Annotated in this window: 61 protein-coding genes, 2 tRNA genes and 1 pseudogene (1 of these 64 only partly in view); 31 read left to right on the plus strand and 33 right to left on the minus strand. The window is 67.0% G+C overall.

The features are described 5' to 3' along the window. Positions 1–511, plus strand: partial view of a response regulator transcription factor gene (locus LVJ59_RS16220; RefSeq protein WP_232763786.1) — the 3' portion only. It extends 167 nt beyond the left edge of the window; only the last 511 of its 678 coding nucleotides appear in the window; its start codon lies off the left edge, out of view; it ends in the stop codon at positions 509–511. A gap of 10 nt (positions 512–521) precedes the next feature. Here LVJ59_RS16220 and LVJ59_RS16225 read toward each other — a convergent pair whose 3' ends face one another. Then, a complete protein-coding gene (locus tag LVJ59_RS16225) occupies positions 522–1475 on the minus strand; it encodes an aldo/keto reductase (protein ID WP_232763839.1) in 954 nt (317 codons plus the stop codon). 25 nt (positions 1476–1500) lie between these two features. Next, complete coding sequence (gene ppk2 / locus LVJ59_RS16230) at positions 1501–2334, minus strand: polyphosphate kinase 2 (RefSeq protein WP_232763787.1); 834 nt, start codon at positions 2332–2334, stop codon at positions 1501–1503. 224 nt (positions 2335–2558) lie between these two features. On the opposite strand from ppk2, the gene LVJ59_RS16235 reads away from it, so the two are divergent. The 3 genes from LVJ59_RS16235 to LVJ59_RS16245 all read left to right on the plus strand — a co-directional run bounded on the left by LVJ59_RS16235 (position 2559) and on the right by LVJ59_RS16245 (position 4219). Then, positions 2559–2873, plus strand: a complete 315-nt coding sequence (locus LVJ59_RS16235) for a hypothetical protein (RefSeq protein WP_232763788.1) — start codon at positions 2559–2561, stop codon at positions 2871–2873. Positions 2874–2877: 4 nt separating this feature from the next. Beyond that, positions 2878–3504, plus strand: coding sequence for a hypothetical protein (locus LVJ59_RS16240; RefSeq protein WP_232763789.1), 627 nt, complete (start codon positions 2878–2880; stop codon positions 3502–3504). Positions 3505–3589: 85 nt separating this feature from the next. Further along, positions 3590–4219, plus strand: coding sequence for a hypothetical protein (locus LVJ59_RS16245; protein ID WP_134351933.1), 630 nt, complete (start codon positions 3590–3592; stop codon positions 4217–4219). 45 nt (positions 4220–4264) lie between these two features. Here the strand turns inward: LVJ59_RS16245 and LVJ59_RS16250 are convergent, their stop codons facing one another. Further along, complete coding sequence (locus LVJ59_RS16250) at positions 4265–6502, minus strand: arylsulfatase (protein ID WP_232763790.1); 2238 nt, start codon at positions 6500–6502, stop codon at positions 4265–4267. A gap of 375 nt (positions 6503–6877) precedes the next feature. Next, positions 6878–7081, minus strand: a complete 204-nt coding sequence (locus LVJ59_RS16255) for a hypothetical protein (RefSeq protein ID WP_232763791.1) — start codon at positions 7079–7081, stop codon at positions 6878–6880. A 58-nt stretch (positions 7082–7139) separates the two neighbouring features. On the opposite strand from LVJ59_RS16255, the pseudogene LVJ59_RS16260 reads away from it, so the two are divergent. Further along, positions 7140–7599 (plus strand): annotated as a pseudogene (locus tag LVJ59_RS16260) (single-stranded DNA-binding protein). 21 nt (positions 7600–7620) lie between these two features. Here LVJ59_RS16260 and LVJ59_RS16265 read toward each other — a convergent pair. Beyond that, complete coding sequence (locus LVJ59_RS16265; protein ID WP_232763793.1) at positions 7621–8178, minus strand: hypothetical protein; 558 nt, start codon at positions 8176–8178, stop codon at positions 7621–7623. Positions 8179–8205: 27 nt separating this feature from the next. Here LVJ59_RS16265 and LVJ59_RS16270 point away from each other — a divergent pair, with 27 nt between their 5' ends. The 4 genes from LVJ59_RS16270 to LVJ59_RS16285 are packed head-to-tail and all read left to right on the plus strand — an operon-like array spanning position 8206 to position 9375. Further along, a complete protein-coding gene (locus tag LVJ59_RS16270) occupies positions 8206–8406 on the plus strand; it encodes a hypothetical protein (protein WP_232763794.1) in 201 nt (66 codons plus the stop codon). Then, positions 8394–8681, plus strand: a complete 288-nt coding sequence (locus LVJ59_RS16275; RefSeq protein ID WP_232763795.1) for a hypothetical protein — start codon at positions 8394–8396, stop codon at positions 8679–8681. Before LVJ59_RS16270 ends, LVJ59_RS16275 begins: the two co-directional genes overlap by 13 nt. Then, positions 8678–9025, plus strand: coding sequence for a hypothetical protein (locus LVJ59_RS16280; protein ID WP_232763796.1), 348 nt, complete (start codon positions 8678–8680; stop codon positions 9023–9025). Before LVJ59_RS16275 ends, LVJ59_RS16280 begins: the two co-directional genes overlap by 4 nt. Next, the gene (locus tag LVJ59_RS16285) at positions 9022–9375 is read left to right on the plus strand and encodes a hypothetical protein (protein ID WP_232763797.1); all 354 of its coding nucleotides are present in this window, start codon (positions 9022–9024) and stop codon (positions 9373–9375) included. The genes LVJ59_RS16280 and LVJ59_RS16285 overlap by 4 nt, the downstream gene beginning before the upstream one ends. 5 nt (positions 9376–9380) lie before the next feature. Here LVJ59_RS16285 and LVJ59_RS16290 read toward each other — a convergent pair whose 3' ends face one another. Next, positions 9381–9839, minus strand: coding sequence for a hypothetical protein (locus LVJ59_RS16290; protein WP_232763798.1), 459 nt, complete (start codon positions 9837–9839; stop codon positions 9381–9383). 31 nt (positions 9840–9870) lie between these two features. Between LVJ59_RS16290 and LVJ59_RS16295 the strand changes: the two genes are divergently transcribed. Next, positions 9871–10080, plus strand: coding sequence for a helix-turn-helix domain-containing protein (locus LVJ59_RS16295; RefSeq protein ID WP_232763799.1), 210 nt, complete (start codon positions 9871–9873; stop codon positions 10078–10080). Between the two features lie 19 nt (positions 10081–10099). Further along, positions 10100–10504 carry a hypothetical protein gene (locus tag LVJ59_RS16300; RefSeq protein ID WP_232763800.1) on the plus strand — a complete coding sequence of 135 codons (405 nt, stop codon included), beginning with the start codon at positions 10100–10102 and terminating at the stop codon, positions 10502–10504. A gap of 120 nt (positions 10505–10624) precedes the next feature. Here LVJ59_RS16300 and LVJ59_RS16305 read toward each other — a convergent pair whose 3' ends face one another. The 4 genes from LVJ59_RS16305 to LVJ59_RS16320 form a co-directional block, all read right to left on the minus strand. Next, entirely contained in the window at positions 10625–11020 is a 396-nt protein-coding gene (locus LVJ59_RS16305; protein WP_232763801.1) for a hypothetical protein, read from the minus strand. Then, a complete protein-coding gene (locus LVJ59_RS16310) occupies positions 11008–11490 on the minus strand; it encodes a hypothetical protein (RefSeq protein ID WP_232763802.1) in 483 nt (160 codons plus the stop codon). Before LVJ59_RS16310 ends, LVJ59_RS16305 begins: the two co-directional genes overlap by 13 nt. A 141-nt stretch (positions 11491–11631) precedes the next feature. Continuing rightward, on the minus strand, positions 11632–11796 hold the full coding sequence (locus LVJ59_RS16315; RefSeq protein WP_232763803.1) for a hypothetical protein: 165 nt from the start codon (positions 11794–11796) through the stop codon (positions 11632–11634). Further along, complete coding sequence (locus LVJ59_RS16320) at positions 11793–12029, minus strand: hypothetical protein (protein ID WP_232763804.1); 237 nt, start codon at positions 12027–12029, stop codon at positions 11793–11795. Before LVJ59_RS16320 ends, LVJ59_RS16315 begins: the two co-directional genes overlap by 4 nt. Before the next feature lie 190 nt (positions 12030–12219). Between LVJ59_RS16320 and LVJ59_RS16325 the strand changes: the two genes are divergently transcribed. Next, complete coding sequence (locus LVJ59_RS16325; protein ID WP_232763805.1) at positions 12220–12891, plus strand: DUF4145 domain-containing protein; 672 nt, start codon at positions 12220–12222, stop codon at positions 12889–12891. A gap of 44 nt (positions 12892–12935) precedes the next feature. On the opposite strand, the gene LVJ59_RS16330 is transcribed toward LVJ59_RS16325, so the two are convergent. Then, positions 12936–13166: a hypothetical protein gene (locus tag LVJ59_RS16330; protein ID WP_232763806.1), complete on the minus strand. Its 231-nt coding sequence runs from the start codon at positions 13164–13166 to the stop codon at positions 12936–12938. A gap of 103 nt (positions 13167–13269) precedes the next feature. On the opposite strand from LVJ59_RS16330, the gene LVJ59_RS16335 reads away from it, so the two are divergent. The 3 genes from LVJ59_RS16335 (at position 13270) to LVJ59_RS16345 (ending at position 14929) form a co-directional block, all read left to right on the plus strand. Continuing rightward, the gene (locus LVJ59_RS16335; protein ID WP_232763807.1) at positions 13270–13764 is read left to right on the plus strand and encodes a hypothetical protein; all 495 of its coding nucleotides are present in this window, start codon (positions 13270–13272) and stop codon (positions 13762–13764) included. Continuing rightward, on the plus strand, positions 13757–14224 hold the full coding sequence (locus tag LVJ59_RS16340; RefSeq protein ID WP_232763808.1) for a terminase large subunit domain-containing protein: 468 nt from the start codon (positions 13757–13759) through the stop codon (positions 14222–14224). Before LVJ59_RS16335 ends, LVJ59_RS16340 begins: the two co-directional genes overlap by 8 nt. 102 nt (positions 14225–14326) lie before the next feature. Then, on the plus strand, positions 14327–14929 hold the full coding sequence (locus LVJ59_RS16345) for a hypothetical protein (RefSeq protein WP_232763809.1): 603 nt from the start codon (positions 14327–14329) through the stop codon (positions 14927–14929). Positions 14930–15386: 457 nt separating this feature from the next. Here LVJ59_RS16345 and LVJ59_RS16350 read toward each other — a convergent pair. After that, positions 15387–15459, minus strand: a tRNA-Thr gene (locus LVJ59_RS16350). Between the two features lie 40 nt (positions 15460–15499). Continuing rightward, positions 15500–16438 (minus strand): thioredoxin domain-containing protein, encoded by a 939-nt coding sequence (locus LVJ59_RS16355; RefSeq protein ID WP_232763810.1) that lies wholly within the window; start codon positions 16436–16438, stop codon positions 15500–15502. A gap of 233 nt (positions 16439–16671) precedes the next feature. Between LVJ59_RS16355 and LVJ59_RS16360 the strand changes: the two genes are divergently transcribed. Together LVJ59_RS16360 and LVJ59_RS16365 are read left to right on the plus strand one after the other, a co-directional pair. After that, positions 16672–17775, plus strand: coding sequence for an ABC transporter ATP-binding protein (locus LVJ59_RS16360; protein WP_047521512.1), 1104 nt, complete (start codon positions 16672–16674; stop codon positions 17773–17775). A gap of 90 nt (positions 17776–17865) precedes the next feature. Then, positions 17866–19170: a DUF4032 domain-containing protein gene (locus LVJ59_RS16365; protein WP_232763811.1), complete on the plus strand. Its 1305-nt coding sequence runs from the start codon at positions 17866–17868 to the stop codon at positions 19168–19170. Between the two features lie 135 nt (positions 19171–19305). Here LVJ59_RS16365 and LVJ59_RS16370 read toward each other — a convergent pair whose 3' ends face one another. The 5 genes from LVJ59_RS16370 to LVJ59_RS16390 form a co-directional block, all read right to left on the minus strand. Beyond that, a complete protein-coding gene (locus LVJ59_RS16370) occupies positions 19306–19947 on the minus strand; it encodes an NAD(P)-dependent oxidoreductase (protein ID WP_131491428.1) in 642 nt (213 codons plus the stop codon). Positions 19948–19971: 24 nt separating this feature from the next. Further along, positions 19972–20985, minus strand: a complete 1014-nt coding sequence (gene rlmB / locus LVJ59_RS16375; RefSeq protein WP_047521519.1) for a 23S rRNA (guanosine(2251)-2'-O)-methyltransferase RlmB — start codon at positions 20983–20985, stop codon at positions 19972–19974. Continuing rightward, entirely contained in the window at positions 20978–22378 is a 1401-nt protein-coding gene (cysS, locus tag LVJ59_RS16380) for a cysteine--tRNA ligase (RefSeq protein WP_232763812.1), read from the minus strand. Before cysS ends, rlmB begins: the two co-directional genes overlap by 8 nt. Before the next feature lie 85 nt (positions 22379–22463). Further along, positions 22464–23693, minus strand: coding sequence for a 2-C-methyl-D-erythritol 4-phosphate cytidylyltransferase (ispD, locus tag LVJ59_RS16385; protein ID WP_232763813.1), 1230 nt, complete (start codon positions 23691–23693; stop codon positions 22464–22466). 71 nt (positions 23694–23764) lie between these two features. Further along, on the minus strand, positions 23765–24247 hold the full coding sequence (locus LVJ59_RS16390) for a CarD family transcriptional regulator (protein ID WP_017201416.1): 483 nt from the start codon (positions 24245–24247) through the stop codon (positions 23765–23767). A 135-nt stretch (positions 24248–24382) separates the two neighbouring features. Here LVJ59_RS16390 and LVJ59_RS16395 point away from each other — a divergent pair, with 135 nt between their 5' ends. Then, positions 24383–24916, plus strand: coding sequence for a DNA modification methylase (locus LVJ59_RS16395; protein ID WP_047521526.1), 534 nt, complete (start codon positions 24383–24385; stop codon positions 24914–24916). A gap of 58 nt (positions 24917–24974) precedes the next feature. Here LVJ59_RS16395 and LVJ59_RS16400 read toward each other — a convergent pair whose 3' ends face one another. Together LVJ59_RS16400 and LVJ59_RS16405 are read right to left on the minus strand one after the other, a co-directional pair. After that, on the minus strand, positions 24975–25658 hold the full coding sequence (locus tag LVJ59_RS16400) for a response regulator transcription factor (protein WP_047521528.1): 684 nt from the start codon (positions 25656–25658) through the stop codon (positions 24975–24977). Continuing rightward, entirely contained in the window at positions 25655–26878 is a 1224-nt protein-coding gene (locus LVJ59_RS16405) for a cell wall metabolism sensor histidine kinase WalK (RefSeq protein ID WP_232763814.1), read from the minus strand. Before LVJ59_RS16405 ends, LVJ59_RS16400 begins: the two co-directional genes overlap by 4 nt. A gap of 216 nt (positions 26879–27094) precedes the next feature. Between LVJ59_RS16405 and phoU the strand changes: the two genes are divergently transcribed. Continuing rightward, positions 27095–27805 (plus strand): phosphate signaling complex protein PhoU, encoded by a 711-nt coding sequence (gene phoU, locus LVJ59_RS16410; RefSeq protein WP_047521531.1) that lies wholly within the window; start codon positions 27095–27097, stop codon positions 27803–27805. A gap of 122 nt (positions 27806–27927) precedes the next feature. On the opposite strand, the gene LVJ59_RS16415 is transcribed toward phoU, so the two are convergent. Then, positions 27928–28677, minus strand: a complete 750-nt coding sequence (locus tag LVJ59_RS16415; protein WP_047521533.1) for a phosphoglyceromutase — start codon at positions 28675–28677, stop codon at positions 27928–27930. Between the two features lie 58 nt (positions 28678–28735). On the opposite strand from LVJ59_RS16415, the gene LVJ59_RS16420 reads away from it, so the two are divergent. After that, positions 28736–29563 (plus strand): class I SAM-dependent methyltransferase, encoded by an 828-nt coding sequence (locus tag LVJ59_RS16420; protein ID WP_047521535.1) that lies wholly within the window; start codon positions 28736–28738, stop codon positions 29561–29563. A 2-nt stretch (positions 29564–29565) separates the two neighbouring features. Here the strand turns inward: LVJ59_RS16420 and LVJ59_RS16425 are convergent, their stop codons facing one another. The 3 genes from LVJ59_RS16425 to LVJ59_RS16435 all read right to left on the minus strand — a co-directional run bounded on the left by LVJ59_RS16425 (position 29566) and on the right by LVJ59_RS16435 (position 31741). Further along, entirely contained in the window at positions 29566–30696 is a 1131-nt protein-coding gene (locus tag LVJ59_RS16425; protein ID WP_232763815.1) for a folate-binding protein, read from the minus strand. A 1-nt stretch (position 30697) separates the two neighbouring features. Beyond that, positions 30698–31300: an FABP family protein gene (locus tag LVJ59_RS16430; protein ID WP_047521538.1), complete on the minus strand. Its 603-nt coding sequence runs from the start codon at positions 31298–31300 to the stop codon at positions 30698–30700. A gap of 150 nt (positions 31301–31450) precedes the next feature. Continuing rightward, positions 31451–31741, minus strand: coding sequence for a hypothetical protein (locus tag LVJ59_RS16435; RefSeq protein ID WP_047521540.1), 291 nt, complete (start codon positions 31739–31741; stop codon positions 31451–31453). A gap of 73 nt (positions 31742–31814) precedes the next feature. On the opposite strand from LVJ59_RS16435, the gene LVJ59_RS16440 reads away from it, so the two are divergent. The 7 genes from LVJ59_RS16440 (at position 31815) to pstB (ending at position 39950) form a co-directional block, all read left to right on the plus strand. After that, positions 31815–32498 (plus strand): response regulator transcription factor, encoded by a 684-nt coding sequence (locus tag LVJ59_RS16440; RefSeq protein WP_232763816.1) that lies wholly within the window; start codon positions 31815–31817, stop codon positions 32496–32498. A 51-nt stretch (positions 32499–32549) separates the two neighbouring features. Beyond that, positions 32550–34715 (plus strand): RNA degradosome polyphosphate kinase, encoded by a 2166-nt coding sequence (locus LVJ59_RS16445; RefSeq protein WP_047521544.1) that lies wholly within the window; start codon positions 32550–32552, stop codon positions 34713–34715. Beyond that, positions 34712–35701: an NUDIX domain-containing protein gene (locus LVJ59_RS16450; protein WP_232763817.1), complete on the plus strand. Its 990-nt coding sequence runs from the start codon at positions 34712–34714 to the stop codon at positions 35699–35701. The genes LVJ59_RS16445 and LVJ59_RS16450 overlap by 4 nt, the downstream gene beginning before the upstream one ends. Before the next feature lie 171 nt (positions 35702–35872). Then, a complete protein-coding gene (locus tag LVJ59_RS16455) occupies positions 35873–36973 on the plus strand; it encodes a phosphate ABC transporter substrate-binding protein PstS (RefSeq protein ID WP_047521546.1) in 1101 nt (366 codons plus the stop codon). 104 nt (positions 36974–37077) lie between these two features. Further along, positions 37078–38055: a phosphate ABC transporter permease subunit PstC gene (pstC, locus tag LVJ59_RS16460; RefSeq protein ID WP_134351957.1), complete on the plus strand. Its 978-nt coding sequence runs from the start codon at positions 37078–37080 to the stop codon at positions 38053–38055. A 1-nt stretch (position 38056) separates the two neighbouring features. Next, positions 38057–39142, plus strand: coding sequence for a phosphate ABC transporter permease PstA (gene pstA / locus LVJ59_RS16465; RefSeq protein WP_232763818.1), 1086 nt, complete (start codon positions 38057–38059; stop codon positions 39140–39142). A 28-nt stretch (positions 39143–39170) separates the two neighbouring features. Continuing rightward, positions 39171–39950: a phosphate ABC transporter ATP-binding protein PstB gene (gene pstB / locus LVJ59_RS16470; protein ID WP_047521552.1), complete on the plus strand. Its 780-nt coding sequence runs from the start codon at positions 39171–39173 to the stop codon at positions 39948–39950. 525 nt (positions 39951–40475) lie between these two features. Here pstB and LVJ59_RS16475 read toward each other — a convergent pair. The 4 genes from LVJ59_RS16475 to sigK form a co-directional block, all read right to left on the minus strand. Continuing rightward, on the minus strand, positions 40476–41360 hold the full coding sequence (locus tag LVJ59_RS16475; RefSeq protein ID WP_232763819.1) for an aminodeoxychorismate lyase: 885 nt from the start codon (positions 41358–41360) through the stop codon (positions 40476–40478). Between the two features lie 196 nt (positions 41361–41556). After that, positions 41557–42186 (minus strand): DNA-directed RNA polymerase subunit beta, encoded by a 630-nt coding sequence (locus LVJ59_RS16480; protein ID WP_232763820.1) that lies wholly within the window; start codon positions 42184–42186, stop codon positions 41557–41559. A 29-nt stretch (positions 42187–42215) separates the two neighbouring features. Then, positions 42216–43010, minus strand: a complete 795-nt coding sequence (locus tag LVJ59_RS16485) for an anti-sigma factor (RefSeq protein ID WP_232763821.1) — start codon at positions 43008–43010, stop codon at positions 42216–42218. Next, positions 43007–43606 (minus strand): ECF RNA polymerase sigma factor SigK, encoded by a 600-nt coding sequence (gene sigK / locus LVJ59_RS16490; protein ID WP_208526474.1) that lies wholly within the window; start codon positions 43604–43606, stop codon positions 43007–43009. Before sigK ends, LVJ59_RS16485 begins: the two co-directional genes overlap by 4 nt. A gap of 150 nt (positions 43607–43756) precedes the next feature. Between sigK and LVJ59_RS16495 the strand changes: the two genes are divergently transcribed. Together LVJ59_RS16495 and LVJ59_RS16500 are read left to right on the plus strand one after the other, a co-directional pair. Beyond that, entirely contained in the window at positions 43757–44416 is a 660-nt protein-coding gene (locus tag LVJ59_RS16495) for a fasciclin domain-containing protein (protein WP_232763822.1), read from the plus strand. A 139-nt stretch (positions 44417–44555) separates the two neighbouring features. Further along, positions 44556–44628 (plus strand) — tRNA-Lys (locus LVJ59_RS16500). 26 nt (positions 44629–44654) lie between these two features. Here LVJ59_RS16500 and LVJ59_RS16505 read toward each other — a convergent pair. Continuing rightward, a complete protein-coding gene (locus tag LVJ59_RS16505) occupies positions 44655–45107 on the minus strand; it encodes a hypothetical protein (RefSeq protein WP_232763823.1) in 453 nt (150 codons plus the stop codon). Positions 45108–45279: 172 nt separating this feature from the next. On the opposite strand from LVJ59_RS16505, the gene LVJ59_RS16510 reads away from it, so the two are divergent. Next, entirely contained in the window at positions 45280–45825 is a 546-nt protein-coding gene (locus LVJ59_RS16510) for a type 1 glutamine amidotransferase domain-containing protein (protein WP_047521566.1), read from the plus strand. Between the two features lie 30 nt (positions 45826–45855). Here the strand turns inward: LVJ59_RS16510 and LVJ59_RS16515 are convergent, their stop codons facing one another. Continuing rightward, entirely contained in the window at positions 45856–46371 is a 516-nt protein-coding gene (locus LVJ59_RS16515; protein WP_232763824.1) for a CGNR zinc finger domain-containing protein, read from the minus strand. Between the two features lie 25 nt (positions 46372–46396). Between LVJ59_RS16515 and LVJ59_RS16520 the strand changes: the two genes are divergently transcribed. Then, positions 46397–46612 (plus strand): hypothetical protein, encoded by a 216-nt coding sequence (locus LVJ59_RS16520; protein ID WP_232763825.1) that lies wholly within the window; start codon positions 46397–46399, stop codon positions 46610–46612. A gap of 3 nt (positions 46613–46615) precedes the next feature. Here the strand turns inward: LVJ59_RS16520 and LVJ59_RS16525 are convergent, their stop codons facing one another. From LVJ59_RS16525 to LVJ59_RS16535, 3 genes are read right to left on the minus strand one after another with little or no spacing between them, the layout of a single operon-like run. Continuing rightward, positions 46616–47248, minus strand: coding sequence for a M23 family metallopeptidase (locus tag LVJ59_RS16525; protein ID WP_232763826.1), 633 nt, complete (start codon positions 47246–47248; stop codon positions 46616–46618). Next, on the minus strand, positions 47245–47778 hold the full coding sequence (locus LVJ59_RS16530; RefSeq protein WP_232763827.1) for a DUF1697 domain-containing protein: 534 nt from the start codon (positions 47776–47778) through the stop codon (positions 47245–47247). The genes LVJ59_RS16525 and LVJ59_RS16530 overlap by 4 nt, the downstream gene beginning before the upstream one ends. Next, positions 47775–48356, minus strand: coding sequence for an isochorismatase family protein (locus LVJ59_RS16535; protein WP_232763828.1), 582 nt, complete (start codon positions 48354–48356; stop codon positions 47775–47777). The genes LVJ59_RS16530 and LVJ59_RS16535 overlap by 4 nt, the downstream gene beginning before the upstream one ends. Positions 48357–48515: the final 159 nt, after the last annotated feature.

Genomic DNA, 48515 nt, shown 5'->3' on the forward strand with positions numbered 1-48515 from the left:
GGACATCCGCATGCCGGAACTGGATGGCATCGCGGCCACCGAGACGATCGTGCGCGAACATCCGCAGACGAAAGTGCTCGTGCTGACCACCTTCGACCTCGACGAATACGCCTTCGGCGCCATCCGCGCGGGCGCGAGCGGTTTCCTGTTGAAGGACGCGCAGCGACAGGAGATGATCTCCGCCGTGCGCGCCGTGCACCGCGGAGATGCCGCCCTCTCACCGCGCGTCACACGGATGCTGCTCGAGCACGTGACGCCGCACCTGGGACCCTCCGCGGCCCCGGCGCCCGACGCGGCGGAGAGCGCAGCGCTCGCCTCCTTGACCGAACGAGAGCGCGATGTGTTCCTGGCGATCGGACGAGGCCTCACCAATGCCGAGATCGCCCAGACGCTCTACGTGGGCGAGTCCACCGTGAAGACGCATGTCGGCCGGGTGCTGACCAAGCTCGCCGCCCGCGACCGCATCCACGCGGTGATCCTGGCCCACAAGCTCGGTCTCGTCGGCGACTAGCGGCGTCGCGTCAGGCCTGGGCGGGACTCCACTCCGAGACCTGATCGAGCACGGCCACCTCTTCCGGGGAGAGTTCGAGGCGTGCTCCCGCGAGCAGGTCGGGCACCTGCTCGACCGAGCGGGCGCTGGCGATCGGTGCGACGACGGTGGGCTGCGCACGCAACCAGGCGAGCGAGGTCGCCGCGATCGACTCACCGTGGGCGTCGCCGATCTCCTCCAGCGCGTCGATGATCCGCAGGCCGGCCTCGGTGGCGTACTTCGCGGCACCCTGTGCGCGCGGAGAGGCCTGGCCCGCGGCATCCGTCGAACGGTATTTGCCGGTGAGGAACCCGCTCGCGAGAGAGTAGTACGGGACGAGCCCGAGCCCGAACTCCTCGGCGACCGGGATGATCGTCTCCTCAACCTCGTTGCGGTGCACGAGGTTGTAGTGCGGCTGCACGGCGACCGGCACGGCCGCTCCGGTGCGCCGGGCGATCTCGATCCACTCCCGGATCCGATCGGCCGAGTAGTTCGAGACGGCGACATGCCGCACCAGGCCATCCGCGACGAGCTGGCCGAACGCGGTGACGGTCTCCTCCAGCGGGACGGTCTCGTCATCGAAGTGCGCGTAATACAGATCGAGCTCGTCGACGCCCAGGCGCATCAGCGATGCCTCGGCCGCCTTGCGGATGTTGCCCGCGGACAGCCCTCGGAACTGCGGGTGCTGGCTGACCTTGGTCGCGACGACGATGCCGGCGGGCTTGCGGGAGGCCAACCATTCGCCGACGATGGTCTCGCTCTCCCCGCCCTCGTTGCCCGCCACCCAGGAGCTGTAGGAGTCGGCGGTGTCGATGAAGTCGCCGCCCCCGTCCACGAAGGCGTCGAGCACCGCGAAGGAGGTGTCGCGGTCGGCCGTCCAGCCGAACACATTGCCGCCGAGCGAGAGCGGGAGCACGTCAAGATCACTACTGCCGATACGAGTCATGTCGGTCACAACCGCCGACGGTGCCTCACGCATTCCCGCTCAGTGTCTCGTCTTCGTCCTGGACTTCCGAAGGACGCCCGACGAGACGCGGATCGGGAGCATGAGCGATCAGGGGGTCCTTGCCGGGGTAGTCGAATCGGGCGAGAACGCATCTCATGGCTTCGAGCCGCGCTCGCTTCTTGTCGTCCGAGGCGATGACGATCCACGGCGCGGCCGATGTGTCGGTGTGGAAGAACATCGCCTCCTCTGCCGCCGTGTAGTCCGCCCACCGATCGACGCCGGCGAGATCCGTCGGACTCAGCTTCCATTGCGTGAGCGGATCCGCGCTGCGTCGCCGGAACCGCCGCCTCTGCTCCGCCTCGCCGACGGAGAACCAGAGCTTGACGAGACGGATGCCCGATCCCACGAGCATCCGCTCGAACGAGGGAGCCGTCTGCAGGAACTCCTCGTAGTCGGCGGACGAGCAGTAGCCCATCACCCGCTCGACCCCGGCACGGTTGTACCAGGAGCGGTCCATCAGCACGATCTCCCCACCGGAGGGCAGGTGTGCGACATAGCGCTGGAAGTACCACTGGGTACGCTCGGCATCCGTGGGCTTGTCGAGAGCGACGACCCGCGCCCCGCGCGGATTGAGGTGTTCCATGAAGCGCGTGATCGCCCCTCCCTTGCCTGCCGCATCCCGCCCTTCGAAAAGGACGAGCACACGTTCGGAAGCGCTCTTGACATGGGATTGGAGCTTGAGGAGTTCGATCTGCAGCAGTCGCTTCTCGTATTCGTATGCCGCCGCGGAGAGCTTCTCGGTGGGCGGATAGCCGTGCTGCCCCTCCGTCGGGAACGCGGCCACGTCTGATGCTCTCATGAGGTACGTCCCTTCCGACCGGGCGATCCGAGCGCACCGCGCCTCACCGCGGCGCAGGTGGCCGGACCGGGGAGGCGGCCACCTGCGCCGTCTCCCCCGGTACGACTCCATCGGGCACCGGAGGATCGGCGTGGGTAACATATCACCCACTAAGGTGATATGTCAGGATACGAGATCACGCCGCAAAATCGGCGAACGGCGCGAATCGCGACTATCGTGCGGGGATGGGAACGATCCAGTACGGCAACGGCGAAGAGATCCACATCGAAGATCGCGCGCTCGCCCATCTGAAGGTGGTCATCGCGACCAAGCTCCGCCGCAACGAGAGCTTCACCCTGTCCTGGCGTCATCCCGATGGCGAACCCGCCGGACGCTCGACGATCTGGCTGCACCCGTCCATTCCGCTGCGTTTCACCTTCGAGGCACCCGAGGCACCGCAGCTGAATCCGACCTGGATCCAGAACCTGATGCACTCCGCGAGCTCGACGGGCGGGATCAGCCTCGTCGACGAGGTGCTCGACGTGCCGCAGGGGGTGTGACGCCATGGAATCTCGCGAAGAGCACTTCAACAACGGCCACCCCACGGGGAATCCCGCGAAGCAGGAGCGACACGTTGAGGTGAGACGACGAGCATTCCTGGCGGGTGCGGCCTGGTCGCTTCCTGTGATCGCCACGGCCGTCGCGACACCGCTCACCGCCGCATCGGTGGATGCCCGTGGGCGATTCGTGATCGAGTCGATGCAGGGCGGCACGTGGATCGACCCCCAGTACTACGGAGCCTCGATCCAGCTTCGCAACGACGATACGCGCGCGACCACGTTGCCGGTCGAGCCCATCACCAGCGGTGTCGTCGTGGTGACGTTCGCCTCGGTCGATGTCGGTGCGCTTCAGCCCGCCGTCATCGCGAACGCCGGAGGTAGCAGTCCTGTCGTCGCAGCACTGCCGGCGACCGACCCGACGTGGACGGCCGGAGGCGCTGTCGACAACGGCGACGGCACAACCTCCTACACACTGGTCTTCGCGGGGTCGGTGGCCGGGCAGGGCGTGACCCACGTCAGCTTCGGCATCCTCGGCTCGAGCCCGCTGCATTCTGGCATCACCGTGGAGGTCCGAGCCACGGGCGACCCGACGGACGGGACGACGAGCTCTCGCACGGTGACCCTGTTCTGAGCGCCATCGGGTGAGTGTGCCGCCGGTCACCCCGTCCGGGTGAGAAGAACGGCAGCGCCCGCGTCGAGGGCCGCAGAATCGGCTCATGCACAGAGGCGCCTCGGATGAGCCCACCCCCACGACACGTGTTCTGGACATCATCACGGTCGTCCTGCTCTCGGTGACCGCGGTCGTGACGGCGTGGTGTGGCTTCGAGGCCTCGAAGTGGGGCGGCGAGATGTCCATCGCGTTCAGCCAGGCCTCCAGCGCTCGCGTTCAAGCGGCTTCCGCCCAGTCCACCGCCCAAGCTGCGCGACAGTACGACCTCACGCTGTACACGGAATGGGTTCTCGCGGAAGCCGACGGGCGGGACGATCTGGTGAGCTTCGTCGAGGAACGCTTCACCGAGGAGTTCGCGGTGGCTTTCGACGCGTGGACCGCAGAGGGACGCACCGCGCGCGGGCCGTTCGTGATGGAGGAATACGTGCCGCCGGGCACACGGGAAGCCGAGCAGTTGAGCGCGCGAGCGGATGCGAAGTTCGACGAAGCTCTCACAAACAATCAGCGCGGCGACAACTACTCCCTGCTCACCGTGCTGTTCGCACTCGTCCTGTTCTTCGCCGCGATCTCTCAGCACCAGGCGGTCCCCTGGCGACGCCGGGTGTTCCTCGGCCTGAGCGGCGTCATCGTGCTGTGCGGACTTGCTCTGTTGATCACGTTCCCGATCAAGATCTGACCCGGGTGGGCGCCGCCCCGACAAGAACCCCCGCCACCGCCGCCATCAAAGATAGGCGATGTGCACGTCGTCGATGAGGCCGTCGAAAGGAAACGGCATTCGATCCGCATACCGACGTGAGACGGGGCCGCCGTATGCACGCCCGATATCGAGGCAGTCGTTCGCACTGAACAGCAATGGCGCGCTGACCGGCACCACCCCGGACGCCACCTCGACGCCGTCGGCCCGGAGCACGACCTTCAGCGGACCGCCTGGTCGACGTTCCACGTAGTCCGTCACCACTTCGATCACCGACTCCCCTGGGGCGAGAGGCGACTCTGTCGCGATGGTGGTCCGTTGGATGAGGAAGAGGTTGTACTCATAGGTGAGGACACCGTCATCGAGGAAGCACGTCAGCCCGCCTCCCGAGCCCCCGAGCTTGTACAGAACCCCGTTCGCCCGCTCCGGAAGGGTGACGCCCAACCGGACCACGTTCGGCTTGTTGCCGAGAGCGGGAGCGCAGAACTCCGGAATGCGGAACGTGTCGCCGGTGAAACTCCACTCCGTATACGGCGGCGCGATGCGCTGTTCCGGATGGAGGGCGACGACCCACAGTCCGCCCCCGACGGGCAGCACCTTGTTCTTGGCCGCTTCCATGGCGAAGAGCTCTTTGAGCTGCGCGAGCTTCTCCGGGTACTCCGACGCCACGTCGTGGGCCTGGCTCCAGTCGTGCTCGAGATCGTAGAGCTCCCACTGGTCCTCATCCGGGGTCCAGGTCCGGATACCCGCAGGCAGACCTTGCACCCAGGGCAGACGCGGCCCGATCGCGGAGGCCATCCACCCGTCCGAGTAGATGGATCTGCTCCCCATGATCTCGAAGTACTGCGTGTGCCGGCGTCCTTCCGCCTCCGCATCGGCGAGCGAGTACGCGAAGCTGACGCCGTCGAGGGGCTCCTGGGGGATCCCGTTCACCACGTCGGGTTCGCTGATTCCCAGGATGTCGTAGATCGTCGGCACGACGTCGATGACGTGGTGGAACTGAGTACGCGGAGTCGCATCGGGCTGGAGCCGCGCGGGCCACTTCACGATGAGCGGGTTCCGAGTGCCTCCGAGGTGCGATGCCAGAAGCTTCATCCCTTGGTAGGGAGTGGAACCCGCCCAGGCCCAGCCTGCGTGATACTGGTTGTCGGTCGCGGGCGTGCCGATCGCGTCCAGTCCTCCGAGCTCTTCGAGTGCGGCGATGTGATCGGAGACGTTGCTCGGGATGCCGTTCTGCGCGAGCAGCTCACTGATGGTGCCGTTCTGCCCCTCGCCGGACGAGCCGTTGTCGCCCCACAGGTAGAGGACGATGGTGTTCTCTCCGTAGCCGAGTCGTTCCACCTCGTCGATGACCCTGCCCGCCTGCACGTCGACGTGCTCGGCGAAACCGGCCGCGACCTCCATCAGACGACGTTGGAATGGCTTCTCGTCATCGGGAATGTCATCCCATGCGGCCATTTCGGGATGGCGGGGAGTGAGCTCGGCATCGGCGGGGATCCACCCTGCACTCTTGGCCCGTTCATGGACGCGCTCACGGTACGCATCCCACCCGTCGTCGAACTTGCCCTTGTACTTGTCGGCCCAGTCTTTGGTGACGTGATGGGGACCGTGGATCGCTCCGCTCGCCCAATACATCAGGAACGGCTTCTCGGGCGCGAGCGCCTTGTGCGCGCGGAGCCAGCCGATGGCATCATCGGCGATGTCCTCGCTCAGGTGATAGCCCTCCTCCGGCGTCTTCGGCGGCAGCACGACCGTCGTGTTGCGCACCAAGTTCGGTTCATACTGCGACGCCTCCCCCGCGAGGAAGCCATAGAAGTACTCGAACCCGTATCCGGTGGGCCACCTGTCGAAAGGACCGGCGGCGGTGGTCTCCTCCGCGGGAGTGTTGTGCCATTTCCCCCACGCCGCGGTGGAGTAGCCGTAGTTGCGAAGCACCTCCGCGACGGTCGCCGTGCTCTTCGGAATGTGGCCGGAGTAGCCGTCCCAGTCGTTCGCCAGTTCGGCGATCTGTCCGTTCCCGACCCGATGGTGGTTTCGCCCTGTCAACAACGCCGCTCTCGTGGGCGAGCACATCGCCGTCGTGTGGAACCTGTTGTAGCCGACGCCCTCGTCACGCAGCCGGTCGAAAGTCGGCGTGCTCACCTCGCCGCCGAGCGACGTCGGCAATGCGGGGCCTGCATCATCGATCAGAACGATCAGGATGTTCGGCGCATCCGAGGGAAGATGCGACTCGACAGGCTTCGGGGAATACGTCGATTCCTGCATGATGCGCCCCGCGACGCTTCCCGATGGCGGCGGCGGAAAGGGCAGCACCCTCGCGGGCGGCAACGGTGCCGAACGAATCGGCCGAACTCCTTCGGATCCAGCAACCATCGACTTCTCCGAACTCCCGCCAGAGACGAAGGTCGGATCGATCCGAGCACCGCGCACTGGATGGCGCTCAAAATAGCGCATCGACAGGTCGTCGACAAGACTTCGTCGCGTCGACGAGGGGCCCCATCAGGGCTTTTCACCGCTCGGGATCTCGGACTTCACGGCCCGGGCATGAGCCGAGAAGTACCTCAACGAGGTCAGAGAGCAGAACATGCGCGACCGCGCAAAAGGGCGAGCATCATGAGCCGCGCCAGGTCTGGTAAGAAGTCAGCTTCCCGCCGTCGCGTCCTGGTCGGTGAGTGCCTGTCTCATCGCTTCAGTCCTCAGCGAGTACCGATCGAGAACCGCGTCGTAGGTCTCCTTCGCTATCGCCAGTTCTTCAGGGCTCGCGCCCTTCATCGCGGCGATGAGCTCAGTCGCAGCCGTCACCAGCTCCGAAGTCTCGGACTTCGGCTTGCCCTTCTTCCCCATGCGCACATCGTACGACGCACCACCTGTCTCGAAAGGCCCTCCTCATGACTGAACCGTCATCACCGTGGTGGGAAACCTCACGGCCGACCCCGAGCTGCGCTACACGCAGAACGGGCTGCCGGTGGCGAACTTCACCATCGCTTCGACGCCTCGGAACTTCGACCGCGCTGCGAATGAGTGGAAGGACGGCGATGCGCTGTTCCTCCGTGCATCCGTGTGGCGCGAGTTCGCCGAGCACGTGGCGGGCTCGCTGACGAAGGGCATGCGCGTCATCGCGCAGGGCCGTCTGCGTCAGCGCTCCTACCAGGACCGCGAGGGCAACCAGCGCACCGCGATCGAGCTGGAGGTCGACGAGATCGGCCCCTCGCTCCGGTACGCGACCGCGCAGGTCACCCGTGCAGCATTCAGAGGCGGCCAGAGCGCGCCGGACACGGGCGGTCAGGTATCCGAGGAGCCGTGGTAGACGCCAGGCTGACGGATGGGGAGGTGGGAGCTTTGAAGATGACACTCCATTCTGACCAAGTGCCTGCGGCGCTCAGCTACCCCGCCACACCACTGTTGTTCGAATCCAGATCCGCGATACCGATGGCCGGGAGCCCCCGCAGCACGGCCCCACGGTCACCCAGGTTGATCTTCTCAACCCACGAGGTCGTATCTGCAGGCATGTGCGCAGCAAAGTCCCGGGACTTCAGCTGCCCTCGTAGCCACAGTTCGATTGCCGTGGCGAGCCAAAGCATCGTCCTCCACATGTGCTCCAGAGGTTCGCTGTCTGATTGGTTGACGACGATGCAGATATACTTCGCAACGGCGACATCGCGGCCATCCAGATGACCAGCGAACGCATTCAACTCCTGCTCGTACCTGAGGTTCGCCTCGTCCAGCGCCTCCATGTCCAGAGCTGCGGCAGCGCGACCAATTCCGTTGAGCGATCGGATGAGCTCAATCGCCTGTGCACGGACACGATCCTTCTCCGCGCGGACGCGCTCGCGACTCGTGATCCACAACGCGATCGCGGCGCTCACGAGGATGGCGGCCACGGGGACCACCACGGCACCCAACAAATCGAACGGTATCTCGACGATGACAGAGTTCGGCATGCGTCGAACTCTACTGGCGGGTGCGCGGTGAGTTTCCGGGTGAAGTACAACGGCGTCCGCGGGAACGACTGCGGCGACCGGATCCACGAGGACGACGAGGTCGAGTACGTCGACGGCGTGCTCGTCCACGTCCACTGCCAACCGTCCAACGAGGGCGACCCCGAACCCCGGCCCGTCTGCACGACATGCTGGACCACCATCGCACTGAACGGAGCATGCCTGTGCTAAACCAGATCCTCTGCGTCGCCGCCTGGCCCGGCGTCCCCTCGGTCGCCCCGTGTAAGGCCCCCGACGTGCACCTCGAGACGTGCACGAACGACGACTGCCACGGATGCTTCCCGAGGGCAGCGGAGCGCGGGTTCCTGTGCGCCGCGCACTACGACCGCGTCGAGCACGCATTGGCCCGGTGGGACGGCTTCTCCCGCCGGGCCCGGCAGCTCGGCCTGTCGAAGGCCGTCCAGCGCGACAACGCGGCGTCCGCACGACCGCCGAGGGGCACGTGAACCTCACGGGCGTGTACCTCGCGCTCGACGAGTGCCGCCGGCACCTCCGCTCGAACCCGGGCACCGCCGACCAGTGGGTGCACGCCGAGGCGGGCGCCGCCGACGCAGTCCACTTCGCGGCCGCCGCCGACCGCGCCTACCGCTCCTACCGCTCCTACCGCTCCCACGAAGTCGAAGAACGCCCCCACCGCATCCGCCGGGTCCGCTGCCCCGAATGCCAGCAGCAGATGATCTGGCACCCGCCCGCCTGGTACGAGGGCCACGTGGCCGTGAAGTGCTCCAACGACGAGTGCCGGCACGTCCTCAACCAGGACGAATACGAAGAACTGGAGCAAGCATCATGACCGAGTCCACACCGACCGCCGAGGAGGTCCGCGACTACATCCGCGCGGTGGATCACGTGACAGCGCACATGTTCTTAGCGGCGGCCGACTCCGTCGAAGCCTTCGATCGTTGGCTGGTTGCTCATGATGCCGAGGTGCAGGCGGAGCGGGATGCCGAGGAACCGAGCGACCAGATTATGACACTGATCCTTGACCTCACCGACCCGGACGATTGCTCATTCGATCACCATGGCGGATGCCAGGCGCACGGCTACCTGTCGTTGAAGCCTGGCGAACTCTGCCCTCAAGCCGAGGCGAAAGAACGTCTCGCTGGGTGGGTACCGGCAGGGCAGGAAGGAGCCGAGACGTGAATCGATCAGACCTCCGAGTACGTCACTCGCTCGACACCCGCGAAGAGCGGGTTCGAGGGCTGGTGCCGAACCCAACCGATGCCGTCCCAGAAGTGGCGCGACGTCGCGTTGTCATTCAGCGCAGTCAGGCGCGGCGTCGGGTACATCTCGCGGATCGCAAGCGTCGTCGCGCGCCCTACCCCCTGCCTACGAGCGGAAAGCGCGACTTCGAACGCAAGAATGTCCAACTGCCCGTCCGGCATCGAACCCAGCAGTGGATGGGAGAGCGGCCCCTCGTCGAGGATGAACTTGCAGCGCACGACCTCGACACCGGCACGCCGGCCGGACAGCCAACGGCCGTCGTCGACACGGTGCTCTTCTTCCCACCACGGGGCAGGGAACTCCGCCGAGGGAGCGAACACCTGCCAGTAGACACCCACCTCGCGCGGGGACACCTCCACAAGCTCCACGGATCCTACGACCATACGCCGACAGTACTCGAGAGAGGAAACAGCAATGCCTGAGCCGAAGGAGTGGGTGACCGCGAAGGAAGCCGCCGCGCTGATCGGGCGTCACGTGTCACAGGTGTACCGGTGGATCGACGCCGGCCGTCTCGCCACGCGCGCCCGCCCCGACGGTGTTACCGTCGTCCTGTCAAAGGCTGTCCTCCGCATAGAGCCCAGCGTTCGCCGTGGCAGGCCCCGTGGCGCAGTCGGGCGTCGGTGACGCTCGCTACGATCAAGACATGAGCGAGGGCGAAAAACCAGACGACATCTTGGGCCAGATCAACCAGATCTTCACGGGACCAGCGTTTCAGGCAAAGCCCATCTTCCCTCCCGGATTGATGGACAGCATCGCGAACCTCCAGCCGAGCCCGCTTGAGTATGAGATGCCCAAAATCGACCTGAGCAACTCGCCTCACTGGCGAGCGGCGGACGCAGCGGAAGAGACTGCAGAGGCTACCGCTGAAATGCGTACCCAGATAGAAGCAATGGTTCACCTGACCGCTCGCAACGTGCAGATGGCCGAGGCCGCCCGCGAGGACGCTGCTCGAACGGAACGGTTCTCCCGAGGGATGGCATGGACATCCACGGTCATCGCTGTTGCGTCGCTTGTCGTCGCCGCCGTCGCACTCTTTGCATCTCTGTAAGAAACGCGGAGCGAGGCGTGCATTAATTCGCGAAACCCGCAACGATAGAACGTAGATGGTGGAGCACTCCGCCCAGAGCGAAGCCCGGCCCTCATACAGAGGACACCGGGGCTTCGGCGTTCAGCTCTTGGTGAGGTCTGATACGAAGAGCGTTGCCAGAGCGACCCATGATTCCTCGTCGGGCGCGTCACGTTCGCTCAGCAGGTCCAACACTTTTGTCGGTTCCCAACCCGCGCATCCCCCGGCGAGGTACGGCTCAAGTTCGCTGCCCCAACCGAATGCTGCCGACGCGCCGTTTCGACGTTCGCTCTTGCGGGCGTAGATGAAGAAGTCGTTCGGATCCACACTGGGAAAGCGGTACGTATCTTCCCACCGGCGCCATGCATGCGAGAAAGCGAACTCCACGCGCATCTTCGCGCCCGGCAGGCGATCGTAGCCCTCAGCAAGGCATCCCGCAGCAAGCCCTTGGACAACCAGCTTCCATTGCTGGTCTTTGGTTCGCCTCAGGCCGGCCATTTGTAGATCCCGCTGCGCTTGAAGTACTCCTCGAAGTCCCGTCCGCCGGAGATGTCACTGATCAGACGCACGAGCTGGTAGGGCCTGTCCATGGCAACCCATCGGTCACCCTCCCGCTTCGGGACCGGCAGGTACGCGCGCCCACCGTCGACGCTCGCCATGAGCACACGATCGACGAGCGCCCCGGCGTAGAAGATGTCCGCGTAGACCAACTGCGCCGTCGGATCGGGGAATTTCGCCCACTCCGGCTTGTAGTCCCGACGGTTCTCGAACGGGTCTCCCGTCATGCCCCACTCGATGGCGATGTTCACGTCCTCGTTCAGCACCGCCCTGGCGTCATGCCAGCCGAACACCATCGCGTCACCATTGGAAGTCCCCAGGTTGTAGTTGAACAGCGGCCCTTCCGGCATGTAGTTCCACCACTCGTCCCAAGACTCGCTGATTATGTTCCAGATTTCATGCAGCTGCATCGCAGCGCCCCCTTTCGGCAATGCCTGCGCCGAACGCGCAGAACACCGACAGCATCCCAGATCGCGCCGACATCACAGCGCATCCCGCGCAGAACGACGCCCCGGCCCTCACGCAGAGGACACCGGGGCTTCGGTCGTCAGCTACAGACCAGCGTCACGGAAGAACTTCTCCTCCAGATCGTCGAGCAGCTTCTCTTCCTCGAGGTCGGTCGCCTCATCGATGAGACGTTCCTCCTCGGCCGGCGTCGCATCCTCAGGGATCGGGACCTCGGACTCGCGTCGGATCCGTCCCTCGCCGTCGCTCACTGGATCACCCACTTGAACGGCTCCCGCGCCGATACCGCCTTCGCGTAGTCGGCGATCTGCTGCTCCGGCAGGTTCACCCCAATGGCAGTGAACGCCGACTTCACGCGAGGTTTCACCTCTGCGACCGGATACCCCTCGTGCTGGCGGCGAAACCGCCTGTCGGCGTCCTCGATCTTCTTGGCGATGCCCGCATACAGTTCACGCATCCCCGCCTCATTGATCTTGATCTTCATGGTTCCCACAACCTTTCAATCTCAGCGGCCCCGACGACCCCACGTCGTCGATATAGGGCCGACCATCCCTACCTCTCCACAGTCCCAGCGCCCTCGGGAATCCCGGAATTCGACACGCCCACCAATTGACCGCGTCCACTGGACGCGCATCCGACACAGCGCAAGAGGCTGAGTCGCTAACATAAGCGACATGCTCTCCGGACTCTGCGCGTTCTGCGGCAACCAGACCCACTTCACGTCGCGGGTTGGACGCGCACTTTCGGCTGGCGACTTCGGGAACGGCAAGCCACTGCGCGTAGAGATTGCAGCGACATGCGACGCTTGCCACCGATTCAATGTTGCGACCGGCGAGAGCCGAGCGTATCGCCCCAACGGTGTGACCGATGGGGCGATACTCGATGCTCCAACCGCCGTCCGAGAAGGGGAAGCGATGAGCGTCGAGTCCTGGTCTCCTCCGCCTATGCGGTCGGTCGACACCGCCTTCATCCCCGACGGCGTCGCGGGATTCTTCAAGGAGGCGAACGATGCTCTGAGCATCAGTGCACATCGCGCTGTACTCCTCCTCGTCCGCAGCGTTGTCGAAGCCACAGCGAAAGACCGAGGCATAGATGATGGCTCACTCGTCACCAAGATCAACACACTCAGCGAACAAGGTCATATCCGCAGCGGCACGAAGGACATGGCACACGCCCTCCGCATCCTCGGGAACGACATGGCGCATGGCGACATCGAGGAAGTTCCGACTCGGGAGGACGCGGAAGACGCGCTCGTCATCGCGCGTTTCGTTCTCGATGATGTCTATGTCGCCGATGCGCGTCGCGCGGACATGATGGCTCGCCGGAAACCGCTCGGCGAGGGCTAGACCGCTGCCCCTGCCCTCAGCCTAGGACGCCCGGGCGTCACTCATCACATCGCGCCGAGATGCCTCGCCACGAACGCGTACCTCGGGTCCTCACTGCCGATCATCTTGCCGCCCTCATCGAGCAGGCGCACCTCCTGCAACACTCGCAGCATGACGTCGCCGTTCGCGTTCTTCGTCACCTGCAGCTTCCAGCTCACGTTCCCCGCACCCGGAACGTTGCCCGACCCGATCTTGATCTCGACACCCACTGCATCCTCGCTTCCATCAGCCGACACTGGCTGACTGCTTTCAACGCTCTGAACCCCTCCGGCATTCCCGCAACACCGTCCCAGTAGCCGTCCGTGACCGCGTCCAGGTGACGCACGATCAAGGTGAACCATGGCCCAAGGTCGCCCGGTCGAAGCAGATGTACGCGCACGCGCCATTGAGCTCATCGGCGCCGGCGTCCCGAGGAATGCGATTGCACGCGAGTTGCAGATCGCTCCGTCGTCGGTGTCGAAGATCGCGTCCGACGAGGGCCTGTCGTTCGACGGTGCGAATCAGACCGCGTCAGCGACGGATGCCCGACAGCACGACCTCAAAGTACGTCGCCTGGAGCTGATCGATGAGCTGATGGCGAAGGCCGCTGACCATCTGGTGGCGATCGATCAGCCGTTCCTCGCGTTCAACTTCGGCGGCAAGGAGAATGACTACAACGAGCACGAGCTGGAGCGGGCGCCGACGGGCGACATCCTGAACCTGCACCGTGCCGCGTCTCTCGCCATGAAGGACGCCCACGAGCTCATCCGTGACGATGACGATCAGGGTGTGGCTGAGGCCGAGTCGATGCTCATGAACCTGATCCTCGAGTTGGGGCTGCACGAAGATGAGTGACATCGACGAGCAGGAGTCCTCCGGGGTTCTGGGTCCGCAGCAGATGCGATCGCTGCGCGAGTCGAAGGTCCGCGTCAACAACTTCGAGGGCGCGATCCGTTCGGGGAAGACGATCGTCTCCCTGCTGCGGTTCCTCATGGCGGTGCTGTTCGCGACCGGCGGTGTGATCGTCGTGATCGCCCGCACCCGCGACAGTGCGTACAGGAACGTCTTCGAGCCCCTCATGAACCCGGCGCTCGTCGGCCCGCTCGCGAGGCTGGTGCACTACACGGCCGGCGCACCGACAGCCCGCATCATGGGCCGCACCGTGCACGTCCTCGGCGCCTCGGATGCGAAGGCTGAGAAGGTCCTGCGCGGTCTGACCGTCGCTCTCGCCTATGTCGAGGAAGTCACTGTCATCCCGGAGGAGTTCTTCACCCAGCTCCTGGGACGCATGTCTCCGCCCAACGCGAAGCTGTGATGATAACCCGGCGCTGTCCGAGGAGCACAAGCATCAAATCAAGACCGAGTTCAGCGGTCTCTGGTATCGACGCACACGATCTCGTGGGACGACCTTTCCGAGATGCGTAACTCATCGGCGTCGCTCTCGACTGAGGGACGACGAACGCGACCCGCTGCTCTCATCCTCGGTGTCTCCGCGGAGATCGACAGCCTCGGCCGTCCAGCGCCGCGTCTGTTCCTTGTCGACGAGTTCCGCCACGACTCAAGGCTCGCGCAGCCGAAGCTCACCGACAGTGAGCTCGCCCGCGATTTCGTCCGCTGGCTGGACGACCGACACCTGCCCGCATCCACCTCGGCGAGGCTGCTCCTCCGTTTCACGATCGCAGACCCGTCCGCGGCGTCATTCAACGTCGAGCTGCGAAAGAACCACGGCATCACCGCGACGGACGCCGACAACGATGTCCTCTGCGGGATCCGCTTGCTCGCGTCGCTCCTCGCATCCGGGTCACTGCTCGTCGCACGCCCCAACGACGCCAACCCGACGCACGGGTGCGCCGGCTTCATCTCCGAAACGCCGGGATACTCCTGGGATCCGAAGGCCACGCTCATCGGCGAAGACAAGCCGATCAAGATCGCGGACCACTCCCTCGATGGCGGCCACTACGTCATCACCACGACCGAGAACATCTTAATTGCCTCCCCGCACCGGGCGATGGCCTCGTAGGAGGTGTTCGAGTTGTAGTCGTCGTCTTTACCGTCGCCCGCAGAGAGAGCGATCCCCACAATCACGACCAGGGCGAAGAGCGCCACCGCCATCACCACCCTGGGCAAGTGGCTCCGCTTCTTTCCGCCAACTGGCTGAATCCCCGGAAGACTGCGGTCGCTCACGAAGACACCTTCTTGAGCAGCACGCAGATAGACAGGGTCGGCGCTGTGGACTCGATGGCCACCGGCTCCCAGCCGCGCTCGACGAGTTCGGTGAGCTCGCGGTTGATGGTCACCATCGGCTCTTCGCCACGCATCGTCGCGCCGCAGGCAGCCTTACGGGCTAGTACTCGGTTCCCAAGCCCGTGAGCATAGCGTCAGTGGAATGCCTCGTCTTCGCTGGGCTTCCGCTGGAATCTCAGAGTGAGGTCCGCACGTCGTTCCGCGGCATTCATACTCCCGCGAGAGAAGAACAGAGCCGACTACGGGACTCGAACCCGTAACCCCCGTATTACAAGTACGGTGCGCTACCAATTGCGCCAAGTCGGCGGATGCCATCAGCTTAGCGATGGCATCGACCCCCTCCGAATCAGGGGGCGGGTGTGGAGGTCGGCGTCGGGGTCGGCGTTTCGCGCGACGCGTCGCTGGCGACGCTGAGGACGAACTGCGAGAACTCGGCAGGATCGTCCATGGCGCCGACGTAGGCCTCGCCGTTCGCCACGATCATCGGGGTCGCGGTCAGCACCAGGTCATCGGAACCGGCGAGCGGGCCGTCCAGTGCCCGGGTCGTGGCTTCCTTGGCCCAGCTGACGAAGTCGCCGTCCTCGATACACGAGCGGACAGCCTTGCCGTTGTCGACGCCGACCGCGAGAGCGAGATTCGCGAGGTCTTCGTCGGAGAGGCCGTCGCTGCCGACCTCGGGCTGATCGTCGAGCAGCTCGTGGTTGAACGCGTAGAACTGCTCGGGCGAATGCGTGGCGACGCACGCCGCAGCCGCAGCCGAACGCAGCGAGAACTTGGTGCCGTTCGAGCTCGCGGTGAGCAGGGCCACCGGGTGGTAGCTGACGGTGACCGCGCCTTCCTTGATCCATCCGGCGAGCTGGCGGGCGTTGGCACGCTCGAACATTCCGGCGTCGGGCGAGAGGTAGTCGACGTAGACGTGGATGTCGACCTTCTCGGACGCCGTCGGCTCCGGCGTCGGAGATTCGGAAGCGCCCGCGTCGGTCGACTCGGGCGTGGGGGTCGTGGGTACCGCAGCGGATCCGGCGAAGGCCTCGACGTCGGTGACGACGACGCCGTCCGATTCCATGCCGGTCGGCGTGAGCCGCGGCTTGGACACCTGCGATGACACCGCCAGCGTCACCGCCGTGCCGATCGCGCCCACCGCGACCAGCGCCACGGCGCCGATGATGATCCGTCGCATGAGGCGCGCCCGCGACTGCTGGGCGTGCACTCTCTGAGCCTTCTCCCGCACGACCTCGCGGGAATTGCGTGGCGTGGGGACGTTCGGCGTTTCGTCGCTCGACATCGTTCCTCTTGTAAGTCTCCAGGGGGGTCCGGGTTGGCCCCGACCGCCGCTCGGCGACGATCGCCGCAGCGCGCGGCCGAGTTCGATGCTAGCGATTCAGGCTGAGAAATACCCAGGTACCCCGGTTCATGCCATACTGATTCCGACCCAGAGTCGGGTCACGGCGGGTTCACTCCGCCGCTTCATCACTACGGATCGTCCGGCACGTACCTGCCGGTGAAGGAGAAACCACGATGGCATCTGTGACTTTCGACGAGGCCACCCGCCTGTACCCCGGCGGAACCCGTCCCGCTGTCGACAAGCTGAACCTCGAGGTCGGTGACGGCGAATTCCTCGTCCTCGTCGGTCCTTCTGGGTGTGGTAAGTCGACCTCCCTCCGCATGCTAGCCGGCCTCGAAGAGGTCAACGCCGGCCGCATCCTCATCGGCGACCGCGACGTGACCGACGTCCCGCCGAAGGACCGCGACATTGCGATGGTCTTCCAGAACTACGCGCTGTACCCGCACATGACGGTCGCCGAGAACATGGGCTTCGCCCTGAAGATCGCGGGCGTCGGCAAGGAAGAGCGTGCAGCCCGCGTGCTCGAAGCCGCCAAGCTGCTCGACCTCGAGCCCTACCTGACCCGCAAGCCGAAGGCCCTCTCGGGTGGTCAGCGTCAGCGTGTCGCCATGGGACGCGCCATCGTGCGTCAGCCGCAGGTGTTCCTCATGGACGAGCCGCTGTCGAACCTCGACGCCAAGCTCCGCGTGCAGACGCGTACGCAGATCGCCTCGCTGCAGCGCCGTCTCGGTGTCACCACGGTCTACGTCACCCACGACCAGACCGAGGCTCTGACCATGGGCGACCGCATCGCGGTCCTCAAGGATGGCCTCCTCCAGCAGGTGGGCTCCCCGCGCGACCTGTACGAGAAGCCGAACAACGTCTTCGTGGCCGGCTTCATCGGTTCGCCCGCGATGAACCTGTTCGCTGCCGACCTCGCCGACGGCGGCATCCGCTTCGGGTCGGAGATCGTCCCGCTCGACCGCGACACGGTCGGCCGCGCCAACGGCAGCCAGGTCACGGTCGGTGTGCGTCCCGAGGACATCACGGTCGGACCGGCCGACGGCAAGGGTCTTCCCGTCGTCGTCGACCTGGTCGAAGAGCTCGGCGCCGACGGCTACCTCTACGGCCACACCGAGATCAACGGCAAGCGCAGCGACATCGTCGCCCGTGTCGACGGCCGCAACCACCCGAACGCCGGCGAGACGGTCACGCTCGCGGCGAACCCGGGCCACGTGCACGCGTTCGACATCGAGTCTGGCGACCGCCTGAACGACAAGCCGGTCGTCTCCGTCTGATCGGATCCACAGACGCGGCGCAGGCTGACTTCGGTCGCCTGCGCCGCGTCTCTTTCTGTCTCCGTCGTCACCCCGCGTTCAGGGAGCACCATGCACGATTCACTGCGGATCACCGCGAGCAAGATCGATCCGGGTCTCCTGGCCCTCCCCTGGTCCACGACGCTCGCGAAGTGGCCCTCGGAGTACATCGTGTCGCTCCCGAAGGGTCTTTCCCGCCATCTCGTGCGCTTCGCCGACCTCTCCGGCCGCGTGATCGCGGTGAAGGAGACCACGGCCGAGATGGCCCAACGCGAATACGAGATGCTGGGCAACCTCGCTCGGCTCGATGTCCCCTGCGTCGACCGCGTCGCCGTGATCGCCGGACGTACGGATGCCGACGGGGAGCCGCTGCCGGCAGCCCTCGTGACAGCGCATCTGCGTTTCTCCATGCCCTATCGCGCGCTGTTCACCCGCGTCCTCCGTCCGGATACGGCCACCCGGCTCGTGGACGCCTTAGCGCTCCTCCTGGTGCGCCTGCACAACGTCGGCTTCTACTGGGGCGATGTCTCCCTGTCGAACACGCTGTTCCGTCGCGACGCCGGAGCCTTCGCGGCGTATCTGGTCGACGCCGAGACCGGGGAACTGCACGAGGAGGGGCTGACCGACGGCCAACGTGCCTACGACCTCGACCTCGCCCGCACGAACATCGCCGGGGAGATCATGGACCTCGCCGCCGGGGGCCGCCTGGAGCACGGTGTGGACGCCATCGCGATCGCCGACGGCATCGTGTCCTCGTATCGGTCCCTGTGGGCGGAACTGACCGCCCAGGAGTCGTTCTCGGCCGCAGAGACGTGGCGCATCACGGAACGCGTCGAGCGGCTCAACGCTCTGGGCTTCGACATCGACGAGATGTCCATGTCGACGACGGCTGATGGCACGGTCGTCGAGATCCAACCGAAGGTGGTGGACGCCGGTCACCATCAGCGACGCCTGATCCGCCTGACGGGGCTCGACGTCGAAGAGAACCAGGCCCGGCGCCTGCTCAACGACCTCGACGAGTTCCGCGCCCGTTCGACGAAGCAGTGGTCCGACGAGGAGATGTACGCGCACGAGTGGCTCACGCGGGTCTTCGAGCCCGTCGTCCGCGCGATCCCGTACGAATTGCGCTCCAAGCTCGAGCCCGCGGAGGTGTTCCACCAGGTACTGGAGCACCGGTGGTACCTGTCACAGGCGCAGGGGCGTTCCGTGCCGCTCGCGGAGGTCCTGACGAGCTACATCAACGAGGTACTGCGCCACCGCCGTGACGAGGCCACCATCATGGGTCCGCCCACCGAGACGATGAGCCTGCCCGTCATCACCGGGGTGACTCCCGTCACCGACGACGACGAGGACATCGACTGGCGGGACCTGGTCTGAGCGCCGAAACCCCTCTTCATCGTCGATACCCCCGGTGGTCGGCGCCGGAGCCCGGGAGTTTCGACACGGCAGGGGGGTTTCGACCGCCCGAGACGGGGTCGCGCCCGGTAGGCGCGGTTGCGCCGGTACGCGCGGTCAGTAGCCGACCGTGAAGCGCTCGCGGTGGTGATTCCCCTGCTCGATCTCGTCGACCACGGCCATCGCGAAGTCCGCACCGGAGATGAACGACTTCCCCTCGGCATCGCGGACGATCACGTCACCGCCGTCGCGGTAGTGTCCGGTGCGCTCACCCTCGGCCCAGGGACCGAAGACCTCTGCGGGGTGGATGAAGAACCAGTCGAGATCCTCATCCGTGCTCTCCAGGAGCGCGAGGGAATCGATGCCGACCTGCGCTTCGTGCTTGTACTCCTCGGGGAAGTCCTGATCGAACAGACGCGGTCCGCCCGGAGCGACGAGGCTGCCACCTGCTCCTCCGACCACACCGAGACGCGTCGGCGTACCGGCGAGCTGAGAGACGACATTGGTCAACGCCTCCAACGCCCGATCGGCCATGTCCCCGCGCGGTGAGAGCGCCGAGACGACGGCGTCCGCACCGACGAAGGCGTCCGCGAGCGACGCCGGCTCCAACGCCGAGCCCTGCACGTAGGCTGCGCCCGCTACCGGATCAGTCGCCTCCGAGCGCGAGATCGCGATCACGGCATGTCCTCGACTCACCGCCTCCGCGACGATATGACGACCGGCGTACCCGGTTCCTCCGAGGACGATGATGCGAGCCATGGTGAACCTCTCTCTGGACGTGCGCTAGGACTGCTTCGCGGCGCGGACCGTCGCCACCTGATACAGCGCGACCGACGTCGCGATACCGGCGTTCAGCGACTCTGTCGCGGCGGAGATCGGGATCGAGACGATCTGGTCGCACGTCTCGGTGACGAGCCGCGACAGCCCCTTGCCCTCCGAACCCACGACGATCACCACGGGACGATCGGCGAGCTGCAGGTCGGGAAGCGACACATCGCCGCCGCCGTCGAGTCCGAGCACGAACACGCCCTGCTTCTTGAACTCCTTGAGCTGCGTCGTGAGGTTCGTCGCGAGTGCCACCGGGATCCTCGCAGCGGCGCCCGCACTGGTCTTCCAGGCCGCGGAGTTCACCCCGGCGGAACGGCGCTGCGGCAGGATGATGCCGTGACCGCCGAACGCGGCAGCGGATCGGATGATCGCTCCGAGGTTGCGGGGATCGGTGACACCGTCCAGCGCCACGAACAGCGGCACCTCGCCCTGGTCGATGACCTTCTCGAGGAGGTCCTGCGGGTGAGCGTACTCGTACGGGGGCACCTTGACCGCGACGCCCTGGTGCACGCCGTCGAAGCCGGCCATGCGGTCGAGCTCCTGCCGGGTGACCTCCATCACGGGGATTCCGCGATGGGTCGCGATCGACAGCATCTCCTTGACGCGGTCATCCATCTCCACGCGCTGCGCGATGTAGAAGGCCGTCGCGGGGATCTTCGCCCGCAGCGCCTCGAGCACCGAGTTGCGCCCGGTGACCGTCTCGGTGTCGGTGGTGTTGTCCTTCGCCCTGGCGGAGCGGTTGGGATTGCCGCCCGAGGTCTGGCGCTGTCCACCGGGCTTTCCCTTGCCCCCGGAGGCGGCATAGCGCTCAGCCGCTGCCTTGCGCTTGCCCGCGGGGTGCCAGGCGCGGTCCTCCGCCTTCGGGGTCGGACCGCGGCCCTCGAGTGCCTTGCGCCCGAGTCCGCCCGTGCCCTTGGTCGGGCCCTTCTTCTTACCGTTGCTCGCGCCGGGGCGCTGTGGCTTAGCCATCGATACTCCAATGAGTTCCGGCCGGAGTGTCCTCCAGCGTGATTCCTGCGGCGGCGATCGCGTCTCGGATGCGATCCGCCGCCGCCCAGTCCTTGTCAGCGCGAGCCTGCGCGCGCTGGGTGATCATCGTCTGGACGAGGGCGTCCAGAGTGCGGTGCTCGGCGAGGTCTGCCCCACCGGACGGGAGTTCGTCGAATCCGAGGAGGCGGACCATCGCGTCCACCTGAACGAAAGCGGTCCAGGCCTCCTCCTTGGACCCGGCGTCGAGTGCCGAGTTGCCGCGGCGCACGGTGTCGTGCAGCACGGCCAGCGCCTGGGGGACCCCCAGGTCGTCGTCCATCGCGTCGGCGAACGCATCCGGAACAGCATCACCCGCGTCATCCGTCATGCCGGGAACGGCGCGGCGGACGCGAGCGGCGAAGGTGTCGATGCGCGCCAACGCGGCCTCGGCCTCCGCCCAGGACGATTCGCTGAGATCGAGGCTCGATCGGTAGTGCGCGGCGGCAAGCGCATAGCGCACCACCCGAGGGTCATGGGCCGACAGCACGTCCGCCGCCAAGGTGAAGTTGCCCAGCGACTTGGACATCTTCTGCCCGGCCACGGTCACGAGACCGTTGTGCACCCAGTAGCGGGCGAAACCGTCGCCCGCCGCCGTCGACTGCGCGAGCTCGTTCTCGTGATGAGGGAATCGCAGGTCGAGCCCGCCGCCGTGGATATCGAACTCCGCGCCGAGGTAGCGCTTCGCCATGGCGGAGCACTCGATGTGCCACCCTGGACGACCGGCGCCCCACGGGGAGGCCCACGTCGCGTCCGCCGGTTCCTCCGGCTTGCTGCCTTTCCAGAGCGCGAAGTCCTGCGGGTTCCGCTTGCCTCGGGGGTCGGCGTCCTCCGCGGGCTCCATGGCGTCGATCGACTGATGCGTGAGGGAGCCGTACTCCGACCAGGAGCGCACGTCGAAGTACACGTCTCCCGAGTCGTCGGGGGCGGGGTAGGCGTGTCCGCGGGTGATCAGACCAGCGATCAGTTCCTGCATCTGAGGAACGGATGCCGTGGCGCGAGGCTCGTAGGTCGGAGGAAGGATGCCGACACCGGCATACGCGGCCGTGAACTCCTGCTCCATGCGGTAGGCCAGTGCCCACCAGGGCTCCGCATCCGTCGCATTGGCGAGCACCTTGTCGTCGATGTCGGTGACGTTGCGCACGAAGGTGACCCGACCATAGCGGTGGGCCAACCAGCGACGCAGCAGATCGAAGCTCAGGGCCGCTCGGACGTGCCCGATGTGGGGTCCGGATTGCACCGTGGGTCCGCACACGTACATCGTGATGTTCTCGGGATCGAGAGGCACGAAGTCGCGCAACACCGCAGCGCGGGTGTCGTAGAGGCGGAGAGTCACCGCTCAAGCCTACTCGGCGACTGCTGAGCGACCGCCCCGCGATGACGATTCATGCGGCGTGTGACGTCCTGAGCGTGGTGGACCGTCACCCGTCGCGCGGATCGACGGCCACCACGACCGCGACCGCCGTCACCGCGATGCCCTCGCCCCGCCCGGGAAAGCCCAGCCGGTCGGTCGTGGTCGCTGTGACGGACACGGGAGCGCCCAGCACGGAGGACAAGACGCCTTCCGCCTCGCGGCGACGCACGCTGAAGCGCGGCTGGTTCCCCTGCAGCTGCACGGAGACGTTGCCGATCTCGAAGCCCGCGTCTGCCAGCAGCTCACGGGTGCGCGCGAGGAAGACGTCCGCATGTGCTCCCGCGTACTCCGGGTGCGAGGTGCCGAAGTGCTCGCCGATGTCCCCGAGGCCGGCGGCGCCGAGGAGAGCATCGACGATCGCGTGTGCGACCGCATCCCCGTCGGAGTGTCCGGAGAGGGGCTGCTCCCCCGGCCATTCCACGCCGGCGAGCCAGAGGCTCCCCTCGCCGCCGAACGCATGCACATCGGTGCCGATGCCGATTCGAGGGATGACGGGACGAGTGATCGGCGCCTCCTGCGGTGCGTGCGCCGGCGTTGCGAACGCACCGAGCAGGTGCCGGGCGCGCTCGAGGTCATCGGGTGTGGTGATCTTGAACGCTCGAGCGGAACCGTCGATGTGCCGCACCGTGTTCCCGGCCGCGGCGAACAACGCCGCGTCGTCGGTGTACTCGACCCCCGCGGAGACGGCTGCCGCGTAGGCCGCTTCGAGCGCAGCGCGGGGAAAGCCCTGCGGCGTCTGCGCCGCGGCGAGCTCGGAACGGTCGACCGCGGCCACCACGGCACCTTCCGCCACCTTCTTGAGCGTGTCGACCACGGGGAGCGCGGGCACGACTCCTTCCTGCGCGGTGACGGCACGCGCGACCGCATCGATCTGAGAGGGTGGCGTGAGGGCGCGCGCCGCGTCGTGCACGAGCACGGTCTTCACGTCGCCCCAGAGCGCGTCGAGCCCCGCGGCGACGGACTGCTGCCGCGTCGCGCCGCCCGTCACGACGCGACCGAGGTCTCGCCGGTCTCCTGCGGCGGCTTCGAGTTCCGCCAACGCGTCACCCTCGTGGCCGGCAGGTGCGACGACGATCACCTGCGCAGGCAGGGCTGCGAACACGCCGTCCAGGGCATGCCGGAGGATCGAATGCGCGTCGATCCCCACGAGAGCCTTCGGCGCCCCCGCCTCCAGCCGAGTGCCGGAGCCGGCGGCGACGACGATGATCGCGATGTCGGGGACAGGAAGCAGGGTCACCCTCTCACGCTACCGCGTGGCAGGGACGACGAAGGGGCGGATGCCGCAGCATCCGCCCCTTCGTCGAGAATTCAGGAAGCGAGGACCTCGTCGAGCAGTGCGCCCGCCTTGTCCTCATCGGTCTTCTCCGCGAGCGCGAGCTCGGAGATGAGGATCTGACGAGCCTTCGCCAGCATCCGCTTCTCGCCCGCCGACAACCCGCGGTCCTGATCGCGACGCCACAGGTCGCGGACGACCTCGCTCACCTTGATGACATCGCCGGAGGCGAGCTTCTCGAGGTTCGCCTTGTACCGGCGGGACCAGTTCGTGGGCTCCTCCGTGAAGGGTGCACGCAGCACCTCGAACACGTGGTCGAGGCCCTCTTTCCCGATCACATCGCGAACGCCGACCAGGTCGACGTTCTCAGCAGGAACCTCGATGATGAGATCGCCCTGGGTGACGTTGAGCTTCAGATATTTCTTCGCCTCACCCTTGATGATGCGCTCCTTGACCTCGATGATGGTCGCAGCGCCATGGTGGGGATAGACGACGGTTTCGCCAACCTCAAAAAGCATAAAAACGTGTCCTTTCGGCAACCTCAAGGATACCACAGGGCAGATGCGCTAAGGTTCGCGCCCCAGGGCCGCAGAGTCGCTCACGACTTACCCATAGAATGGATGCGGATATCCCGCCGGACCTCAGGAGGACCCGTGAAATCGCGCCTTGTTGCGTCTGCAGCCCTCAGCGCCCTCGTTCTGCTCGGCGCGACCGGGTGCACGTTCATCACCCCGCAGTCGACCAAGATCGAGTATCCGGCGTCCGACGGTGTGAACATCTCCGACGCCGACGGCCCGATCGACGTGCGCAACGCCCTCGTGATCGCGACGGAGGACGGATCGATCGGCAACTTCATCGCCGCTGTCGTGAACCCCACCGAAGAGAGCGCCACACTCACGATCTCCCTCGGAGACGGCAACGATTTCAAGGTCACGGTCCCCGCGGGCGAGACGAAGAGCCTGGGCGCCGACGAGGAGCCGCTGCGCATCGTCGGACTCGACACCAAGCCGGGCGCGACCGTCGAGATGCATTTCCAGTCCGGAGACTCCACCGGCGTCAAGGCCGACGTTCCCGTGCTCGACGGCTCTCTCCCCTACTACTCGGACCTCGTCCCCTCGGAGTCGGTGCGCACATCGGCACCGACGCCGATGCCGACCGACACGGCGGCGCCTGCTCCCTCGGAGTGACCCCCGCGTCGAACACACAGGAGGCCGGCACCTTACGGGGTGCCGGCCTCCTCTGTGTTCAGCCCTCGAAGCGGTAGCCCAGGCCGCGCACCGTGACGAGCATCACCGGTTCGCTCGGGTTCTCCTCGATGCGCGAACGGATGCGCTTGATGTGCACGTCGAGCGTCTTGGTGTCGCCGAAGTAGTCGCTCCCCCAGACCCGGTCGATGAGCTGACCGCGGGTGAGCACGCGCCCGGAGTTGCGCATCAGGACCTCGAGGAGCTCGAACTCCTTCAGCGGCATGTTGATCTGCTCACCCGCGACGGACACGGTGTGCCGGTCGATGTCGAGTGAGACCCTGCCGCCGTCGAGCACGCGTTCGTCGAGCTCGCCGTCGGCCTGCACGACCCGGCGCAGCACGGCGCGCATCCGCGCGAGCAGTTCACGCGACGAGTACGGCTTGGTGATGTAGTCGTCGGCGCCCAGCTCGAGCCCGACCACGATGTCGACCTCGGAGTCCTTCGCCGTGAGCATGATGATCGGCACGGCCGACGTCGAGCGGATCTGACGGCACACCTCGGTACCCGGCATCCCGGGCAGCATCAGGTCGAGCAGCACGATGTCCGCGCCCCGCTCCCGGAACGCGGAAAGCGCGCCGGGGCCATCCTCCGCGATCTCCACCTCGTAGCCTTCACGGCGGAGCAGATACGCGAGCGGGTCGGCGAGGTCGGGCTCGTCCTCGACGAGAAGGATTCGGGTCATGTTCTCTCTCCGTTTCGAGCGCGCGCGGATGCCGCAGCCTTGGCGGCCTTGCGCGCACGCTTCTTCTTGCTCTTCTTGCCCGAGTCGCCGTGCTCCGGGGCGTCGATCCGAGGAAGCCGGATCGTGAAGGTGGAGCCGCGTCCGGGGCGGGACCACAGCCGCACCTCCCCACCGTGGCGCTGCGTGGCGTGCTTGACGATCGACAGCCCGAGTCCGGTGCCGCCCGTGCGCCGGGAACGGGCCTCATCCGCTCGGTAGAACCGCTCGAAGATGCGCTCACGGTCCGCTTCCGCGATACCGATGCCCTGGTCGGACACCGCGATCTCGACCACACCGTCCTCGGCGCGCACGCCGACGCCCACCCGGGATCCACGGGGCGAGTAGACGATGGCGTTGGCGATCAGGTTGCCGACCGCCTCGATGAGGATCTGCGCGTCGCCGCGCACCCAGACGCCGCGGTCTCCGCCTCTGGCGAGCTCGACGCCGGCGGAATCCGCCTGTACGACATGGGCCTCGATCGAGGAGGCGATCACCTCGTCGATCGCGACGGGACCGACCTTCGTCAGGCCGTCCTCCGCCTGCAGCCGGGACAGGCTCATGATGCGCCCGGTGAGCTGCCCGAGTCTTCCGGCCTCGGCGGAGATGCGTGCGGCGAAGATGCGCACCTGCGCGGGATCGTCGGCCGCCGACTCGATGGCCTCGGCGAGAAGGCTCACCGCGCCCACGGGGGTCTTCAGCTCGTGACTCGTGTTGGCGACGAAATCCCGGCGCATCTGATCGAGGCGTTCCTGCTCGGTGACGTCGCGGATGATCAGCAGCACCAGGCGCGTGCCTATCACGCTCGCGCGCGCCGACACGAGTCGCGGATCGAGGCTCAATCCTCCCCGCGTGATGCGCATCGACTCGGTGACGGAGCCTCCGGTGTCCCGCACGCCACGCACGAGCTGACGGAGCTCCGGGTTGTCGAGCGTCGCGCCGACCTCGATACCGAAGCGGGTCGCGGCCTGCGAGGAGGCGAGAACCATGCCGGAGCTGTCCACGATCGCCGCTGCATCGTCCATGCTGCGCAGAACGTCGGTGATACCGGCCGGGACGGCCAGCGACGTCTCCTCCTGCACACGTGCGCGTGCCCGGTATGCCCAGGCCACGAGCAGGGAGAGGCCGACACCGATCACCAGCCCGATGGCGAGCGAGGACAGCGCGAGCTGCGGCAAGGTCATGTCACAAGCGTAGAGTGCGTTCACCGTCCGTCCGGCGGGTTTCCGCGCCCTGGCGGGAACAGGGGAAGTACTATTCACGTGCTGGGCACCGTTCGTTAACCTTCGAAGCGGACAATCGCTTCGGGCTTGTGCGGGAGCACAGACCTGCTCTCGTGCGGACGACCCGCCGTCTCGCGCTGACACAGCCGAGATCCGAATGAAAGGTTGCGCCCCAACATGCGCGAAGTGTTCCACCAGTCCCTCGAGGATCTTCAGAACCGCCTGGTCGAGATCGCCGACCTCGTCACGGTCTCCATCGACAAGGCCACCCGGGCATTCGCCACGAGCGACGTGGCACTGGCCGAGGAGGTCATCGCCGACGACGCGAAGATCGACGAACTGGCCGTCGCCCTCGACGAGCAGGCGATCGAGATCCTCGCCCGCCAGCAGCCGGTCGCACGCGACCTGCGCATCGTCGTGACGGCTCTGCGCGTGAGCGCCTCGCTCGAGCGCATGGGCGACATGTCGGAGCACATCGCCCAGCTCGCCCGCCTCCGTTTCCCCGAGCGCGCCATCCCGAAGGGCCTCAAGGGCACGTTCGTGAAGATGGGCGAGCTCGACGTCGAGGTCGCGCGCACGCTCTCGGAGCTGCTGCGCACACAGGACCTGCGTTTCGCCGACGCCATCCGCAACGCGGACGACGATGTCGACGAACTGCACGCCACCGTCTTCGAGAAGGTACTCAGCGACAACTGGAAGGGCGAAGCCACGGCGACCGTCGATGCCACACTCGCCAGCCGCTACCACGAGCGTTTCGCCGACCACGCGGTGGCCGTCGCGAAGAAGGTCGTCTACCTCTCGACCGGCGACTGGGCGGTCGAGGAGGAGGACATCCCCCTCGCCGTCGAACAGCAGGAGCTGGAGCAGCAGGAACACGGCCACGCCTGACGCGTCGTCCCGCTTCCCTCCGGTTCCTCCGGACATTTCGGTCGAGACCCCCTCTGCACGTCGGCGCCCCTCCTGATTCGCGTGAATCAGGAGGGGCGCCGACGGTGTGTGGGGGTCTCGACCTACTTCTTGCCCTGCGCGGCGACGGCGGCCGCGCCGGCAGCCGCAGCCTCGGGGTCGAGGTAGCGGCCGGGACCGGTCGGAACGTTGTTCTCATCGAGCTCGTACACCAGCGGGATGCCGGTCGGGATGTTCAGCTCGGCGATGTCTTCGTCGCTGATGCCCTCGAGGTGCTTCACCAGGCCGCGCAGCGAGTTGCCGTGCGCGGTGACGAGGACGGTCTTGCCGGCTTCGAGGTCGGGGACGATCGCGCTCTCCCAGTACGGCAGCAGGCGGTCGATGACGAGCTTGAGCGACTCCGTGCGGGGCACCTCGCCGTCGATGCCCTGGTAACGGACATCGTGCACCTGGCTGAACTCGCTCTCGTCGTCGAGCACGGGCGGAGGCACGTCGAACGACCGGCGCCACAGCTGGAACTGCTCGGGACCGAACTCCTCGAGCGTCTGCGCCTTGTCCTTGCCCTGGAGCGCACCGTAGTGACGTTCGTTCAGACGCCAGGAGCGCGTCACGGGGATCCACAGACGGTCGGCGGCGTCCAGAGCGATGTTCGCCGTCTGGATCGCCCGGCTCAGCAGCGAGGTGTGCAGCACGTCCGGCAGGATGCCGGACTCGGCGAGCAGCTCGCCGCCGCGACGCGCCTCCTTCTCGCCCTGAGCGTTGAGGCGGACGTCCACCCAACCGGTGAAGAGGTTCAGTTCGTTCCACTCGCTTCGGCCATGGCGGAGCAGGATGAGGGTACGCGTCGCAGTCATGCCGCCAGTTTATCCACCTGGGACGTCCCGCCGAGTCGGATCCTGGGAGGATGGTGACATGGCGTCATCTCCCCTCGGCCGGCCGACCCGCGGCACGACGGGGACGAACCGACTCCGGCGCAACGACCGTTGGATCGCGCAGAGCGACGCGCTGCGCCGCGCGCACGATCCCTTGGTCGTCGACCTCGGCTACGGTGCCAGCGGAGTCACCGCGTTCGAACTCGCCACACGTCTCGTGCGCGTCCGCGACGATGTCGAGGTGCTCGGGCTCGAGATCGACCCCGCCCGCGTCGCCACGGCCGAGGCTCAGCTCGCGGAGGTGCGGGCCGGACGGACTCCTTTCGCCGCCGATCTCCCCGTGTCGTTCGCGCGGGGTGGCTTCGAGGTCCCCCTCCCCCGAGGACGCAGCGCTGCGGCGATCCGGGCCATGAACGTCTTGCGCCAGTACGACGAGGAAGACGTGCCGGATGCCTGGGCACGCATGACCGCACGCCTGTCCCCCGGTGGCCTGCTCTTCGAAGGGACCTGCGACGAGATCGGGCGCGTGTCGAGTTGGATCGACGTCGATTCGCAGGCCACACCGCTGCGCTTCACGATCTCGCTCCGTCTCGCCGATCTCGAACGTCCGAGCGTCGTCGCCGAGCGTTTGCCGAAGGCCCTGATCCACCGCAACGTCGCCGGGGAGCGCGTGCACGATCTGCTCATCGACCTCGACCGGGAGTGGGACCGCGCGGCTCCCCTGTCGACGTTCGGTGCCACGCAGCGTTTCCTCGCCGCGGTGACCGGACTACGGGATCAGGGCTGGCCGGTGCTCGGCGGGCGCACCCGCTGGCGTCTCGGCGAGCTCACACTGCCGTGGGCCGCGGTCGCGCCGCTGCCCGGCTGAGCTCAGCTTCCGGGGACGGCGTCACGCGGGTCCGGCGCCGTAGGTCTCCGAGACAGCCGGGTCAGGCGCGGGACGTCTGCCGTGGCCCCCGCGTCGGCCGGGACGATGACCTGCTGCGATGCGGCGATGTCGATGCCGTCGGCGCGAACCACCAGGTCGCCGACGGGCGCGCGCCGGGAGAGGATCGCGAGGGCGATCGGACCGTCTTCATGATGACGCGCCACCGAGGTCAGATGCCCGACCTCGTCGTCACCGGCGAAGACCGCGGTACCGGGCTCAGGCAGGACCGCATCGCTGCCGTCCAGGTGGAGCGCGGCGAGACGACGTGGCGGGTGCCCGAGGTTGTGGACCTTGGCGACGGTCTCCTGTCCGCGGTAGCAGCCCTTGCTCAGGTGCACCGCGCTGCGAATCCAGTCGGACTCATGAGGAAGCGAGCGCTCGTCGACCTCGGTCGTCCAGCGCGGGCGCCACGCCGCGACCCGCAGAGCCTCTGCGGCGAGAACGCCGGCGAACGCCTCCCGGTCGAGAGAAGCGGCGAGAGCGTCGGCCTGCTCCGCGGCGAGGATCGCCACCCGCCAGGCGTAGTCGGCTGCCGGATGCTCGATGACCTCGGAATACTGGTGTCCGCCGACGCTGATCCGCTGCCACGGGTCGGACCACACGAGTGCGGTGCCGTTCGGGGCGAACGCCGCTGCGGTCGCCGTCGCGGAGATGACGCCGCCGTCGATGTAACCGACCAGCACGAGGTCGGAGCGGAGGTCGACGGTCGCCTGCGTGCGGAACTTCATCCGCGTCAACCAGCCGGCAAGCGCCTCGGCGTCTCCGTCGTCGGCGATGAGCCACGTGGATGCACCGTCGTCGACGACACCGGCCGCGTGCTCCACCCGGCCCTGCGGGTCGAGCACCAGAAGCTCGGTGCTGTCACCGGGGGCGAGGCGTCCGACGGCCTGCGACGTGATCGAATCGAGCCAGCTCAACCGCTCCGGACCCGCGACCTCGATCACGGCGCGATCGCCGAGCGGGGCGAGAGCCGCGCCCTCGGCGAGACGCCGCTGCTCTCGGAACACATCGCCGAAGTGGGCGATCAGATCACCCTCGGCGACGGCACCGTCGACCTGGTCGAAAGCGGACATCTCAGACCTTGGCCAGCCGGGCGGATGCATGGGAGCGCAGCGGGGTGCCGAGCGCGGCGATGTCCCACGCCCACAGCAGGTGTCCGTCGACGAGGCCGTACATGCGCGATGACGCGGTGTGCACCTTGGCACCGGCGCTGCGCACGACGGCGTCGGAGCCGATGTCGATGCGCGGACCGTTGATCTCGCCGATGTACAGCTCGAGAGCACCGTCTGCGTGCGCGAGCGACACCTCGATGGGGAATCCGCCGCTCGGCGCGCGCAGTTCCTCCACGTCGTCGACCGTGCGTGCGACGGCGGGCGCGGTGGGCGGGAGCAGCGCGGGACCGGGATCCGAGTCCGTCGCCGGTCGCGCGAGTCGCCAGAATCCCGTCTCGGCGAGCAGTGCCGCCGCCGGCGCCCCCTCGTCGGTGAGGAAGGTGGCTGAGCCGGAGTAGTTCAGGAACGGGCCGCCGTCATGGCTGAAACTGACCCGATGGGTGAACTCACCCTGCAGGCGTTCATCGCCGACCGGGTAGTCGATGACACCGGTACCCTCCCAGACGCCGATCAGCCACGCGAAGGGGACGAGATCGGCCGGAAGGTCGACGGGCAGCTCGATCACGATCGCGTCAGCGCTGGCCGCGGAAGAGGTTGCGCAGCACCACTGCCGAGACGAAGACGATAGCGAGGCTCGCGAGGCCCAGCAGGCCGATGAAGAAGATTTCGAGCGCCATGAGGTCCATGTCCCCCACCTTACCGCGCCCCGCCGTCGTCAGGACGGGATCAGCGCCGCGAGACCGAAACCGACCGAGATGAGCCCCATCAGCATCAGGGCGCCGATCACGCTGCTCGCCACCCGGAAGATGAATCCCTGGGTGCGGCCGTACCAGAGCTGCACGGCGAAGGAGAGCAGGACAACGCCTCCGAAGCCCACCAGCATCCAGGGGACACGCCACTCCTCCGGCACGAAGATCCCGATCGCGACGGTCGCGACGAATGCCGCCGCCCACACGACGATCACACCGACGAACGCGTTGCGTGGTGCGAGTGCTGGTTCCGTCATGACAACCATTGTTGCGCATCCGCCCCGGTATCATGGCGGCACGACGTCGATCCCCCGTCGGTGAGGAGTGCGCGTGGCCCTGGTCCTGGTTCTGACCAATGCTCCGCTCTCGGAGCAGGTCCTGCCCGCCCTTGAGCTGCTGAGCCATAGAGCGCGCCACATCCCTGCGGAACCCGCACAGCTGGTCAACGCTCCGGAGTACGACGTCGTGATCGTCGACGGACGTCATGATCTGGTCGCCGCGAAGTCGCTGTGCCGGTTGCTGCGCGCCACAGGTCAGGACGCTCCCCTCCTCCTCGTCGTCACGGAGGGCGGCATGAGCGCTCTCTCGGGCGACTGGGGAATCGACGACGTACTGCTCGCGACCGCGGGCCCGGCGGAGATCGACGCGCGCCTCCGCCTCGCACTGGCCCGACGCGATGAGGTCGCCGAGCCCGCGAGCGTGCAGGCTTCCGGAGTCACGATCGACGAGCAGTCGTACTCGGCGAAGCTGCGCGGCAGGCCGTTGGACCTCACCTACAAGGAGTTCCAGCTGCTGCACTTCCTGGCCACCCATCCTTCGCGCGTCTTCACGCGGGAGCAGCTGCTCAGCGAGGTGTGGGGCTACGACTATTTCGGCGGAACCCGCACGGTCGACGTGCACGTGCGGCGCCTCCGGGCGAAGCTCGGCGACCAGGAACAGATCATCGGCACGGTGCGCAACGTCGGCTATCGCTTCAACGTCAACGAAGAAGAGAGCGTCGCCGCGGGCCACTGAGGATCGACACCGTTCACACGAGCGTCACCTGGCGGTGCTTAGATGTACCCCATGATCGATCCCGCACTCGCCGACGCCGGTCTCGGTGACGCCGAAGACGACGACTTCGACGCCATCGAGTCCCCGGACTCGTTGCTGCCCGACCACCGCTACCTGGATCGCGAGCTGAGCTGGCTCGCGTTCAATCAGCGCGTGTTGGAGCTCGCGGAAGACCCGTCGCTCCCCGAACTCGAGCGGGCGAACTTCCTGGCCATCTTCGCCAGCAACCTCGACGAGTTCTTCATGGTGCGCGTCGCAGGCCTCAAGCGGCGCATCATGACCGGTCTCGCGGTGCCGACGAACATCGGCCGCTCCCCCGTCGACGCGCTGGCCGACATCTCCCGTGAGGCGCACGCACTGCAGCTGCGCCACGCGGACGCGTGGAACTCGCTCGTGCGCCCCGCCCTCGCCGAATCCGGTATCGAGATCACGGACTGGTCCGAGCTCACGGACGGCGAGCGCTCCGCGCTGTCCGACTACTTCCAGGCGCAGGTGTTCCCGGTGCTGATGCCCCTCGCGGTCGACCCGGCGCACCCGTTCCCCTACATCTCCGGACTCTCGCTGAACCTCGCGATCCGCATCCGCAACGCCCGCACCGGGCGCCAGGAGTTCGCGCGCATCAAGGTCCCGCCGATGCTCCCCCGCTTCGTGGAGGTTCCCGGCGCCGGCGAGATCAAGCGCTTCCTGCGCCTGGAGGAACTCATCGCCAACCACCTGGGCGACCTGTTCCCGGGCATGGAGGTGCTCGACCACCATGCGTTCCGCCTCACCCGCAACGAAGATGTGGAGATCGAGGAGGACGAGAGCGAGAACCTCATCCAGGCGCTGGAGGCCGAGCTCCTGCGCCGCCGGTTCGGTCCGCCGATCCGGCTCGAGATCACCGATGACATGGATGACGTCACGATGGATCTGCTGGTCCGCGAGCTCGACATCACGGACCTCGAGGTCTACCGCCTCCCCGGGCCTCTCGACCTCCGCGGACTCTTCGACCTCTCGCGCATCGACCGGCCCGATCTGCGCTACCCGCCGCACCTGCCCACCACGGCGGTGGCCTTCCAGCCCGCGGGATCGAGCGCACGGGCCGACATCTTCAAGGCGATCCGCAAATCGGACGTGCTCGTCCACCACCCGTACGAGTCGTTCACCACGAGCGTGCAGGCCTTCCTCGAGCAGGCCGCCCGTGACCCGCATGTGCTCGCCATCAAGCAGACCCTGTACCGCACCTCCGGAGACAGCCCCGTCGTGCAGGCCCTGATCGACGCCGCTGAGGCCGGCAAGCAGGTCCTCGCGCTGGTCGAGGTGAAGGCCCGGTTCGACGAGGCCAACAACATCGTCTGGGCGCGCAAGCTCGAGAAGGCCGGCGTGCACGTCGTGTACGGCCTCGTGGGACTCAAGACACACTGCAAACTCGCCCTGGTCATCCGCGAGGAAGAAGGGATGCTGCGGCACTACTCCCACGTCGGGACCGGCAACTACAACCCCAAGACCAGCCGCATCTACGAGGACTTCGGGCTCTTCACCGCCGACGCACAGGTCGGCAAGGACCTGACGCGCCTGTTCAACGAGTTGAGCGGGTACGCCATCGAGAAGAAGTTCAAACGACTCCTCGTCGCCCCGCTCCACCTCCGCAAGGGACTGATCCGCCAGATCGATGCCGAGCGCAAGAACGCGGAAGCCGGGATCCCCGCCCACATCCGCATCAAGGTGAACTCGATGGTGGACGAGGAGATCATCGACGCGCTGTACCGTGCGAGCGCCGCGGGCGTGAAGGTCGACGTCTGGGTGCGTGGCATCTGCAGCCTGCGCACCGACCTGGACGGCATCAGCGACAACATCACGGTGCGCAGCATCCTCGGCCGCTATCTCGAGCACTCGCGGATCTTCGCGTTCGAGAACGCCGGCGACCCGCAGGTGTACATCGGCAGCGCGGACATGATGCACCGCAACCTCGACCGTCGCGTCGAGGCACTGGTGCGCGTGACCGACCCCGCACATCTCAAGGAGCTCCGGACCTTCTTCGACCTGGCGATGAACGACGGCACCTCGTCGTGGCACCTCGGCGCCGACGGCGTCTGGGAGCGCCACGCCGTGGATGCCGACGGAAAGCCCCTGATCGACCTGCAGGATAAGACCATGGGGTTGATCCAGCGGCGCCGCCGCGCACGGGCGGTTCGATGATCCGGCGGCAGCTGCAGCTCCCGCCCGACTCCGAGACGGGGTCGAAGTGGGCCGACAAGGCGGTGTACGCCGCAGGCGCCGTGGTCTGGCGGATCATCGACGGCAAGTTGCGGATCCTCCTGATCCATCGCACCAAGTACCGGGACGTCACGCTGCCCAAGGGGAAGGTGGATCCGGGAGAGATGCTCGCCGAGACCGCCGTGCGCGAGGTGCACGAGGAGACCGGCATCCGCGTCTCCCTCGGTGTTCCCATCGGAGTGAGCCGCTACCACCTCGCCTCCCGCAAGCAGAAGGTCGTGCACTACTGGGCGGCCGAGGCGACGGAGGACGCGATCCGCGAGTCCACGTTCGTGCCCAATCGGGAGATCGCGGCGCTCGAATGGGTCAGCGTGAAGAAGGCACGCAACCGACTGAGCTACCCGGTCGACCTGGAGATCCTCGACTTCTTCTCCAACCTGGTCGATGACGGCGTGCTGCGCACCTTCCCCGTGATCGTGCTGCGCCACGCGAAGGCGCTCTCGCGCTCGGACTGGGACCGCTCGGACGCTGCGCGCCCGCTCACCGAACGTGGCCGCACCCAGGCGAAGTCCATCGTCGGGCCGCTCCGCGCCTTCGGTGTGCGCAAGATCGTCACGAGTGACGCGGTGCGTTGCGTCGCGACCGTCACCCCGCTCGCGAAGGCCCTCGGTCGGAAGCCGGTGCAGACGGAGAAGATCAGCCAGGACACCTGGGAAGACGGCGCGGCCGATCTTCGATCCGTGGTCGGCCGACGAGTGCGGTCCGGAAAGCCGGCCGTGCTGTGCAGTCACGGTCCCGTGCTCCCCGGGCTGCTGTCGGAGATCGCCCTCGCGACCGGCACCGTCACCGGGTCGTATCTCGGCAGCGCCGCCGACCTCGAGCCTGCCGCGTTCTCGGTCGTGCACCTGTCGTCCACCAACCCCGGCTCCGGCATCATCGCGATCGAGACGCACATCCCGAAGGTCTGACGAGTCGACGGATTCCGGACACCACCGCCGGAATCACGCGGAAGCACCCCAGAGAGTCGCCCGTCGTTCACCTGCCGTTCACCTGCTCGGGAGAGTCTCGTTAACCGTCGCCCATAGCGTCACTGTGTGCCCTGCACCGGGCCCCACCCATCCAAGATCGAAGGATCCACAGTGAAGATCTCCCGAATCGCACGAATCGGCGCCATCGGCGCCGTCGCCGCTCTCGCTCTCGCCGGTTGCGCCGCGAACGAAGGCGGCTCCGGTTCCACCGAAGCTCCCACCGATTCCACACTCTCCGGAACGATCGACGCCACCGGTGCGTCCTCGCAGGCGGCCGCTCAGGAAGCCTGGGTCGCCGCGTTCCAGACCGCGAACCCCGACGTGACCGTCAACTACGAGCCCACCGGATCCGGTACGGGTCGCGAGAACTTCCTCGAAGGCGGCAGCAACTTCATCGGCTCCGACCGCGCGTTCAACGACGAAGAGGTGGCCGCCGGGGGCTTCGGCGCCTGCACGACCGACGACATCGTCGAGGTCCCGCTCTACATCTCGCCGGTTGCCGTCGCGTTCAACCTCGAGGGCGTCGACTCCCTCAACCTGGACGCCGCGACCATCGCGGGCATCTTCGCCGGCACCATCTCCAACTGGAACGCCCCGGAGATCGCCGCCCTGAACGACGGCGTCGAGCTGCCTGACCTGGCCATCTCGCCCGTGCACCGCTCCGACCCCTCGGGGACGCAGGAGACGTTCACCAAGTACCTCAACGCCACGGCAGGTGACGTCTGGACCTACGAGCCGGCCGACGTGTGGCCGATCCAGGGTGGCGAGGCAGCGCAGGGCACCTCCGGCGTGAAGCAGGCCATCACGGCGGGCAACGGCGCCATCGGCTTCCTCGACGCTTCGCAGGCCGAGGGCCTCGGACAGGTCGCTGTCGGCGTGGGTGGGGACTTCGTCGCCTACTCGGCCGAGGCTGCCGCCAAGCTCGTCGAGAACTCGCCGCTGGTCGAAGGCCGCGGCGCAGGGGACCTCGTCTTCGACGTCGACCCCGCCACCGCTTCGGACGGCGCCTACCCGATCGCCCTGGTCAGCTACCTCATCGGCTGCGAGCAGTACGAGGACAGCAACGTCGCGGAGCTCGTGAAGGAGTACTTCACCTACATCGCGAGCGCTGAGGGCCAGGACGCTGCGGCCGAGAACGCCGGCAGCGCACCGATCTCGGACGGCCTGCGCGATCAGGTCCTCGCCGCGATCGACCTGATCCAGGTCGGCTGATCACGCCGACACGCTGACACGGTGCCCCCGCGTCCCGACGGGGCGCGGGGGCACCTCCCGGTCAGTATCCGATCCATATCGACCCGGCCCGAAACAGGGAGATCATGAGCACGACAGCCCAGGCGCCGACACCGACGCCGACCAAGGCGCCACCTGCGCCTATCAAGGCGAAGCAGCGACTTGGCGACCGGGTCTTCTCCGGCACCGCGCTCGGGGCGGGGATCGTCATCCTCATCGTCCTCGCGCTCGTCGCCGCCTTCCTCTTCATTCAGAGCCTCCCCGCCTTCGAGCTCGACACCAGCGACAACCACATCCTCAAGGGTGAGTCCTTCTGGTCGTACGTGTGGCCGCTCATCTTCGGAACGCTCTGGGCCTCATTCATCGCGCTCCTCATCGCCGCTCCCATCGCGATCGGCATCGCGCTGTTCATCTCCCACTACGCCCACCGGCGTCTCGCCGCGGTCCTCGGCTACATCATCGATCTGCTCGCCGCCGTTCCCTCCGTCGTCTTCGGACTCTGGGGCGGCCTCGTGCTCGCCCCACTCCTGCAGCCGATCTACGCCTGGCTGAACGAGAACGCCTCCTGGGTCCCCTTCTTCGGGGGCCAGGTGTCGTCGACCGGGAAGACGATCCTCACCGCGGCTCTCGTGCTGGCAGTGATGTGCATCCCGATCATGACCGCCATCTGCCGCGAGGTCTTCCTGCAGACCCCGAAGCTCCACGAGGAGGCAGCCCTCGCCCTCGGTTCCACCCGATGGGAGATGGTGCGTATGGCCGTCCTGCCCTTCGCTCGCGGCGGCATGGTCTCGGCGGCGATGCTCGCCCTCGGCCGGGCACTCGGCGAGACCATGGCTGTGACCATGGTGCTCTCCCCTTCCGCGGTGGTCACCTTCCTGGTACTCACCGCGACGAACCCCACGCCGATCCCGGCCAATATCGCCCTGGCCTTCCCCGAGGCACACGACACCGGAGTGAACACGCTGATCGCCACCGGCCTCATCCTCTTCGTCGTGACCTTCGCCGTCAATGCGCTGGCGCGATGGATCGTCGCTCGCCGCGCCGAGTTCTCGGGAGCCAACTGACATGACCGTCCTGACCGCCGCTCCCGCGAGCACCGCGCCGCTCACCTCGGGCAAGCTCCCCAAGTGGGCTCCGTGGGCGCTGCTCGCGGCATCTTTCGCCATCTCGGCCGCGATCTTCGCCGTGGCCGCTGCCGGTTCCAGCCTCGCCGACTTCAACATCGTCGGTACCGTGATCTGCGGGATCCTGATCTACATGGTGATCATCACCGTGATCTCCTCCATCGCGGAGAGTCGCCGCAAGGCGATCGACAGGCTCATGACCGCACTGGTCGCGACAGCCTTCCTCATCGCGCTCCTGCCACTCATCTCGTTGCTCTGGACGGTCGTCGCCAACGGCATCGAGCGCTTCGACCTGGAGTTCTTCTCCTACTCGATGCGCAACGTCGTCGGCGAAGGCGGTGGAATCGTCCACGCCATCTGGGGCACTGTGCTCATCACGCTGACAGCCACCGTCATCTCCGTACCCATCGGCCTGATGACCTCGATCTACCTCGTCGAGTACGGCCGCGGGAAGATCGCGAAGGCGATCACCTTCTTCGTCGACGTGATGACCGGCATCCCCTCGATCGTGGCGGGTCTGTTCATCTACGCAGTGTTCTCGCTGCTGGTGCGCCCGGGCATCTCGATGGGATTCATGGGAGCTCTCGCGCTTGCCGTGTTGATGACCCCCGTGGTCGTGCGAGGCAGCGAAGAGTTGCTGCGCATCGTCCCCAACGAACTGCGAGAGGCGTCCTACGCCCTCGGAGTGCCGAAGTGGCTCACCATCCTGAAGGTCGTGCTGCCGACGTCGATCGCGGGCATCATGACGTCGATCATGCTGGCCATCTCGCGGGTGATCGGAGAGACGGCGCCGCTTCTGCTCACTGCCGGCTTCACCCAGAGCCTGAACACGAACATCTTCAACGGGCAGATGATGACGCTGCCGGTGTTCGCCTACAACCAGTACATGAACCAGGGCACGAACCCGGACGCGGCAATCGCCCGCGCCTGGGCCGCCGCCCTCACCCTCATCCTCATCGTCATGCTGCTGAATCTGCTCGCCCGACTCATCGCGAAGCTGTTCGCACCCAAGCTCGCCGGCCGCTGAGCGGCGGCCCACCCGGAATAGGAAACACGTGTCCAAGAGCATCGAAGTCAACGACCTCAACGTCTACTACGGCGACTTCCTCGCCGTCGAAGGCGTCTCCCTCGACATCCAACCGCGCAGCGTCACAGCCTTCATCGGCCCCTCGGGCTGTGGCAAGTCGACGTTCCTTCGCACCCTCAACCGCATGCATGAGGTCATCCCCCGCGCACGCGTCGAGGGCGAGGTCCTGCTCGACGGCAAGGACCTCTACGGGCCCGGAGTCGACCCGGTGCTCGTGCGCCGCCAGGTGGGCATGGTGTTCCAGCGGCCGAACCCGTTCCCCACCATGTCGATCAAGGAGAACGTACTCGCCGGGGTCAAGCTCAACAACAGCCGCATGTCGAAGAGCGACCAGGATGCCCTCGTCGAGAAGTCCCTCACGGGTGCGAACCTGTGGAACGAGGTCAAGGACCGGCTCGACAAGCCGGGTTCCGGGCTCTCCGGCGGCCAGCAACAGCGACTGTGCATCGCCCGCGCGATCGCCGTGTCGCCGCAGGTCCTGCTGATGGACGAGCCGTGTTCGGCCCTGGACCCCATCTCGACCTACGCGATCGAAGAGCTCATCAGCGAACTCAAGAACGAGTTCACGATCGTCATCGTCACGCACAACATGCAGCAGGCCTCGCGCGTGTCGGACAAGACGGCGTTCTTCAACATCGCCGGCACCGGCAAGCCCGGCAAGCTCATCGAGTACGACGACACCATGTCGATCTTCACCACACCCTCTGTGCAGGCCACAGAGGACTACGTCTCCGGCCGCTTCGGCTGACCCCTCGCCGCTGGGACTTCGAAAACCCAGACCATTCGCGCTCGTGACGGCGTGTCCCCCAGCGACACGCCGCTCTGAGTCCCGATGGTCTGGGTTTTCGCACATCCGAGGGTCGTGTGCGACGACTGCACCGGAGGGAACACAGCGACTTCGTTCACTTCCGTTCACCACGTCTGGATGGGGAACGCGGGAACCCCCCGGTCGGCGTGCGAGGACTGCGTGATGCACTGGGATGAGGGCCGGGTCCGTGTCGGCGAAGCCGCGCCGGGTACACGACACTCCGGTTCACCTACGAGCTCATCATCGACGACTGGCCGCTCGTGGAGGCCGCGATCCGGGGTGCTCTCGCACGCGGAGCACACCTCGCCCCGGCTCTCCTCTGACGACTGCGTGGCACGCCGACACGGGGTGTGGCGTGCCAAAACAGAGACGTCTCGCGCACGTCACGGCGTGTCTGGTGGGGCACACCGCAGTGCGGACGGATGCTCTCCGTTTCGGCCCAGCGAACCGGACCGAGGAGAGGCTTCAGTCGCGGGGAGAGAGCAGGTAGCGGTTCAGGTCGGCTGTCAGGCTGGGGTCCACCGGGAGAGAGGCACCGTCGATCGCGGTGATGGCTGCGGCGAGGCGGACGCTCGACACCAGCCAGGCCGCATCCGCTCGCGGGAGATCCGCTGCCGGGATACGGTCGTAGGCGGTCTCGAAGCCCTGCGCCGCGAGGTGCTCGTACACGCTGAGCTGGGTCGTCCCGTGCAGGATGCCCCCGTTCGGCGCCGGGGTCACGAAGCGGTCCCCGAACCGCAGGATCAGCGAAGCCGTGGGTGCCTCGAGCACGAAGCCGTCGCTCGAAAGGAAGATCGCATCGTCCGCGCCGCGGCGGTGAGCCTCACGCAGGGCCGCCATGTTCACGGCATACGACAGGGTCTTGGCGCCCAGCAGCAACCACGGTGCCCGCTCGGCCGCGCCGAGGTCGTAACCACGGTCCAGAGTGACGACGCGCACCCCGTTCTCCCGCACGGCGGAGAAGTCGGGCGCCGGTGCAGCCGTGACCCAGGCCGTGGGAGTGGGCCCGTGCTCGACGCCACGACTGAGGATGAGCTTGATGACGGACTCACCGGATCCGAGCTGTGCCGCCGCCTCGTCGATGGCCTGATGCCACTGCGCGAGGTTCGGTGCGGGGAGATCGCACAGGCGCGCGGAGTGCGCGAGCCTCTCCAGATGCGGGACCACTTCCTGCGCGTGCCCGTCGACGACGCCGATGGACTCGAACACGCCGTCACCCCGCTGGGTACTGAGTTCACCGACGCTGAGCGCCGGCGCCGCCGCATCCACCTGGGTGAACGTGTCGGCATAGTCGGAGCGCTGCTCCTCGATGTCCACGGGATCGATCATGAATGCGAAGCGCCCGGTCATGATCCGAGCCTAGAGGGCGGGAATACCCACGGCTGCATCGCGTTACAATTGAATGGCCGGGCCGCATAACCCCGGGCTCCATTTTTTGCCGCTACGAGCGGCCTTCCGCCGAGAGGCGTTCTTGCGGCCCGGTCTTTTCTTGTCCAGGCGCGCCGAACGCTGCGGAAGCACCAGCGCTCCCCCGGTGAGGATCCGCTCAGCTGAGGGCTCCTGTGCGCCACAGCACGGCCGAAGCTGCCAGATCCTGCGCATAGCTGCTCAAGCGGAGTGCCCGCGTCGTGAGCTCGCTGGCGCGCGCAGGCTCCGTCGGCTCGTAGTCGTCGGCGGTATGGGTCGCACCGGACGCCTGCACACGACAGAAAGCTGCGGCGCGATCGAGTGCCACGGCGAAGTCGCCGCGGAAGGCCCCGCGCAGGATGGTGTCGATGAGGGCGACGAGTTCCTCCGGCCCCGCCGGCACCGGAGCACCCGCGATCACGGTGTCCGCCGACGACAGTTCGACACGGCCCCGGTCGTAGAGCAGTGCGGCCATGCGAGCGTCCGCGTGGATCGCGAGCTGCAGCACGTAGAGACGCCACAGTGCTCCGGGAAGCGTACGCGATGGTGCCTTCGACCAGAGCTCGGCGATCTCGTCGATGCCGTGCTCGGCTGTGAAGGCCACAAGTCGCTCGGCGCTCGCGCCGCTCTCGTCCGCGCGTACACGGGTCAGCAGCGCGGAAGCCGTGGCGTGCGCGACACGGGTCTCCTCGGCGGGATCGTGCGAACCGACGATGTTGTCGAAGGCGGTGGTGGGGCGACGCACGGGGCGGTGGTGCTGCTCGGGCATCCCTCCAGGGTACGCGCGATCGACGACGGTCAGGCCGTGGGGATGACGATGACCGGGTCCGTGGTCGGCTGGCCCGTCGGAGATCCACCGGCCTGCTCGACGGTCACGGCGATCGCGTCGCCCGCCTGCATCTCGCCCGTCAGGAGCGCCGTGGCGTCGCCGCCGTCCACATCGAACACACCCGCCGAGACCGGGGCATCACCGCGGACGAACCAGAGCTCGTATGTCTCCCCCTCTGCAGGGGTGGGGATGCCGTCGGCGACCAGCACGGCCTTGCCGACCGAGGCGGACCAGTGCGCGGTCGCCGAACCCCCGTCATCAAGGGCGACCGTCGCCTGCTCGGCGTCTCCCGCGGCCTCGATCTCCTGCAGCGCGACCACGCTGGCGGGAGGATTCAGTTGCTGGTTGAGGGCGACCGCACCGATTCCGACGCCGACCAGCACGGCCAGGCACGCCGCCAGGGCGAACACGCTCCGCGTCCAGCGGCGCTGCTTCGGCTTCTGCTCGGCACGAGTGTCGATGGCATCGCTCTGGGTGGCGACGGGGGCGTTCGTGATCGCCGAGGTGGCATCCGGATCGGACCGCGTTCCGCCGTCCTGGGGCAGGTCCGCGATCTGTGCGAGCAGCGCGGATCGGATGTGCGCGGGAGCAGTGACCGGTTCGACGGGGTCCGCGAGTGACGCAGCGGTGGCAGCATCCTCATCCACGGTGTCCTCCCATTCCGGGTGCTCCGCGAGGGCAGCGAGGTACCGACGCTCGTCGTCTGCAGACAGCGAGTTCAGCGCGGCACCTGCCGCGAGCTCCGCGAAGTCCTTCTCGTTCATGCCGTCACCCCCATCGCCGTGCGCAGACGGGTCAGCCCGTCTCGCATCCGTGTCTTGATCGTCCCCAGCGGCGCGCCCACGAGGGCCGCGATCTCGTTTTGACTGTAACCGCCGTAATACGCGAGGACGAGTGCTTCGCGTTGCGCTTCCGGAAGCCCCGAGAGCGCTTCGACGACCTTCCCTCCCTCTATCCCCAATTCGACCTGCTCCGCGACACTGTCGTGCGCGACGCCGATGTCCTTGAATCCTGCTCGTACGTCTCGGTCGGCGCTCGACTGCGATGCACGCACCCGATCAACGGCCCGGCGATGAGCGATCGTCATGATCCATGCTCGTCCCTGACCTCTGTTCGGAGCGAAGCGCGAAGCGGATTGCCAGATCTCCAGAAAGACCTCTTGAAGCACTTCTTCGCTCTGCGAGCGGTTGACCAGCACACGGAGGATGAGGCCGAACACGCGAGAGGAGAGCAGATCGTAGAGAGTCGCGAAGGCAGCTTGATCACCTGACGCGACGCGGACGATGAGGTCGGCGACAGCATCCTGCGTCGCTCCGTCCTCGGGAACGTCGAACCCATCGATGACCATCCCTATAAGCATGCCGTATCTCCGCCCCGGTCTCGCGCAGACGAGGCCGCTGCCGGAGCGATTTCAAAGATTTCTGAGATTCTTCCCATCCGATGCCGCAGGGGCTCCGAACAGCACTCGACGCCACGGAGAGGCCGTGGCTCAGTTCTGAAGGAGCTCGACATGTTCAGCACCAAGAAGAAGGTCACCGCAGCGATCACCCTCGGCCTGGCGAGCGCATTCCTGCTCTCGGCCTGTTCCATGGGCAGCGGCAGCACCACGGACGAGTCGTCCGAGCCGAAGGCACCGGAGACGTCGGAGTCGACGCCGACGGAGATGGACCCGGCGGCGAACCTGGTCGGTCCCGGCTGCGCGGCATACGCCGACGCCGTGCCGGACGGCGCAGGATCCGTCGAGGGCATGGCCCAGGACCCGGTCGCGGTCGCGGCCTCGAACAACCCGCTGCTGACCACGCTGGTCTCGGCGGTGAGCGGACAGCTCAACCCCGACGTCGACCTGGTCGACACCCTGAACGGCGGCGAGTTCACCGTGTTCGCACCGGTGGATGACGCCTTCGCGAAGATCGACCCGGCCACGATCGAGGCCCTCAAGACCGACAGCGCCACGCTGAGCTCGATCCTGACCTACCACGTGGTCCCCGGCCAGATCGAGCCGGCCGACATCGACGGCATGCACAAGACCGTGCAGGGCGCCGAGCTCGAGGTCACGGGCAGCGGCGACGACCTGATGGTCAACGACGCGAAGGTCATCTGCGGTGGAGTCCAGACCGCGAACGCGACCGTGTACCTCATCGACACGGTCCTGATGCCCCCGGTATCCTAAGCCGGGCGCTGTCGGGTGGGAGGACACCCGACGCACGCCCTTCTCGGGAGTAGGGGGAGGATCCTGAGAAGGAGAGAAGGGCCGTCAGCGGAGTCATGTCGCTGACGGCCCTTCTTCTTGCGCACTACACTTGACGCAGGGGCCTCTAGCTCAGTCGGCAGAGCATCGGACTTTTAATCCGCGGGTCGTGGGTTCGAGCCCCACGGGGCCCACCGCAGCACGAGCGCACCGAACCCGTTCAGGATTCACCGTCGTGCATTCCTGCCAGCAGCTCGTCACGGATCTCGGCCACGCCGCTCGGCAGCGTCTCGCCTTCGAGGTCGAACACCGGAGCGTCCGGGGTGCCGCCGATCGCGCACACCGCGACACTGTCCTGCCCGTTCAGGGTCTTCGGGATCACGACGAACCAGAGCGACTGCCCGCCGAGCCATTCCGTGGTCGCCATGTCGGCGAAATAGGTCGCATCCGGCGCGAGACTCCGAGTCTTCTGCGTGCACAGCTCCACCAGTTGGGCGGTCGCGAATGCCGTCGCAGACTCGGTCGGCTGTGGTGTCGCCGTGTCGATCGGAGATGACGTCGGCGAAGGCGCGGCGGTCGACGCGGTCGGCGAGGGGCTCGGCGCGGGCTCAGGAGCGCAGCCGGCGAGCAGCACGAGCACCGGCACGAGGACGAGGGCAGAACGGAAGCGCATGGCTGGATGCTACTGCCTCCCCACTCCGATCCGACGGGAGCGCTCCGCGACCGCCCGACTCCGCCTCTAGCATCCTCCCCCGCTCCCCGGCCACCCCCTTCACTCCTCGCTCGTTCCGGGAGAGGGTCGACTCGTCCGCATCCGCGGGCGACTCCCCACGAAAGGATGAACGATGACCCTCACCGGCAACCGAGTGGCGTTCCTGGCGACCGACGGATTCGAGGACAGCGAGCTCACCAGCCCGTGGGAGGCGGTCACCGCCGCGGGCGCGAGCGCGACACTGATCGCCCCGGCGGGAGCGGCGATCACAGGGAAAAACGGTCACGAGCAAGCCGTCGACCTGCTCGCCTCCGAGGCGGCGGCCGACAGCTTCGACGCCCTCGTCCTTCCCGGCGGTGTCGTCAACGCCGACCACCTGCGCCTCGACAAGCCGTCGATCGCGCTCGCCCGCGCCTTCTTCGACCAGCACAAGCCCGTCGGCGTGATCTGCCACGGCGCCTGGATCCTCATCGAGGCGGACGTCGTGGACGGCCGGACGCTCACGAGCTACCCGAGCCTGACCACCGACCTCCGCAATGCCGGAGCGACCTGGGTCGACGAAGAGGTCATCGTGGACGAAGGACTCGTCTCCAGCCGCACACCCGATGATCTCCCGGCCTTCAACGCGAAGCTCGTCGAGGAGATCGGCGAAGGGAAGCACGCGGGCCAGACGGCCTGATTCCGCGCCTCTGAGGCCGAAACCTCGGCCTCAGAGGCGAGCCCGATGCCGACGGACGGCCGCACGGTTGGCGCAGCGCACGGAGCAGAACCGCTGGCGACCGTTGCGCGTCACGTCCGCCACGACATTCGTGCACGGCGCGGCCTGGCAGCGCCCGAGCCTGCTCATTCCCCGGGTGACGAGATGCAGCGACGTGCCGAGGCTGATGATCGCCCGGAGCACGTAGGGCAGCGACGGCACGTCATCGCGGTAGTGCAGGTGCCAGCCTTCGCCGTCGTGGTTGGTCAGCCGTGGATACGCGGCGGCGGCGGCGAGCTGTGCGTTCAGCAGTAGCGCCCTCGCGTCGGCATCGGACTCGTCGACGATCGCGAGCCAGTCGTCGATGACCGCTCGGACTTCCGCATGGTCCTCGGGCGCCGGCGGGAATGTCTGCGTCATCCCGAGGGCGAGGGTGCGCTCCTCGATGCCAGCGCGATCCCTTGGCCAGTCGTTCGCCAACGACGCGGCCAGCAGGACCGCATACTCGCCGTAAGGGTTGAGATGCATAAGACCATTACATCACGCTGGATGCATGACCTCGCCGAACACTCTCCCGATCCCCCGCCTCCGACCGAAGACCGCGACCCATGAACACGGCTGGCGGGTGGAATCCCGACACCCGACGAGCGAGGGCGTCGTGCTCTACGTGCGCTGTGCGGACTGCGGATCCCGACGTGTCGACCTGCAGGCGCACCCTCACACACCACCCGTCGGGGTGAGCGGGGAACTCGGTGGTGCAGGGCGCTGAGGCTCAGACGTCGACGATCTCACCGTTCCGCGGTATCCACGGGCCACCGGTCGGTCGAGCGAAGACGAGGGGGACGCCACGGGCATTCCCCAGGAGCGAGTCCGACACCTGCACGTGCAGGTGAGGTTCGGTACTGTTCCCCGAGTTGCCGCACTCACCCAACTTCGCGCCCTGGAGGATTCTCTGTCCCCCACGCACTTGGATGCTTCCCCTCCGCAGGTGGGCGAGCAGCACCACTCCCTCAGGCACGCGGAGGACCACGTGGTTGCCCGCGATCGCCGGCGCCCCCGCACGGATGCGCGAAGATTGCGTGAGTGCATACCCCAGCAGCGACAGCGGGGATCGCCTCGCCACGTGATCCGGTTCGCCATCGTGGGTCGCCAGCACCTCTCCCGTGACCGGGCTGAGGATCGGCCGCCCGAAGCCCACGAAGGTCTCCGGTCTCTCGGTTCCGATCAGACTCGCGAGTGTGCGCGGCGCGCTACGCCCTTCCGTGTCGACGGGCACGAAGTCGATCGCGTGGGAGGTTCCGAACAGCTCGGTGCCATGGCTGGGCACGCGGGACGCCGGACTGTTCTGCGCCTTCCAACGCCCCTCGAAGGGCAACGCGAGTTCGACGGCGCCCGCGGGGATCACGCGGCCAGCTCGATGAGCGCACGGATCGTGCGGAGGTTGCGCGCTGTGCCCGCCACGCCGAGCGCACGGTCGAGCACCGCCTTCGTCAGCTTCGTGGAATGCACGCCGCCTTCGCCGTAGTCGATCCACAGGTCGTCGTCGACGAGAGCGAGGCGCTCTGCAGGGCGCAGGTGTTCCTCCAACGCTGCGAGCGCACCACTCGCAGGACGCCCCTCCAGGAACATCGCGTGCACGAAAGTCACATCCCCTTCGGGAAAGGGCTGCGCGGATTCCGACGAGACCAGCTGCGCATGGGTCCGATGGATCACGGGGGTGTCCACCCCGAACTCGCGGTGGATCACGGAACGGACAGCAGCGCGTACGGCCTCGGGATCCGACGGAGTCGCGCAGACGATGTTCCCGCTGGCGATGTAGGTGGAGATATCGGCGAGGTCCGTCTCGGCTGCCAGCACGTCGCGCAGCCGCCCCATCGGAACCCTGTTGCGTCCGCTGACGTTCACGGCCCGCAGCAGGAGGACGCTATGACTCACGCGTCCGCGCTCAGGACCAGTTCCGCGCCGGCATGCACGAGCTCGGCCAACGCGGTCTCACTCGCCTCCGGAGCGACCCCCGCGACGAGGTCGGTCAGGATGCGGACGTGGACACCGTGGGCGATCGCGTCGAGGGCTGACGCACGGACACAGTGATCCGTCGCGATCCCGACGACATCCGCGCTGAGCACCCCGGCCGCCGCCAGTACCTCACCGACGGTCTCCTGTGCTTCGGTCTCCCCCTCGAACATCGAATAGGCGGGCTTGCCCTGGCCCTTGCGGACGTGGTGGGTCACGGAATCGGTCACGAGGAGCGGATCGTAGTCGGCCCCCGGGGTCCCGGCGACGCAGTGCACCGGCCAGGAGTCGATGAAGTCCGGCGTCTCGGCGAAGTGACCCCCGTTGTCCCCCTCGGCGTCATGCCAGTCGCGGGAGGCGATGATCACCTCGTAATCCGTGGCGTGCGCGGCGAGGTAGCCCGTGACGGCGGAGGCCACCGCATCACCGCCCACGACCTCGAGCGCACCGCCCTCGGTGAAGTCGTTCTGCACATCGACGATGAGAAGCGCTCTACTCATACTTCGAGGTTACGCCGTGGGGACGGGAAAGGCCCCGTGATGTTCTTCGCATCACGGGGCCTTCGGAGCCGCTTGTCAGAATCGAACTGACGACCTTTTCATTACGAGTGAAACGGTGTAGATCGAATCGCGCCCACAAACCCTTGATTTCTAGCCAGC

Source organism: Microbacterium sp. KKR3/1 (genome assembly GCF_021272365.1).
In the GTDB taxonomy this organism is placed as follows: domain Bacteria; phylum Actinomycetota; class Actinomycetes; order Actinomycetales; family Microbacteriaceae; genus Microbacterium; species Microbacterium aurugineum.

Coding starts and splice junctions, on each gene's coding strand:
- LVJ59_RS16225 (WP_232763839.1), bottom strand. CDS start 1,475: ATGACTCGTATCGGCAGTAGTGATCTTGACGTGCTCCCGCTCTCGCTC.
- ppk2 (WP_232763787.1), bottom strand. CDS start 2,334: ATGAGAGCATCAGACGTGGCCGCGTTCCCGACGGAGGGGCAGCACGGC.
- LVJ59_RS16235 (WP_232763788.1), top strand. CDS start 2,559: ATGGGAACGATCCAGTACGGCAACGGCGAAGAGATCCACATCGAAGAT.
- LVJ59_RS16240 (WP_232763789.1), top strand. CDS start 2,878: ATGGAATCTCGCGAAGAGCACTTCAACAACGGCCACCCCACGGGGAAT.
- LVJ59_RS16245 (WP_134351933.1), top strand. CDS start 3,590: ATGCACAGAGGCGCCTCGGATGAGCCCACCCCCACGACACGTGTTCTG.
- LVJ59_RS16250 (WP_232763790.1), bottom strand. CDS start 6,502: ATGCAGGAATCGACGTATTCCCCGAAGCCTGTCGAGTCGCATCTTCCC.
- LVJ59_RS16255 (WP_232763791.1), bottom strand. CDS start 7,081: ATGGGGAAGAAGGGCAAGCCGAAGTCCGAGACTTCGGAGCTGGTGACG.
- LVJ59_RS16265 (WP_232763793.1), bottom strand. CDS start 8,178: ATGCCGAACTCTGTCATCGTCGAGATACCGTTCGATTTGTTGGGTGCC.
- LVJ59_RS16275 (WP_232763795.1), top strand. CDS start 8,394: ATGCCTGTGCTAAACCAGATCCTCTGCGTCGCCGCCTGGCCCGGCGTC.
- LVJ59_RS16285 (WP_232763797.1), top strand. CDS start 9,022: ATGACCGAGTCCACACCGACCGCCGAGGAGGTCCGCGACTACATCCGC.
- LVJ59_RS16290 (WP_232763798.1), bottom strand. CDS start 9,839: ATGGTCGTAGGATCCGTGGAGCTTGTGGAGGTGTCCCCGCGCGAGGTG.
- LVJ59_RS16295 (WP_232763799.1), top strand. CDS start 9,871: ATGCCTGAGCCGAAGGAGTGGGTGACCGCGAAGGAAGCCGCCGCGCTG.
- LVJ59_RS16300 (WP_232763800.1), top strand. CDS start 10,100: ATGAGCGAGGGCGAAAAACCAGACGACATCTTGGGCCAGATCAACCAG.
- LVJ59_RS16305 (WP_232763801.1), bottom strand. CDS start 11,020: ATGGCCGGCCTGAGGCGAACCAAAGACCAGCAATGGAAGCTGGTTGTC.
- LVJ59_RS16310 (WP_232763802.1), bottom strand. CDS start 11,490: ATGCAGCTGCATGAAATCTGGAACATAATCAGCGAGTCTTGGGACGAG.
- LVJ59_RS16320 (WP_232763804.1), bottom strand. CDS start 12,029: ATGAAGATCAAGATCAATGAGGCGGGGATGCGTGAACTGTATGCGGGC.
- LVJ59_RS16325 (WP_232763805.1), top strand. CDS start 12,220: ATGCTCTCCGGACTCTGCGCGTTCTGCGGCAACCAGACCCACTTCACG.
- LVJ59_RS16335 (WP_232763807.1), top strand. CDS start 13,270: ATGGCCCAAGGTCGCCCGGTCGAAGCAGATGTACGCGCACGCGCCATT.
- LVJ59_RS16340 (WP_232763808.1), top strand. CDS start 13,757: ATGAGTGACATCGACGAGCAGGAGTCCTCCGGGGTTCTGGGTCCGCAG.
- LVJ59_RS16345 (WP_232763809.1), top strand. CDS start 14,327: ATGCGTAACTCATCGGCGTCGCTCTCGACTGAGGGACGACGAACGCGA.
- LVJ59_RS16355 (WP_232763810.1), bottom strand. CDS start 16,438: ATGTCGAGCGACGAAACGCCGAACGTCCCCACGCCACGCAATTCCCGC.
- LVJ59_RS16360 (WP_047521512.1), top strand. CDS start 16,672: ATGGCATCTGTGACTTTCGACGAGGCCACCCGCCTGTACCCCGGCGGA.
- LVJ59_RS16365 (WP_232763811.1), top strand. CDS start 17,866: ATGCACGATTCACTGCGGATCACCGCGAGCAAGATCGATCCGGGTCTC.
- LVJ59_RS16370 (WP_131491428.1), bottom strand. CDS start 19,947: ATGGCTCGCATCATCGTCCTCGGAGGAACCGGGTACGCCGGTCGTCAT.
- rlmB (WP_047521519.1), bottom strand. CDS start 20,985: ATGGCTAAGCCACAGCGCCCCGGCGCGAGCAACGGTAAGAAGAAGGGC.
- LVJ59_RS16390 (WP_017201416.1), bottom strand. CDS start 24,247: ATGCTTTTTGAGGTTGGCGAAACCGTCGTCTATCCCCACCATGGCGCT.
- LVJ59_RS16400 (WP_047521528.1), bottom strand. CDS start 25,658: ATGACCCGAATCCTTCTCGTCGAGGACGAGCCCGACCTCGCCGACCCG.
- LVJ59_RS16405 (WP_232763814.1), bottom strand. CDS start 26,878: ATGACCTTGCCGCAGCTCGCGCTGTCCTCGCTCGCCATCGGGCTGGTG.
- phoU (WP_047521531.1), top strand. CDS start 27,095: ATGCGCGAAGTGTTCCACCAGTCCCTCGAGGATCTTCAGAACCGCCTG.
- LVJ59_RS16415 (WP_047521533.1), bottom strand. CDS start 28,677: ATGACTGCGACGCGTACCCTCATCCTGCTCCGCCATGGCCGAAGCGAG.
- LVJ59_RS16420 (WP_047521535.1), top strand. CDS start 28,736: ATGGCGTCATCTCCCCTCGGCCGGCCGACCCGCGGCACGACGGGGACG.
- LVJ59_RS16425 (WP_232763815.1), bottom strand. CDS start 30,696: ATGTCCGCTTTCGACCAGGTCGACGGTGCCGTCGCCGAGGGTGATCTG.
- LVJ59_RS16435 (WP_047521540.1), bottom strand. CDS start 31,741: ATGACGGAACCAGCACTCGCACCACGCAACGCGTTCGTCGGTGTGATC.
- LVJ59_RS16445 (WP_047521544.1), top strand. CDS start 32,550: ATGATCGATCCCGCACTCGCCGACGCCGGTCTCGGTGACGCCGAAGAC.
- LVJ59_RS16450 (WP_232763817.1), top strand. CDS start 34,712: ATGATCCGGCGGCAGCTGCAGCTCCCGCCCGACTCCGAGACGGGGTCG.
- pstC (WP_134351957.1), top strand. CDS start 37,078: ATGAGCACGACAGCCCAGGCGCCGACACCGACGCCGACCAAGGCGCCA.
- pstA (WP_232763818.1), top strand. CDS start 38,057: ATGACCGTCCTGACCGCCGCTCCCGCGAGCACCGCGCCGCTCACCTCG.
- LVJ59_RS16475 (WP_232763819.1), bottom strand. CDS start 41,360: ATGACCGGGCGCTTCGCATTCATGATCGATCCCGTGGACATCGAGGAG.
- LVJ59_RS16480 (WP_232763820.1), bottom strand. CDS start 42,186: ATGCCCGAGCAGCACCACCGCCCCGTGCGTCGCCCCACCACCGCCTTC.
- LVJ59_RS16485 (WP_232763821.1), bottom strand. CDS start 43,010: ATGAACGAGAAGGACTTCGCGGAGCTCGCGGCAGGTGCCGCGCTGAAC.
- sigK (WP_208526474.1), bottom strand. CDS start 43,606: ATGCTTATAGGGATGGTCATCGATGGGTTCGACGTTCCCGAGGACGGA.
- LVJ59_RS16495 (WP_232763822.1), top strand. CDS start 43,757: ATGTTCAGCACCAAGAAGAAGGTCACCGCAGCGATCACCCTCGGCCTG.
- LVJ59_RS16505 (WP_232763823.1), bottom strand. CDS start 45,107: ATGCGCTTCCGTTCTGCCCTCGTCCTCGTGCCGGTGCTCGTGCTGCTC.
- LVJ59_RS16510 (WP_047521566.1), top strand. CDS start 45,280: ATGACCCTCACCGGCAACCGAGTGGCGTTCCTGGCGACCGACGGATTC.
- LVJ59_RS16515 (WP_232763824.1), bottom strand. CDS start 46,371: ATGCATCTCAACCCTTACGGCGAGTATGCGGTCCTGCTGGCCGCGTCG.
- LVJ59_RS16520 (WP_232763825.1), top strand. CDS start 46,397: ATGACCTCGCCGAACACTCTCCCGATCCCCCGCCTCCGACCGAAGACC.
- LVJ59_RS16535 (WP_232763828.1), bottom strand. CDS start 48,356: ATGAGTAGAGCGCTTCTCATCGTCGATGTGCAGAACGACTTCACCGAG.